Source organism: Pseudomonas sp. TE6288, assembly GCF_054062095.1.
Map to the genome: position 1 here is coordinate 1 of NZ_JBSSEW010000012.1, position 56,653 is coordinate 56,653.

The window sequence follows — 56,653 nt, forward strand, 5'->3', positions numbered from 1 at the left end:
GGCAAGCCGGCTCCCACAGGTTGACCATTGACCCTGTGGGAACCGGCTTGCCGGCGATGGGGCGCGAAGCGGCCCCGATTTCGCGGACGCTTATGTTACGCCACGGTCTCCTGCACCACACGGATCACCCGCTGCGGAAACGGAATGTCGATCCCTTCTGCCTTGAGCCGGTCGCGGGCATGCTCGTTGAGCATGAACATCACATCCCAGTAGTCGGCGGTCTTGGTCCAGATGCGCAGCGACACGGTGATCGAGCTGTCACCCAGGGTCGAAATAACCGCCTGCGGTGCCGGGTCCTGCAGCACACGCGGATCTTGGGCCAGCTCCAGCAGTACATTGCGCGCCTTCTGCAGGTCGGCGTCGTAATCCACGCCCACGTCGAACACCACCTTGCGGGTCGGCTGGCGGTTGGTGTTGGTGATAATGCCGTTGGAGAGGCTGCCGTTAGGCATGATCACGGTCTTGTTGTCGCCGGTGCGCAGCACGGTGTGGAAGATCTGGATGCTGTCCACGGTGCCACTGACACCTTGGGCCTCGATCCAGTCACCGATACGGAACGGACGGAACATCAGGATCAGCACACCGCCGGCGAAGTTGGCCAGGCTGCCTTGCAAGGCCAGGCCGATGGCCAGGCCGGCGGCACCGATGGCGGCGACGAACGAGGTGGTCTCGATACCGATCATCGACGCCACGCTGACCATCAGCAGCACCTTCAGCACGATGTTGGCCAGGGTGCTGATGAAGCCCTGCAGCGCGGCGTCGGCACGCAGGCCCACCAGCTTGCCAAGACGGGCACTGAGCTTGTTGATGATCCACCAGCCGATGGCCAGGGTCAGCAGCGCCAGCAACAGGCGGCTGCCGTACTCCATGATCAAGGGAACCCAGGTCTGCGATTGGCGAACCAGCTGATCGACTTCAGCGTTCAAATCCATGTTTATCTCCTGATGCCGAACGGCAAGTACACAGTGAAGCGGGCAGCGCAAAGCCAGCGGCCCGGACCCCGATGGACATCAATGCGCCATCAAGGTTCCGGGCCGCCGTGCGATCAATCGCGGAAGTTGTTGAACTGCAGCGGCATGTCGAATTCCTTCGCGCGCAACGCGGCGATGGCCTCCTGCAGGTCGTCACGTTTCTTGCCGGTGACGCGTACCTGCTCGCCCTGGATCGAGGCCTGGACCTTGAGCTTGGCGTCCTTGATGTGGGCAACGATCTTTTTCGCCAGTTCCTTGTCGATGCCTTCGCGGAACTTGGCTTCCTGCTTCATCTCCTTGCCGGACGGATAGGCGTCCTTCACTTCCAGGCACTTGACGTCGATCTTGCGCTTGACCAGAGCCAGACGCAGGATTTCGACCATCGACTCGAGCTGGAACTCGGCCTCGGCGGTCAGCATCACGGTCTGCTCCTTGTCCTTGAACTCGAAGCTGCCCTTGCCCTTGAGGTCATAGCGGCGGTCCAGTTCCTTCACCGCGTTGTCCACGGCGTTGGTGACTTCGTGCTTGTCCAGTTCCGATACCACGTCGAACGAAGGCATGGGGTTCTCCATAAAAAAACAGCGCGCTCAGCTTGAAGATGGAGCGCGTCAGGGTTAGGGGGTTAAAATGCGGACTCATTATAACGGGTTGCGAAACGCAGATGAGCAGCACCTGGCATATTCTCGGCGCCGGCAGCCTCGGCAGCCTCTGGGCCTGTCGCCTGGCCCGCGCCGGCAAGGCGGTTCGCCTGATCCTGCGCGACCAGCAGCGCCTGGCCGCCTATGAACGCAAGGGCGGGCTGACCCTGGTGGAGCAGGATGCCCAGCACCACTATGCGATCCCTGCGGAGAGCTTCGACGCGCCCGGCCCGATCCATCGCCTGCTGGTCGCCTGCAAGGCCTACGACGCCGCGCCTGCCGTGGCGCGCCTGGCCCCCAGGCTGGCCCATGGCGCCGAGCTGGTACTGTTGCAGAACGGCCTGGGCAGCCAGGACGAGGTTGCCGAGCAGGTGCCCCACGCCCGCTGCATCTTCGCCTCCAGCACCGAGGGCGCGTTCCGCGAAGCCGACTGGCAGGTTCGCTTTGCCGGCCACGGCTTCAACTGGCTGGGTGATCCGGCCAGCCCCGGCATGCCATCCTGGTTCGACGACCTGCACGACGCCGGCATACCGGCCCAGTGGGCGCTCGACATCCCTGCTCGCCTGTGGCGCAAACTGGCGCTCAACTGTGCGATCAACCCGCTGACGGTACTGCACGACTGCCAGAATGGCGGCCTGCTCGGGTACCTGACCGAAGTCGACCCACTGTGCGACGAACTGGTCAACCTGCTGCACCGTTGCGGCCAGCCCGAAGCGGCCAGCGACCTGCACGAGGAAGTACAGCGGGTGATCCTGGCCACCGCGGCCAACTACTCTTCCATGTACCAGGATGTCCGCCATGGCCGGCGCACCGAGGTCCACTACCTGCTCGGCCACGCCTGCCGCGCCGCTGGCCGACACGGCCTGGCAGTGCCGCAACTGGAACACCTGCACCGGCGCCTGGTCGATAACCTGCAGGCGCGTGGCCTGCGCAGCGACTGATTCTGCCCATTCATCGGATACGGACACCCTCAGACCCATGACCCTGCGTCAACGCCTGGAAAACCTACCGGTCGGGCAGAAGCTGCTGGCGGCCTTGCTGGTGCTGCTGGTGACCATCCTGCTGGTGGCCAACCTCGCCTTCATCAGCGCCGCTTACTGGATCACCCAGGAGAGCATGGCGCCCCAGGCCCTGCAGACCATCGGCAAGCTGGTGTCCAACCCGCAGCTGTCCTCACGGGCCGGCGACTCGCCGGAAGCCGCCACGGCGCTACTGAAGGAGCTCGACAGCTACTCGCCATTGCGCGCGGCGGCCATCTACGGCGGCGACGGGCGCCTGCTGGCGCAACTGCAACATGGCGAGCCGCTGAGCCTGCCCAAGCGCTACCGCAACATCGATGGCTGGCGCCTGATGGAGTTTCGCAGTACCCAGCTGATCCGCCTGCCACGCAACGCCGCGCCCCCCGCACACCTGCTGCTGGTGGCCAGCAGTGAACTACCCACGGCGTTCTACACCGGCACCCTCTCCGCCAGCCTGGCCATCCTGGTGTTCAGTGTGCTGCTGTGGCTGCTCATCGCCCGGCAGATCAAGCGCCTGATCACCCTGCCGATCAATCGCCTCGAAGAACTGACCCGCCAGGTCACCCGCGAGGAAAGCTATGCCCTGCGCGCCCAGCGCGGCAACGACGACGAAATCGGCGGCCTGGCCGAGGCGTTCAATACCATGCTGTCGCGCATCGAAGCCCGCGAGCAGCAGCTCAAGCGCACCCGTGACGAGTTCCAGGATGCCTATGACCAGGCCCAGGGCCTGGCCGAGGAAACCCGCCATACCAACCGCAAGCTGGAACTGGAAGTCCAGGTGCGCAGCAAGATCGAGAAAAAACTCACCGGTTTCCAGAACTACCTGAACAGCATCATCGACTCGATGCCCTCGGCGCTGATCGCCCTCGACGAACAGCTCTACGTCACCCAGTGGAACCACGAGGCCACGGTGCTCTCCGGGACACCGCTGGACGAAGCGCTGAACCAGCCGATCTTCCTCGCATTCGAGCCGCTCAAGCCGTTCTTGCCGCAGCTCAAGGAGAGCGTGGAGAAGCACCGAGTCGCCAAGGTCGAGCGCGTCACCTGGCCCAAGGGCGAGGACCTGCGCCACTACGCGCTGACTTTCTACCCGCTGATGGGCGGTGGCGGACGCGGCGTGGTGATCCGTATCGACGACATCACCCAGCGTCTGTCACTGGAAGAAATGATGGTGCAGTCCGAGAAGATGCTCTCGGTCGGCGGCCTGGCCGCCGGCATGGCCCACGAAATCAACAACCCGCTGGGTGCGATCCTGCACAACGTGCAGAACATCCGCCGCCGCCTGTCGCCGGACCTGCCGCGCAACCAGGAGCAAGCCAGCGAGCTGGGCATCGACCTGCCGGCCGTCAATCGCTACCTGGACAGCCGCGAGGTGCCACAGTTGCTCGACGGCATCCAGCAAGCCGGCGCACGGGCCGCCAAGATCGTCACCCACATGCTCAGCTTCAGCCGTCGCAGCAACCGTCAGCTCGCCCCTTGCGACCTGCCGGCGTTGATCGACCAGGCGGTGGAGATCGCCGGCAACGACTTCGACCTGGCCATCGGCTTCGACTTCAAGGGCCAGGCCATCGTCCGCCAGTTCGACCCACAGCTGGGGCCGGTGCCCTGCACCGCCAACGAACTGGAGCAGGTGCTGCTGAACCTGTTGAAGAACGCCGCCCAGGCCATCCACCAGCGCCCGCAACCCAGCGAGCCCGGGCGTATCACCTTGCGCACCCGGCTCAACCCGCCCTGGGCAGAAATCCAGGTCGAGGACAACGGCGTCGGCATGCCCGAGACGGTGCGCAAGCGCACCTTCGAGCCGTTCTTCACCACCAAGGAGATCGGCCAGGGCACCGGCCTGGGCCTGTCGGTGTCGTACTTCATCATCACCAACAATCACAAGGGGCAGATGGAAGTACAGTCGACCCCGGGCCAGGGCACCTGCTTCACCCTGCGCCTGCCCCTGAACCAGGCCCAACCGGCCCCCCTGAACACGGAGACATGACATGGGCTATCGCCTGTCGAAGATCTATACGCGCACCGGCGACAAAGGTGAAACCGGCCTGGGCGATGGGCGCCGAGTGCCCAAGGACCATCCGCGCGTCGAGGCAATCGGCGAGGTGGACAGCCTCAACAGCCAGCTTGGGCTGCTGCTGGCCGGCTTGGCCGAGCAGGGGCTGGATGAGGTCAGCGAGATCCTGACGCCCTGCCAGCACCGTTTGTTCGACCTGGGCGGCGAGCTGGCGATGCCCAGTTACCAAGCGTTGAACCAGGCCGAAGTGGAGCGGCTGGAGGCCGCCATCGATATGTGGAACGAAGAGCTGGGGCCGCTGAAAAACTTCATTCTGCCCAGCGGTTCGGCGCTGATCGCTCAGGCGCATGTGTGCCGGAGCCTGGCGCGCAGTGCGGAGCGCCGGTGTCAGCAGTTGAATGCTGTAGAACCGCTGGAAGGCGTGGGTTTGGCGTACATCAACCGCCTTTCGGATCTGCTGTTTGTCGCGGCGCGGATCATCGGGCGGCGGCAGGGTGTTGCCGAGGTGTTATGGCAGGCGGCGGATAAGCCAGCAGGCTGACACCGCAAGGGGCCGCGAAGCGGCCCCTCTACCAGGCCACTCAGGCCTCAGGCCAGAACGCCCGAATCCCGGCAACACCTTGCGCGCCGACTTCCCACGCCCGCTCACGCTCGCCCGGCCCTACCCCACCGAGCAAGAACACCGGATGGCTGAACCCTGCAGTCAACTGCTGCGCCTCATCCCAGCCCAGCGGCGCTGCCTCAGGGTGCGTCTGGGTCGCCTGCACCGGCGACAGGGTGACGAAATCCACCCCCATCTGCTCGGCCAATGCCAGCTCCTCGGCACTGTGGCAGGACGCCGCCAGCCAGCGCTCCTTCGGGAATGGCCGGCCCTTGGCCGCGTACTTGCGCAACTGCGCGGCGGTCAGGTGCCAGCCGGCCGACGGGAAGTCGCCCAGCCATTCCAGCGGCCCCTTGAGCATGAGTTGCGCCTTGCCTGCGCACAGGCCAACCGCGTCGACCGCCACATCGCGGTACTTCGGGTCGTACATGTCCGGTGCCCGTAACTGGATCAGCCTGATACCGCTGGCCACGGCCTTCTGGATACCCTTGAGCAACTCGGGCACTTCCAGACCGTCCGGGGTGATCAGGTATTGATCGGGCAAACGCGCGGCGGCGACGATCGGCTTGTTGGCCTCGGGGAACGCATACTGGCCCAGGTCACGCGGAGCCACCCACGCCAAAGGCTGCCCTTCTGCCCCATGTGGCTCACCGGTAAAGCCATCCACCTCTCGCACATCCAGCAACACCTGCTTGTCCGGGTAATCGTGACTGACCTTGATCAGCGGGCGCGACCCCGTGACCTCGATACCCAGTTCCTCACGCAGCTCACGGGCCAGCGCCGCTTCGACGCCCTCCCCCGCTTCCACCTTGCCGCCAGGGAACTCCCACAAGCCGCCTTGATGCTGAGTATCCGCACGGCGTGCGATCAGGATGCGACCATCGGCACCGCGGATGACCGCGGCTACTACATGAATCCGCTTCACCCTTCACGCTCCGCCAGGCCAGCCCGCTGCCAGGCCTGGAAGGCCGGCCACTGGTAGATGGTTTCGATATAGGCGGCGGCCTCGGCCGGCACCTCGACGCGGTAGGTGCGCAGGCGCACGGCCACCGGGGCGAAGAAGGCATCGGCCAGGGTCGGCCGGCCAAACAGGAACGGGCCACTATCCTTGGCCACCAGGCGGCACTCGGACCAAAGGGCGACCATGCGGTCGATGTCGACCTGCACATCCAGCGGCACGCTTTCCAGCGCCTGGTCGCGGGACAGGTCGAACGGCATGGCGCCGCGCAGGGCGAAGAAGCCGCTGTGCATCTGGGCACAGGCCGAACGCGCCTGGGCACGGGCCGCGATGTCGTCCGGCCACAGGCATGCTTGCGGATGCTGCTCGTTGAGGTACTCGGCGATGGCCAGGGAGTCAGCGATGACGCCATGCTCGGTCTTGAGCAGCGGCACCTTGCCTGTGGCCGAGAACGCCAGCAGGCGCTGGCGGGTATCGGGCTGGTTGAGTTTGATCAGGGTTTCTTCGTAGGGCACGCCGGCCAGGTCAAGGGCCAGGGCGCCGCGTAGCGACCAGGAGGAATACAGCTTGTCGCCGATGATCAGGTGATAGCTCATGGTTCGGCTCCATGTTGCGGGCAGTGTGCGGTAATCGCGGGCAAGCCCGCTCCCACCAAGCTGTGCGTGGGAGCGGGCTTGCCCCGTGATGGGTCAGGTGCGGTATTCGGCGTTGATCTTCACGTACTCGTGGGACAGGTCGGTGGTCCAGATGGTTTCGCTGCACTGGCCACGGCCGAGCTCGATGCGGATGGTGATCTCTTCCTGGGCCATCACCGCCGAGCCCTGTGCCTCGGTGTAGCTCGGGCTGCGCCCGCCTTTGCTGGCGATGCACACACTGTCCAGATACACGTCGATCAGGCTGACATCCAGCTCGGGCACGCCGGCGCGACCGACAGCTGCGAGAATGCGGCCCCAGTTGGGGTCGGAGGCGAACAGCGCGGTCTTGATCAGCGGCGAGTGGGCCACGGCATAGCCAACGTCCAGGCATTCCTGGTGGTTGCCCCCACCGTTGACCTGCACGGTGACGAACTTGGTGGCGCCTTCGCCGTCACGGACGATGGCTTGCGCCACCTCCATGCACACTTCGAACACCGCTTGCTTCAGTGCTTCGAACAGCGCGCCGCTGGCCTCGGTCACTTCCGGCACATCGGCCTTGCCAGTGGCGATCAGCATGCAGCAGTCGTTGGTCGAGGTGTCGCCGTCGATGGTGATGCGGTTGAACGACTTGTTGGCGCCGTCGAGCATCAGGTCCTTCAACACCGCCGGGGCGACCTTGGCGTCGGTGGCGATGTAGCCGAGCATGGTGGCCATGTTCGGGCGGATCATCCCCGCGCCCTTGCTGATACCGGTGACGGTGATGGTCTTGCCGTCGAACTGGAACTGACGGCTGGCGCCCTTGGGCAAGGTGTCGGTGGTCATGATGCCGGTGGCGGCTTCGGCCCAGTTGTTTTCCGACAGGTTGTCCAGGGCGGCCTGCAGCGCGCCTTCGATCTTTTCGACCGGCAGCGGCTCGCCGATCACGCCGGTGGAGAACGGCAGGACCGACTCGGCCGGCACGCCGGCCAGTTCGGCCAGCCTGGCGCAGGTGCGCTCGGCGGCGGCCAGGCCCGGTGCGCCGGTGCCGGCGTTGGCGTTGCCGGTGTTGGTCAGCAGGTAACGCACGGTGCCCTGCACGCGCTGCTTGGAGAGGATCACCGGGGCCGCGCAGAAGGCGTTGAGGGTGAACACGCCGGCGACGCTGGAGCCTTCGGCGCAGCGCATCACCACCACATCCTTGCGCCCCGGGCGCTTGATGCCCGCCGAGGCGATACCGAGTTCGAAACCGGGAACCGGGTGCAGGGTGGGCAGGGGACCAAGACCAACAGCCATTAGAGCGCTCCTAGATAAATCGGTTGAGAACAAAAAGCGGGGCCGCAAAGCGGCCCCGGATGTATCACGTTACTGCAGGTGGTTCAGATCATTCAATCTGACCATGGCAATGCTTGAATTTCTTGCCCGAGCCACACCAGCAAGGCTCGTTGCGACCGAGCTTCATGTCGTTGCGCACAGGGGCCGATGCGACGGCGACTTCAGCGCCCTCCTCGGCCAGTTGCTCGCCTTCCAGGCCTGGTGCGGCGGCGTGCTGGAATTGCATGCGGCTGGCCAGTTCCTCGGCCTCGCGGCGCAGACGGGCTTCTTCCTCGACCGGGTCTTCGCGACGGACCTGAACGTGCGACAGCACGCGGATGGTGTCGCGCTTGATCGACTCGAGCAGCTCCTGGAACAGGGTGAAGGATTCGCGCTTGTACTCCTGCTTGGGGTTCTTCTGCGCATAGCCGCGCAGGTGGATACCGTGGCGCAGGTGGTCCATGGTCGACAGGTGGTCTTTCCACAGGTCGTCCAGCACGCGCAGCAGGATCTGCTTCTCGAAGGTACGCAGGGCGTCGATGCCGGCCTGGTCTTCCTTCTCGTTGTAGGCGTCGGTGATTTCCTTGAGCAGCTTCTCGCGCAGGGTCTCCTCGTAGAGGTGATCGTCTTCGTCGAGCCACTGCTGGATCGGCAGCTTCATGGCGAAGTCGCTGGACAGCGAGGCCTCCAGGCCGGCCACGTCCCACTGCTCGGGCAGCGACTGCGGCGGGATGTGCTGGCTGATGGTGGCATCGAGCACTTCCAGGCGGAACTCGGCGATGGTGTCACCGATGTTCTCGGCCGCCAGCAGGCTGTTGCGCATGTGGTAGATCACCTTGCGCTGTTCGTTGGCCACGTCGTCGTATTCGAGCAGCTGCTTGCGGATATCGAAGTTGCGACCCTCGACCTTGCGCTGCGCTTTCTCGATGGCGTTGGTCACCATGCGGTGCTCGATGGCCTCACCGGACTGCATGCCCAGCGCCTTCATGAAGTTCTTCACCCGGTCGGAGGCAAAGATGCGCATCAGGCTGTCTTCCAGCGACAGGTAGAAGCGGCTCGAGCCGGCATCGCCCTGACGGCCGGCACGGCCACGCAGCTGGTTGTCGATACGCCGCGATTCGTGGCGCTCGGAGGCAATCACGTGCAGGCCGCCGGCCTCCAGCACCTGCTGGTGGCGCTTCTGCCAGTCGGCCTTGATCTGGGCGATCTGCTCGGCGGTCGGGTTGTCCAGGGCGGCGACTTCGGCCTCCCAGTTACCGCCCAGCAGGATGTCGGTACCACGACCGGCCATGTTGGTGGCGATGGTCAGGGCACCCGGCGCACCGGCTTGCGCGATGATCTCGGCTTCTTTCTCGTGGTACTTGGCGTTCAGGACCTTGTGGTCGATACCTTCCTTCTTGAGCAGGTTGGACATGTGCTCGGAGGTTTCGATGGTCGCGGTGCCGACCAGGACAGGACGGCCCTGGGCCATGCTTTCCTTGATGTCGGCAATGATTGCCGCGTACTTCTCGTCGGCGGTCAGGTACACCAGGTCGTTGAAGTCCTTGCGCGCCAACGGCTTGTTCGGCGGGATGACCATCACGTTGAGCGCATAGATCTGCGCGAACTCGAACGCCTCGGTGTCGGCGGTACCGGTCATGCCGGACAGCTTGGTGTACAGGCGGAAGTAGTTCTGGAAGGTGGTCGAGGCCAGGGTCTGGCTTTCGGCCTGGATGTTCAGGTTTTCCTTGGCCTCGATGGCCTGGTGCAGGCCCTCGGACAGGCGGCGGCCCGGCATGGTGCGGCCGGTGTGCTCGTCGATCAGGAGGATCTGGCCGTCCTGGACGATGTACTCGACGTTGCGATGGAACAGCTTGTGCGCCCGCAGGCCGGCGTAGACGTGGGTCAGCAGGCCCAGGTTGTGCGCGGAGTACAGGCTCTCGCCCTCGGCCAGCAGGCCGGATTGGGTGAGCATGTCCTCGATGAACTGGTGGCCGGCCTCGTTCAGTTCGACCTGGCGGCTCTTCTCGTCGATGCTGTAGTGACCCTCTTGGGTCACCTGGCCTTCGACTTCCTCGATGTGCTGGATCAGACGCGGGATCAGGCGGTTGATCTCGATGTACAGCTTGGAGCTGTCCTCGGCCTGGCCGGAGATGATCAGCGGGGTACGCGCTTCGTCGATGAGGATCGAGTCGACTTCGTCGATCACCGCGAAGTTCAGTTCACGCTGGAACTTCTCGTCCTGGCTGAACGCCATGTTGTCGCGCAGGTAGTCGAAACCGAATTCGTTGTTGGTGCCGTAAGTGATGTCCGCGGCGTAGGCGGCGCGTTTCTCTTCCGGCGGCTGGAAGGCCGAGACGATGCCCACGGTCAGGCCGAGGAACTCGTACAGCGGGCGCATCCAGTTGGCGTCGCGGCGGGCCAGGTAATCGTTCACCGTGACCACGTGCACGCCCTTGCCGGACAGCGCGTTGAGGTAGACGGCCAGGGTACCGACCAAGGTCTTGCCTTCACCGGTACGCATTTCTGCGATCATGCCTTCGTGCAAGGTCATGCCGCCGATCAGCTGGACATCGAAGTGACGCATGCCCATCACGCGCTTGCCGGCCTCGCGGGCCACGGCGAAGGCTTCGGGCAGCAGTTGATCAAGCGTTTCGCCTTTGGCCAGGCGCTCCTTGAACTCTGCGGTCTTGCTCCGCAGCTGCTCGTCGGAGAGGGCCACCATCTTCTCTTCGAAGGCATTGACGGTGCTCACCGTCTTGAGCATGCGTTTGATTTCACGCTCGTTCTTGCTTCCAAAAAGTTTTTTTAACAAAGGCGCAAACATATCGGCAGGATCTTCCACACGTAGGGATGGAGGGCGGCCCCATGAGTCGCCCGTGCAGCCCAGAGGCCGCATGCGAACGAGCATTCTACCCGGAAACGATGGTGAGGAAAGTGGTGGATTTCCACGATGCTGGCACAGCGCTTTTAGGGGGCTTGACTAACATAGGGGCTTTTTGCGCAAGTTCAAGGTGCGCGCAGATGAAACGTATCGCGAATGACTTGCATCAAGATCCCAGCCAGCATGGCCGTTTCGCACGTCGCGTGGGAAAGGGCTTGCCCCGCGATCAGGCGGCGCCTGTTAAACTGCCGGTCTAGCAACCCGCCGCGAACTTCCATGGCCTACAAACCCTCTTCCGCCCACCCGCCCTCGGCCCTGCTGCGCAAGGCACGCCCGCTGCGCCTGCTGCTGAACCAGGCCGAGCGCCTGGAGCACCTGCAGCGCCTGCTGGAAAGCCAGCTGCAGCCAGCCGCCCGCGAGCATTGCCACGTGGCTTCCTGGAAGGAAGGGACGTTGTTGCTGGTGGTTACCGACGGCCATTGGGCGACCCGCCTGCGCTACCAGCAGAAACGCCTGCAACGTCAGCTCATGGCCATGGAAGCCTTCGCCAACCTGACGCGCATACTGTTCAAGGTGCAACCGCCGCTGGTGGCAGCCAAACGCGAGGGGCAAGGGCCGGAGCTTTCGGAAACTGCCGCTCAGAGTATCCGAGGGTCGGCGGAAGGAATCAGTGACCCGAAGCTCAAGGCGGCGCTGGAGCGATTGGCGGCGCATGCTCAAGGGAAGGATAACGGTTGAGAGCGCTCGACTTGAACCTTGCATAGGTACTCGATATCCGCCACAACGCAGCTCTCGAACTGTTTGCCATCAGCCCAGATCCAAATCCCAGCCATAAAAAAGGCCACCCGAAGGTGGCCTTAATCACTAGAGAGAGTGTTCGAACTTACACAGCCGCAACAGGGCGCATGTACGAGATCGGTGCCGTGCTGGCATCTTCGAAGGTGACCACTTCCCAGGCGTCGGTTTCCGCAATCAGCTTGCGCAACAGCTGGTTGTTCAGCGCGTGTCCGGACTTGTAGCCCTTGAACTCGCCGATCAGGCTGTTGCCCAGCAGGTACAGATCGCCGATGGCGTCGAGGATCTTGTGCTTGACGAATTCGTCATCGGAACGAAGGCCGTCTTCGTTGAGCACACCGGTTTCGTCGACGACGATGGCGTTCTCGACACTGCCACCCAGCGCAAGGTTGTGCTTGCGCAGGTACTCGATGTCACGCATGAAACCGAAGGTACGGGCACGGCTGACTTCCTTCACGAACGAGGTGCTCGAGAAGTCGACGACCGCGCTCTGGGTCTGGCCCTTGAGGACCGGGTGATCGAAGTCGATCTCGAAGCTCACCTTGAATCCGTCGAAGGGCAGGAAAGTGGCGCGCTTGTCGCCCTCTTCCACTGTCACTTCACGCAGGATGCGGATGAACTTCTTCGGTGCGTCCTGTTCTTCCAGGCCGGCCGATTGGATCAGGAATACGAAGGGTCCGGCGCTGCCATCCATGATCGGCACTTCCGAGGCGGAGAGCTCGACGTAGGCGTTATCGATGCCCAGGCCCGCCATGGCGGAGAGCAGGTGCTCGACCGTATCGACTTTGACGTCACCGTTGACCAGCGTGGTGGACATGGTGGTCTCGCCGACGTTGGCCGCGCGCGCCGGGATTTCGACCACAGGGTCGAGGTCGGCGCGACGGAAGACGATGCCGCTGTCGACAGGCGCAGGCTTGAGGGTCAGGTAGACCTTCTCCCCGGAGTGCAGGCCGACGCCTGTGGCACGGATGGTATTCTTCAGGGTGCGTTGTCTAATCATGGCATTGGCCGCTTCAGCGCAAATTGCGAACAGGTATCAACAAAGGCTGGGGATGATAACAGACCCGGCCTTTGCTGAACACCAATCACCCTTATACCCCTGATAAATTCCATTAATCGGCCTGACGACGCAGGAACGCCGGGATATCCAGGTAGTCCAGATCATCCTGAGGGTTGAGTTTAGCGGCTGCCGCGGCACCTGCATGGGCCTGGTTGCGCATCACGGTCGGACGCTCCAGGTCACGGTAGTTGACGGCCGACTGCTCCTGGCGAACCGGGGCCGGGTTGGAGGCCTCATACGCCTGCTGGGCGGTCTGCAGGGTGTTGTCGACCACCTTGACCGGTTTCTCGATGCGCGCGCCCAGGCCAGTGGCCACGACGGTCACGTGCAGCTCGTCGCGCATGTCCGGGTCGATCACGGTGCCGACCTTGACCATCGCGTGGTCGGAGGCGAAGGCCTCGATGATGCTACCCACGTCGGAGTACTCGCCCAGCGACAGGTCAGGCCCTGCGGTGATGTTCACCAGGATGCCGCGGGCGCCCTGCAGGTTGACGTCTTCGAGCAACGGGTTGCGGATCGCCGCCTCGGTGGCTTCGCGAGCACGGTTCGGGCCGCTGGCGCAACCGGTACCCATCATCGCCATGCCCATCTCACCCATCACGGTGCGTACGTCGGCGAAGTCGACGTTGATCATGCCCGGACGCTTGATGATGTCCGAAATGCCGCGCACGGCGCCGGCCAGCACGTCGTCGGCCTTGGCGAAGGCGGACAGGAGGCTTGCATCCTTGCCCAGGATGGTCAGCAGCTTCTCGTTGGGGATGGTGATCAACGAGTCGACGCTTTCAGCCAGCATGCGGATGCCTTCATCGGCGATCTGCATGCGCTTGCGGCCTTCGAACGGGAACGGACGAGTCACCACCGCAACGGTGAGGATGCCCATTTCCTTGGCCACTTCGGCGATGATCGGCGCCGCGCCGGTACCGGTACCGCCACCCATGCCGGTGGTGATGAACACCATGTTGGTGCCCTGCAGCACTTCGGCGATGCGCTCACGGTCTTCCAGCGCGGCCTGACGGCCGACTTCCGGATTGGCGCCAGCACCCAGGCCCTTGGTCACACCAGTGCCCAGTTGCAGGATGGTGCGCGCGCCGATGTTTTTCAGCGCCTGAGCATCGGTGTTGGCGCAGATGAACTCCACGCCTTCGATGCTGCTCTTGACCATGTGGTTGACGGCGTTGCCGCCGCCACCGCCGACGCCGATCACCTTGATGACCGGACTTTGCGGGACGTTGTCTACGAGCTCGAACATTTTCCCTCTCCTTACAGTTCTCTAGTTGTCGCGCCTACCACTACTGCTTTGAAACTCAGAAGTTGCTCTGGACCCAACGCTTGAGTCGCTCAAGCACTGGCCCCTTGGGTTCATCGCCATAGCTGTTGTTGCTGCTGTTGCTGTTGCTGATACCGGTCAGGGACAGGTCCTCGGACTGCTTCTGCAGGCCGTAGGTGAGCAGGCCCACGCCGGTGGAATAGATCGGGTTGCGGACCACGTCGCTCAGCCCGCGGACGCTGTGCGGCACGCCCAGGCGTACCGGCATGTGGAAGATTTCCTCGGCCAGTTCCACGGCGCCTTCCATCTTCGCGGTGCCGCCGGTGAGGACGATGCCGGCCGGCACCAGGTCCTCGTAGCCGCTGCGGCGCAGTTCGGCCTGGATCAGGGTGAACAGCTCGTCGTAACGCGGCTCCACCACTTCGGCCAGGGCCTGGCGCGACAGCTCGCGCGGCGGGCGATCACCCACGCTCGGCACCTTGATGGTCTCGCCGGCGCCGGCCAGCTTGGCCAGGGCGCAGGCGTAGCGGATCTTGATTTCCTCGGCGTACTGCGTAGGCGTACGCAGGGCCATGGCGATGTCGTTGGTGACCTGGTCGCCGGCGATCGGGATTACCGCGGTGTGGCGGATCGCACCTTCGGTGAAGATGGCGATGTCGGTGGTGCCGCCACCGATGTCCACCAGGCACACGCCCAGCTCCTTCTCGTCGTCGGTCAGCACCGAGTAGGCCGAGGCCAGCTGTTCAAGGATGATGTCGTCGATTTCCAGACCACAGCGACGCACGCATTTTTCGATGTTCTGCGCCGCGTTCACCGCGCAGGTAACCACGTGGACCTTGGCTTCCAGGCGCACGCCCGACATGCCCAGGGGCTCGCGCACGCCTTCCTGGTTGTCGATCACGTAGTCCTGCGGCAGGGTGTGCAGCACCCGCTGGTCGGCCGGAATGGCCACGGCCTGGGCGGCATCGAGCACGCGCTCAAGGTCGGCGGTGCTGACTTCGCGATCGCGGATGGCGACGATGCCGTGGGAGTTCAGGCTGCGGATGTGGTTGCCGGCCACGCCGACGAACGCCGAGTGGATGCGGCAGCCGGCCATCAGCTGGGCCTCTTCCACGGCGCGCTGGATCGACTGCACCGTCGACTCGATGTTCACCACCACGCCCTTCTTCAGGCCGCGGGACGGATGGGTGCCGATCCCGACGATCTCCAGGGTACCGTCCTCGCCGACTTCACCCACCAGCGCCACCACCTTGGAGGTGCCGATGTCCAGCCCGACGATCATTTTGCCGCTATGCGCGTTTGCCATGGTCCTGCCTCTCTCTAATTCTTCGCAACGGCGGGTTGGGCCGTCGTCGGTGCATTCGGTTCCCGCCAACCAACGGCAAGTCCGTTGGAATAACGCAGATCGATGCGGGCGATATTGGTGATCTGGTCTTTAAGCGATTTGTCGTAAATGGCAATGAAACGGCGCATCTTCTCCACCAGGTGGTCGCGCCCCAGCAGCAGCTCGATACCTGGGCCGGCGCTACCCGCGCCAGTGGTCAGGAACCAGCTGCCTCGCTCGCGCAGCTCCAGGCGAGCGATGGAAAAGCCCATGGGGCGCAGCATCTGGCTCAATACCTGATACTGCTGCATGACTTGTTGCTGAGCGCGCTGCGGCCCGAACAGCTGCGGCAGGTGCTCATAGTTGGCCAGTTCGCGCGGGGTGAAGGCCTGGCCCTGGTTGTTGAGCAAGGCCTCGTCGCCCCAACGCGCCACCGGCAACTGTTCTTCCAGGCGGATCACCACCTCGTCCGGCCACACCCGGCGCACCTCGGCGTGGGCGATCCAAGGCATCTGCTCGAGCTCGACGCGCATCGCCGCGAGGTCGACGGTGAAGAAGCTCGCCGCCACGTAGGGCGCGATACGCTGCTGCACCGCCTGCTGGCTGATGTAGCTGAGATCACCCTGCACGGCGATCTTGGTGATCGGCCGGTCGGCGTAGGGCATCAGGCGAATGGCCCCCTCATAGGCGCCAAAGCCGGCGGCCACCAGCAATACCGGCCACAGCAGGCGCTTGAGGCCGCCGAAGCTTGGCCGCGGCAGGCGCGCCGATACGGGCTCGTCGGCCACCAGTCGGCTGGCACCACGCGGCACCGGCTTGCTACGGCCGGTAACGGGTGGCTGCTGACGTATCATCGCGCCTTGCATGGCTATTAACCTCTCGTCGCTACGCTGTCGGCCAGGATCGCCAGCACCAGCTGCTGGAAGTCCAGACCGGCGGCACGGGCCGCCATGGGCACCAGGCTATGGTCGGTCATGCCCGGTGCGGTGTTGACCTCGAGCAGCCAGAAACGGCCCTGCTCGTCCTGCATCACGTCCAGACGGCCCCAGCCCTCGATGCCAACGGCATCGCAGGCGCGCGCGGTAAGGTCGATCAGTTCCTGCTCCTTGACGCTGTCCAGGCCGCACGGGATGCGGTACTGGGTGTCATTGGCGATGTACTTGGCGTCGTAGTCGTAGAACACGTGCGGCGTGCCCAGCGCGATCGGCGGCAGCACCTGGCCACGCAGCACGGCGATGGTGAATTCCGGGCCGTGGATCCATTGCTCGACCAGGACTTGCGAATCGTAGTTGGCGGCGTCTTTCCAGGCGGCGACCAGCTCTTGCTCGCTGTTCACCTTGGCCATGCCGATGCTCGAACCTTCATGGGCGGGTTTGACGATCAACGGGAAGCCCAGTTCCGCACTGGCGGCCACGCAATCCTGCTCGCTGGCCAGCACGGCGTGACGCGGCGTGGGGATACCCAGGCTCTGCCACACCTGCTTGGTGCGCAGCTTGTCCATGGCCAGCGCCGAGGCAAGAATGCCGCTGCCGGTGTAGGGAATCCCCAGGCACTCGAGCAGGCCCTGCATGCTGCCGTCCTCACCACCACGGCCGTGGAGGATGATGAAGGCGCGGTCGATCTTCTCGCTCTGCAGGCGGTTCAGAAGGTCGTCGCCGACGTCGATGGCGACTACGTCGACACCAGCGCTGGTCAGCGCCTCGATCACTGCCTTGCCCGACTTCAGGGAAACCTCACGCTCGGCACTCTTGCCCCCGTACAGCACGGCGACGCGGCCAAAGGCCTTGGCGTCCAGGGTCGAGTGCAACTTGTCGTAGGCGCTGGTCATTTCGACTTCTCCTGCTTGGCGCCTGCGAACAGCGGGCTATTCATCAATTGCGGGGCCAGGCCGCCGACATCGCCAGCACCCTGGCAGATGAGGATGTCACCGGCGCGCAGCAGCGGCTGGACCAACGGCGCGAGCTCGGCGCCGCGTTCGATGTAGATCGGATCGAGCTTGCCGCGCTGGCGGATGCTGTGGCACAGCTGGCGGCTGTCGGCGCCGGGGATCGGCTCTTCGCCGGCCGGGTAGACCTCCATCAGCAGCAGCACGTTGGCATCGCCCAGCACCTGCACGAAATCGTCGTACAGGTCGCGGGTGCGGCTATAGCGGTGCGGCTGGTAGACGATCACCAGGCGGCGGCTCGGCCAGCCGCCACGCACGGCCTTGATCACCGCGGCGACCTCGGTCGGATGGTGGCCATAGTCGTCGACCAGCATCACGCTGCCACCGTCGACCGGCAGCTCGCCGTAGACCTGGAAACGCCGGCCAACGCCCTGGAAGCCCGACAGCCCCTGGACGATGGCCTCGTCGCTAATGCCTTCGTCGGTGGCGATGGCGATGGTCGCCAAAGCGTTCAGCACGTTGTGGTTGCCTGGCATGTTCACCGACACTTCCAGCGGCTCGCAGTCACGGCGCAGCACGGTGAAGTGGGTCTGCATGCCCTGCTGACGCACGTTGATGGCGCGGATATCGGCCTCTTCGCTGAAGCCGTAGGTGACCGTCGGACGCTTGACCTGCGGCAGGATCTCACGCACCACCGGGTCGTCCAGGCACATCACCGCCAGCCCATAGAACGGCAGGTTGTGCAGGAACTCGACGAAGGTCTTCTTCAGCTTGTTGAAGTCGCCTTCGTAGGTGGCCATGTGGTCGGCGTCGATGTTGGTGACCACGGCGACCATGGGCTGCAGGTGCAGGAAGCTGGCGTCGCTCTCGTCGGCTTCGGCGATCAGGTAGCGGCTGGTGCCCAACTGCGCGTTGGTCCCGGCCGCGGTCAGGCGACCACCGATGACGAAGGTCGGGTCCAGGCCACCGGCGGCGAACACCGAGGCCAGCAGGCTGGTGGTGGTGGTCTTGCCGTGGGTGCCGGCTACCGCCACGCCATGGCGATAGCGCATCAGCTCGGCGAGCATCTCGGCACGCGGCACCACAGGGATGCGGCGCTCCAGTGCGGTGGCGACTTCCGGGTTGGCCGGATTGATCGCGCTGGACACCACCAGCACATCGGCGTTGGCGGCGTTCTCGGCGCGGTGGCCGACGAAGATCTCGGCGCCGAACGACTCAAGGCGCTCGGTGACCGGCGACACCTTAAGGTCGGAGCCGGACACTTCATAGCCGAGGTTCAGCAGCACTTCGGCGATGCCGCACATGCCCACGCCGCCGATACCGACGAAGTGGATACGACGGATGCGGCCCATCTTCGGATGCGGCATGGCTTTCTGGCTCTCAACCATGGGCCACCTCCAGGCAGATATCCACCACGGTGCTGGTTGCGGCAGGTTTGGCCAGGCGGCGGGCGGTGCCGGCCATGGCGTTGAGTTTCTCGGGTTGCATCAGCACCTCGTTCAGGCGTTCAGCGAGCTGCGCTGCGCCAGTAGTCGCTTGTGGCATCAGGAAGGCGGCGCCTTCACGTGCCAGGTATTGGGCGTTGTGGGTCTGGTGGTCGTCGATGGCATGGGGCAAGGGCACCAGCATCGAGGGCAGGCCCGCCGCCGCGAGTTCGCTGACGGTCAGGGCACCGGCCCGGCACACCACCATATCGGCCCAGCCATAGGCATGGGCCATGTCCTTGATGAACGGTTCGACCTGGGCCTCGACCCCCGCCTCGTGATAACGCTCGGCGGTGACGGGCGCATGGTTCCTGCCCGCCTGGTGGAAGACTTCGGGGCGCAGGTTCGCCGGCACCTCGGACAGGGCCTTAGGCAACAATTTGTTCAATGGTTCCGCACCCAGGCTGCCGCCCATGACCAACAGGCGCGCACGGCGCTCGGCCAGGGGCGCGCGCAGGGCGTCCATGAACAGCTCCGGGCGTACCGGATTGCCGGTGGTGCGCAGCTTGTCACTGGCGGCAAAAGTGTCCGGGAATGCTTCGCAGACACGCGCGGCCAGCGGCAGCAGCAAACGATTGGTGGTCCCGGCGCGGGCATTCTGCTCGTGGATCACCAGTGGCACGCCGCACAGCCGGGCGGCAACACCACCGGGACCGGTCACATAGCCACCGAAGCCGACCACGCAGACCGGCTTGAGCTCACGGACGATGCGCCGCGCCTGCAGCACGGCCTTGACCAGGGTGAACGGCGCCTTGAGCAGCGACAGCTTGCCCTTGCCGCGCAGGCCGGTGACCTGGATCAGGTGCAGCGGCAGGCCGGCCTGGGGCACCAGTTCGTTCTCGATGCCACGCGGGGTACCCAGCCAGTGCACGCTGTAGCCGCGGGCCTGGAACTCGCGGGCACAGGCCAGGGCCGGGAACACGTGTCCCCCGGTGCCACCGGCCATGATCAGGACGTTCTTGCCGTCAGCGGCCATGGCTGGGCTCCTCGGCAAAATCGCTCTCCTTGAACTCGTGTTCTTCGCTGCCCAGATGGGTGCGGCTCTCCCACTCGATGCGTAAAAGCAGGCCGACACAGGCGCAACAGATCACCAGGGAACTGCCCCCGTAGCTGAGGAACGGCAGGGTCAGGCCCTTGGTCGGCAGCAAGCCGACGTTCACGCCGATGTTGATCAAGAACTGGCCGATCCACAGGAACGACAAACCGAAGGCCATGTAGGCGGCGAAGAACTGCTTGGCCTTCTCGGCCCACAGGCCAATGTACAGGGCACGCACGGTGATGAACACGAACAACGCGATGGTCAGCAGCGAGCCGACCACCCCCAGCTCTTCGGCCAGCACCGAGAACACGAAGTCGGTGTGCGCCTCGGGCAGGTAGAACTGCTTCTGCACACTGTTGCCCAGGCCCACGCCCAACCATTCGCCGCGCCCGAAGGCGATCAACGCCTGGGTCAGCTGGTAGCCGGAGCCGAACTGATCGCTCCAGGGATCGGTGAAGGTGATCAGGCGCGCCATCCGGTAAGGCTGGGCCTGGACCAGCACCACCACCGATATGACCGCCAGCACCACCATCAGCGAGAAGCGGAACAGACCCACTCCCCCGAGGAACAGCATGGCCGCCGCAGCGCCCATCATCACCACCGTGGCGCCGAAGTCCGGCTCCATCAGCAGCAGGCCGGCCATTGGCAGCAGCACGATGAACGGTTTGAAGAAGCCCATCCAGCTCTCGCGCACCTCGGTCTGGCGACGCACCAGGTAGCCGGCGAGATAAATGACCACGAAGACCTTGGCGATCTCCGATGGCTGGACGTTGAAGAAGCTGAAGCCGATCCAGCGCATCGAACCGTTCACCTCACGGCCGATACCGGGCACCAGCACCAGCACCAGCAGACCGAAGGCACCGATCAGCATCATGAAGCCCATGCGCTGCCAGGTGGCGATCGGCACCAGCATGGTCATCAACCCGGCGCCCAGGCCAAGGGTGACGTACACCAGGTGGCGGAACATGTGGTACAGCGGGTTGCCGGACTGCACCGCGGCCACTTCGGAGGAGGCCGAGGTGATCATCACCAGGCCCAGGCCGAGCAGCGCCAGGCAACCGGCCAGCAGCGGGAAGTCGAGGTCGATGCCACGGCCGCTGATCAGCGGCGACGGGTACGGCTTGAGGATGCCGAAGATCATGCCAGCCCCTCCGCTGCCTGGGCGAACAGGCGCCCGCGTTCTTCAAAGTTCTTGAACATGTCGAGGCTGGCGCAGGCCGGCGACAGCAGCACCGCGTCACCGGCGCGGGCCAGCTCGGCGCAACGCTGCACGGCCTCATCAAGGGTCTGCACGGGCACCAGTTGCACGGCATCCTTCAGGGTTTCGGCCAGGCGTTCGGCATCGCGACCGATCAGCACCACGGCGCGACAATGCTGCGCCACCGGGGTACGCAAGGCCGCAAAATCGGCGCCTTTGCCATCGCCGCCGGCGATCAGCACCAGTTTGCCCTCGATATCGGCGCCCAGGCCTTCGATCGCCGCCAGCGCGGCACCGACGTTGGTGGCCTTGGAATCGTCGTACCAGTTCACGCCGTTGCGCTCGCGCACCCACTGGCAACGATGGGCCAGGCCCTTGAATTCGCGCAGGGCTTCGAGCATCGGCGCGAATGGCAGGCCGACGGCATGGCCGAGAGCCAGGGCAGCCAGGGCGTTGCTGTGATTGTGAGCACCACGGATCTTCAACTCGCGCACCGGCATGAGGGTCTGGAACTCGAACGCCAGGTATTTCTCGCCATCCACTTCACGCAGGCCGAAGGCCTTGAAGTCCGGCGCGTTGAGGCCAAAGGTCCAGCACGGCCGGCCTTCGACCGGCAACGGACGGCTCAGGGCATCCTGGCGGTTGACCACCACCTGGCGGGCGCCACGGAAGATCCGGTGCTTGGCCAGGTGATAGGCCGGCAGGCCGCTGTAGCGGTCCATGTGGTCTTCGCTGATGTTCAGCACGGTGGCCACTTCGGCGTTGAGCTGGTCGGTGGTCTCCAGTTGGAAGCTCGACAGCTCCAGCACATACAGCTCGACGTCGTCAGCCAGCAGGTCCAGGGCCGGGGTACCGAGGTTGCCGCCGACCGCCACACGTTTGCCTGCCTTGGCGGCCATCTCGCCGACCAGGGTGGTCACGGTGCTCTTGGCGTTGGAGCCGCTGATGGCCACGATCGGCGCCTTGGCGTGATGGGCGAACAGCTCGATGTCCCCGGACAGCTTGACGCCACGCGCGGCGGCCTGTTGCAGCGCAGGTGTGGCCAGGGCCAGGCCAGGGCTGACATACAGCTCGCTGGCCCGGCACAGGAAGTCCACGTCCAGCTCGCCACAGCGCACTTCCACCTGCGGGTATTCACGGCGCAGGGTGTCCAGTTCCGGCGGTTGCTCGCGGGTGTCGGCGACCGCAAAGGCAATGCCCCGGTTCGCCAGGAAGCGAACCAGGGACATGCCGCTCTTGCCGAGGCCGACAACGATGCGGAATTGGTCGGAAGCGATCAGTGACACGCTCGTTTACCTCAGTTTCAGGGTGGCAAGGCCAATCAGCACGAGAATCACGGTGATGATCCAGAAGCGGACGATCACCCGTGGCTCGGGCCAACCCTTGAGTTCAAAGTGGTGGTGTATCGGCGCCATGCGGAACACGCGCTTGCCGGTCAGCTTGAACGAGGCCACCTGAATGACCACCGACAGGGTTTCCATCACGAACACGCCGCCCATGATGAACAGGACGACTTCCTGGCGCACGATTACCGCGATGGTGCCCAGCGCAGCGCCCAAGGCCAGCGCGCCGACGTCGCCCATGAATACCTGGGCCGGGTAGGTGTTGAACCACAGGAAGCCCAGGCCCGCGCCGATCAGCGCGCCGCAGAACACGATCAGCTCGCCCGCGCCCGGCACGTAAGGGATCAGCAGGTATTCGGCGAACTTCACGTTGCCCGACAGGTAGCAGAAGATGCCCAGCGCACCGCCGACCATCACCGTCGGCATGATCGCCAGGCCATCGAGGCCGTCGGTCAGGTTGACCGCGTTACTCGAGCCGACAATGACGAAATAGGTCAGCACGATGAAGCCGGCGCCCAGCGGGATAGCCAGGTCCTTGAGCATCGGGATGATCAGCGTGGTTTCAACGCTGGTCGGCGCGGTCTTGTACAGGAAGATCGCCGCAGCCAGGCCGAACACCGACTGCCAGAAATACTTCCAGCGGCTCGGCAAGCCGCGGGAGTTCTTCTCGATGACCTTGCGGTAGTCGTCGACCCAGCCAATGGCGCCGAACGCCAGGGTGACGATCAGCACCACCCACACATAGCGGTTGGTCAGGTCGGCCCACAGCAGGGTACTGATGGCAATGGCAGAGAGGATCAGCGCACCGCCCATGGTCGGGGTGCCGGACTTGGACAGGTGCGATTGCGGGCCGTCGTTACGCACGGCCTGACCGATCTGGCGGATCTGCAGGGTACGGATCATCCACGGGCCCAGCCACAGGGCCAGGGACAGCGCGGTCAGCACACCCAGGATCCCGCGCAGGGTCAGGTACTGGAAGACCGCGAAGCCCTTGTGGAACTGTTGCAGATACTCAGCCAACAGCAGCAGCATTAATGTTTCTCCCCGCTGGCGCCGCACAGTGCGGCCACGACGTTTTCCATCGCAGCGCTGCGCGAGCCCTTGATCAAGATAGTGGTGTCGCCGGCGGACTCGGCCTTGACGGCCTCGATCAGCTCAGCTTGAGTAGTGAAATGGCGGCCATTGGTACCGAATGCCTGAACGGCGTAGGCCATATTGGTGCCCACCGCGTACAGCGCATCGACCTTGCCACGTGCGTAGTCACCCACCTGGCGGTGACCTTCCTCGGCCCATTGCCCCAGTTCGCCGATATCCCCGAGCACCAGAACGGTGCGACCGGAAAAGCCGGCGAGTATATCAATGGCGGCACACATCGAGGTGGGATTTGCGTTGTAGCTGTCGTCGATGACCCGCACGCCGCTGGGCGCGATCTGCGCCACGGTGCGGCCCTTGACCGGTTGCACGGCGCCAAGGCCGGCGGCGATGCCGCTCAGGCTCAGACCAACGGCATGGGCTGCGGCAGCGGCGGCCAAGGCATTGCTGACGTTATGGGTGCCAAGCAGGTTCAACTGCACAGGGACACTGCCGTCCGGGCCATGCAGGGTGAACGAGGGGCAACCACGGGCGTCGCGACCGATATCGCTGGCGTAGAAGTCTGCTTGCGGGTTGTCCAGCGCGAAGCTGACGACGCGGTGGCTGCCCGCGCGCTGGCGCCAGATGTCGAACGCCTTGTCGGCCAGGTTGAGGATGGCCGTGCCACCCTCGCCCAGGCCTTCGAGGATCTCGCCCTTGGCCTCGACGATTTTTTCCGGACCACCGAACTCGCCGACGTGAGCGGTTCCGGCGTTGTTGATGATGACTACTTGCGGCCGGGTCAGGCCGACGGTGTAGCGGATCTCGCCGATGCGCGAGGCCCCCAGCTCGATCACTGCGGCGCTGTGCTCCGGGGCGATCTCCAGCAGGCTCAGCGGTGCGCCAAGGTCGTTGTTGAGGTTGCCACGGGTGGCATGTACCGGCCCACGGGTGCGCAGGATCGCGGCGAGCATTTCCTTGACCGTGGTCTTGCCGCTGGAGCCGGTAATGGCCACCACCGGCTTGCCGAAGGCTGCACGATTCAGCGCGCCGAGCTGGCCAAGCGCTACGCGGCAATCCGCGACCACCAGTTGCGGCAGATCGACATCGGCAATTTCACGCTCGACCAACGCGGCGACGGCCCCCTTGGCCTTCACATCGGCCAGGTAGTCATGGCCATCGAAGCGCGGCCCGGTGAGGGCGACGAACAGTTGACCGGCAGCGACGCTGCGGCTGTCGATGCTGACGCCGGTAAAGCTGGCGTCGGCGCCTGCCAGACGAGCACTCAAGGCAGCAGTCAACTGGCTGAGCATCATGGGCTCAAGCATGTGGAGCCTCCCAGGCGGCTAGGGCCTTCTCGGCTTCGATCAGATCGGAGAAGTCATGGCGCTCGCCATTGATCTCCTGGTAATCCTCGTGGCCCTTGCCGGCCAGGACGATCACATCCTCGGCAGCAGCAGTGGCGACCAGATGGGCAATGGCCAGGCCACGGCCAGCGACGAACTCCACGCTGTCGAGCTGGGCAAAGCCGGGGCGAATGTCATCGAAGATGCGCTGCGGATCCTCGGTACGCGGGTTGTCATCAGTCACCAGCACACGATCGGCCAGGCGCTCGGCGACTGCCGCCATCAACGGGCGCTTGCCGGCGTCACGATCACCACCACAGCCGAACAGGCACAGCAACTTGCCGTGGGCGTGCGGGCGCAATGCCTCGAGCACCTTTTCCAGGGCATCCGGGGTGTGGGCGTAGTCGACCACCACCAAAGGCTTCTCACCGCCACCCAAGCGCTGCATGCGACCGACCGGGCCCTGCAACTGCGGGGTGACTTTCAGGATTTCGTCCAGCGAGTAATCCAGCGCCAGCAGGGTAGCCACCGCCGCCAGCATGTTGCTCAGGTTGAAGCGCCCCAGCAGCTGGCTGCGCAGGCTGCGTTCGCCCTGTGCGGTGACGAGGGTGGCTCGTACGCCATCATCGTCGAACGTGGCCTCGCGGCAAAACAGCGAAGCGTCCGGGTTTTCCAGGCTGTAGCTGAGCAACCGGGTCTCGATATGATCGGCACTCGGGCGGCGGGCGAAGTCGGCAGCCAGGCGGCGTCCGAACTCATCATCCAGGTTGACCACCTGGCAACGCAGGCTCGGCCAGGCGAACAGCTTGGCCTTGGCGGCCTCATAGGCCTCCATGCTGCCGTGATAGTCCAGGTGATCGCGCGACAGGTTGGTCATCACCGCGATATCGAACTCCAGCGCAGCGACCCGCCCTTGCTCGAGAGCGTGAGAGGACACTTCCATGGCCACCGCCCTGGCACCCGCTTTTTTCAGGTCGTTGAGGGTCGACTGCACGGCGATAGGGTCCGGCGTGGTCAGGCGGCCGCTCTGCAACTCACCGTAAAAGCCGGTGCCAAGGGTCCCGATCAGCCCGCAACGCTGGCCAAGGGCATCGAGCGCCTGGGCCACCAGCTGGGTGACGCTGGTCTTGCCGTTGGTACCGGTGACCCCCACCAGGTTCAATTGGCGGCTGGGTTCGCCATAGAAGCGCCCGGCGATCTGCGACAGCTGGCCGATCAGCCCCTTGACCGGAATCAGCGGCGCGTCAGTAATCGGCAACACGCAGGTACCCTGCTCTTCATAGGCGACGGCAGCGGCACCACGGGCCAGTGCGTCGGCAATATGCTCACGGCCGTCGACCTTGGCACCCGGCACGGCGAGGAACAGATCACCCTGGCGCACCTGGCGGCTGTCCAAGGTCAGCTCGCGGATCAGCGGATCGCGGCTGGCATGGGCGAACAGTTTGCTCAATGGCATCGTCATCAACCTCGCCCTCCCTTGGCGGGTACTGCGCTGGCTTGCTGCGTCGAAGGCGGCGGCAGGTTGTCCGGCGGTACATTCATCAGGCGCAGGGTGCCTGACATCACTTTGCTGAATACGGGCGCCGAGACCAGGCCGCCGAAGTAGCCACCCTTGCTCGGCTCATCGATGACCACGACGATGGCGTAGCGCGGGTCGCTCATCGGGCCGAAGCCGGCGAACAGCGAACGGTAGGCGTTCTCGGTGTAGCCCTTGGAGCCGACGGTGGCTTTACGCGCGGTACCCGACTTGCCGCCCACGTGGTAGAACGGCACCTGGGCACGGAACACGCCACGCGGTGCTTCGATCACCTGCTGGAGCATGGCCTGCACGGTTTCGGCGGTTTCCTTCGGGATCGCCTGCACGGCCTCCGGGGCCTTGTCGACCTTGAGAATGGACAGCGGCACCATCTTGCCGTCGTTGGCCAATGCCGCGTAGGCATGCACCAGTTGCAGCGCGGTCACCGATACGCCATAGCCATAGGAAAGCGTCGCGGTTTCGGCCTTGCGCCAGTCGCGGTGATTCGGCAGGTTGCCCACGCGCTCACCCGGGAAACCGAGCCCGGTGTATTGGCCCAGGCCCACCTGGGACATGACCCGGTAGATGGCCTCGCCACCAATATCGAAAGCGATCTTGCTCATGCCGACGTTGGAGGAGTTGATCAGGATGCCGGTCAGGTCGAGGATCGGCCCACCACCACGCGATACGTCCTTGATGGTGTAGCGGCCGATCTGCAGGGTGAAGGGATACACCTCGACCTTGTCGGTCGGCTTCCAGCGCCCGCTTTCAAGCGCGGCGCTCATCGAAATCGGCTTGACCGTGGAGCCTGGTTCGAACACATCGATGATCGCCCGGTTGCGCATCGCCGCCGGGAACATGCTGCGGCGGTTGTTCGGGTTGTAGGTCGGCTGGTTGACCATCGCCAGGACCTCGCCGGTCTTGACGTCCATGATCACCAGGCTGCCAGCCTTGGCTTCCTGTTCGGCGATGGCGTTACGCAGCTCGCGGGTGGCCAGGTACTGCAGGCGCAGGTCTATCGACAACGCCAAGGTCTTGCCGGCCTTGGCGTTCTTGGTTACCTGGATGTCCTTGATCAGCCGGCCACGCCGGTCCTTGATCACCTGCCGCTTGCCGGGCACCCCGGCGAGCCATTCGTCGTAGGCGAGCTCGACGCCTTCACGACCATGGTCATCCAGGTCGGTGAAACCGACCATGTGCGCGGTGACGTCGCCAGCCGGATAGAAGCGGCGGAACTCTTCGAGGCCGTAGACGCCCGGAACCTTCAAGTCGAGCACGTGCTGGCCCTGCTCCGGGGTCAGGCCACGGACCAGGTAGATGAATTCCTTGTTGGCCTGCTGGGTAAGACGCTCGCTCAACTGCTGTGGGTTCTGCCCAAGTGCGGCGGCCAGCTGCGGCCAGCGATCCTTGGCCGCCTGCATTTCCTTGGGGTTGGCCCACAAGGTGGTGACGGGCGTACTGACAGCCAGCGGCTCACCGTTGCGATCGGTGATCAGGCCACGGTGCGCGGGGATGGGAATATGGCGCAGGCTGCGGGCATCGCCCTGCCCCTTGAGGAAGTCGCGGTCGACGACCTGCAGGTCGATGATGCGCCAGCAGATGGCACCGACCATCAGCGCCAGCAAACCGATCACCACCCGGAAGCGCCAGGGGTAGAGTGCGCCTTCGAGCTTCATCATGGCGCCACCATCCGCACTTCGTCAGCAGCGGGCACGCGCATCCTGAGCTGCTCCGAGGCCAGGCTCTCGATGCGACTGGAGGCCGTCCAGGTGCTTTGCTCGAGGATCAACCGCCCCCACTCGGCCTGGGCCTTGTCGCGCTCGTTCAGTTCACCGTACAGGGTATTGAGCAACTGACGGTTCCAGTGGGCGCTGTAGGAAACGGCGATCGCCGAAATCAGGACGGCGACGAACAGCAGAAGCATCAAAAAGCTTCCGCCTGGCAGCGGCTTGGCAAACAGCCTGCTCACCGCAACTTCTCCGCTACCCGCATCACGGCGCTGCGCGACCGCGGGTTGGCCTTGAGTTCGGCTTCGGAGGCGAACTGCGCCTTGCCGATCAATTTGATCTTCGGCTCGAAGGCCTTGTGCTGAACCGGCAGGTTGCGCGGCAGGTTGTCTGCCTCGCCCTTGACCAGCTTGCGCATAAACAGTTTGACGATACGGTCTTCCAACGAGTGGAAGCTGATCACTGCCAGGCGGCCACCCACTTCAAGGGCGTCGAGCGCGGCGTCAAGGCCGGCCTCGAGGTCGCCAAGCTCGTTGTTGACATGGATACGCAGGCCCTGGAAAGCACGGGTCGCAGGGTTCTTGCCCTTTTCCCAGGCCGGGTTGGCGACCTTGAGCACTTCCGCCAGGTCGGCGGTACGGGTGAACGGCTGCTTCTCGCGGCGCTCGACCACGGCGCGCGCCATGCGACCGGCGAAGCGCTCCTCGCCGTACTCCTTGAACACGCGGGCAATTTCTTCGACGGGCGCGGTGGCGACGAACTCGGCGGCACTGATGCCCTGGCCCGGGTTCATGCGCATGTCCAGCGGACCGTCGTTAAGGAAGCTGAAGCCGCGCTCGGGGTCGTCCAGTTGCGGCGAGGATACGCCCAAGTCGAGCAGAATGCCGCTGACCTTGCCATCCAGGCCGCGGGCGCGCACTTCGTCGCCGAGCTCGGCAAAGCTGCGCTGCACAATGACAAAGCGGCCGTCTTCGGCCGCCAGCGCTTGCCCGGTGGCAATCGCCTGTGGATCCTTGTCGAACCCCAGCAACCGCCCCTGCGGCCCGAGCTTGCTGAGGATCAGGCGGCTGTGGCCGCCACGCCCGAAGGTGCCGTCCAGATAGCAACCGTCGGCGCGCAGGGCCAATGCCTCGACGGCTTCGTCGAGGAGGACGGTGATGTGGTTGAAGCCGCTATCTATGGTCACAGGATCAGGTCACGCAAATCATCGGGCATGGCGCCCGGTTGTTGAATAGCTGCAAGGTCGGCTGCCGAAACCGCGTTCCAGGCATCCTCATCCCACAGCTGGAATTTGTTCAGCTGCCCCACCAGCATCGCCTTCTTGTCCAACTTGGCGTACTCACGCAGGCGGGGCGGTACCAGGAAACGCCCACTGCCATCGAGCTCCAGGTCCACCGCATTGCCGATCAGCAAACGCTGCAGGCGACGGTTTTCCTCACGCAACGACGGCAAGGCACGCAACTTGGCTTCTATCTGTTCCCACTCATCGAGGGGGTAAACACACAAGCAGGGGTCAACGGCGTCGATGGTCACGATCAGCTGACCATTGCAACGCGAATCGAGCTCGTCACGGTACCGGCTCGGCATGGCGAGACGGCCCTTTGCATCGAGGCTGACGGCGTTGGCTCCGCGGAACACGGCTGCGATTCCCCACAATGTTAGCTTTTTTGTGTCAGAAAACCCACTTCATCCCACTTTCTGCCACTTGCGCACACTATAGGAATCCGCCCGCCACACCGTCAAGGCACGTTCATAAGGAAATCCCTTACAGGACGGCGATTTAGCGCAACAAAGGAAGGCGGAAGGATTACAGGAGGGAAAAACTGACGGAAAAAATCAAACACACTCAAGCGGATAGAGTGAGAAGTTAAAGTAATTTATTAAGAGTAAGATTTTTTCGGTATTACCAGGACGCATCTGCTATCGATTCAAGCAGGAAGGGAAGAGGTGGAGAGTCGATCTGTAAGCCGGGTTTTGTCGAGGACAGTCATTCCTCTACGACGGCCATCACTGGACGCCTCTAGCAACCTACCCGGTTCCGACGCGGGCCACGCCGTATGGAACCCTATTTGGTCTTGCTCCGAGTGGGGTTTACCTAGCCACGGACTGTTGCCAGCCGTGCGGTGCGCTCTTACCGCACCTTTTCACCCTTACCGGCACCGAAGTGCTTAGGCGGTTGTTTTCTGTGGCACTTTCCGTAGGCTCGCGCCTCCCAGGCGTTACCTGGCACTCTGCCCTATGGAGCCCGGACTTTCCTCCCCCGCCTTTTGCGGAACAAAAGACGGCAGCGACTGTCCGATCGACTCTCCGCCGCCAAGGTTACCGGTAGCCGCGCTCAAGAACAAGCGGCGCGACCATTAATACCATTATGCCACTAATGGGCTTTCTGCTTTTCCAGGGCCAACTGGTAGAGCAGGTTCTTGCGCACCCCGGTGATCTCGGCCGCCAGCGCCGCTGCTTTCTTCAGCGGTAGCTCGGCCAGCAGCAGATCCAGCACTCGCTGCGCCTCGGCACTGATCGCCTGCTCGCCCTCCGGCGCGCTCCAACCGGCCACCAGCACCACGCACTCGCCACGCTGCTGATTGCTGTCACCCTGTACGAATGCGCGCAACTCGGCCAACGGCAAGCCTTTGAGGGTCTCGAAGGTCTTGGTGATCTCGCGCGCCAGCAGCGCCGGACGCTCGCCACCGAACACCGCTTCCATGTCCTCCAGGCACTCGAGGATCCGGTGTGGCGCCTCGTAGAAGATCAGCGTGCGCGGCTCTTCCTTGACCTGCTCCAGACGCGCACGCCGCCCGGCGGCCTTGGCCGGCAGGAAACCTTCGAAGATGAAGCGGTCCGACGGCAACCCCGCCGCCGACAGCGCGGCGATCAACGCACAGGCACCCGGCACCGGCACCACCTGCACGCCCGCAGCACGCGCCTGGCGCACCAGGTGATAGCCCGGATCGGAAATCAACGGCGTGCCGGCATCGGACACCAGCGCCACATCGTCGCCGGCCAGCAGGCGGGTGATGAAGCGCCCGCCCTCGTCACGCTCGTTGTGCTCATGACAGGCGGCCAGTTGCGTATCGATGCCGAAATGCTGCAGCAGACGCACCGAGTGGCGGGTGTCCTCGGCAGCGATCAGGCTGACATCCGCCAGCACCTTCAGTGCCCGGGCGCTCATGTCATCGAGGTTGCCGATGGGCGTGGCAACGACGTAAAGCTTGCCCAACGTGGATTTCGAAACCCCTGCAACATCAGTCACTGCGCACACCTGCTTTCCGGATCAAAGGTCGCCATTGTAGCCCGAGCACCGGTAACAGGGCGCAAAGAACTTCGCCCCAGGCACACCTCGGGCCACCTATAGTGAAGGTTCAGTGTCGGCGAGATCGCGCCGTGCCCCCCGCTTGGGTACAATTGCCGGCCAACTTGATCGAGTAACAGGACCTTTACATGATCGCTTGTCTGCGGCTGCTCACAGCCCTCTGCCTCGCTGCCCTGCTGGCAGCCTGCGCCAGCTCGCCCTCATCCAGCCTGGGCGAACTGCCACGCACCCCGGACGCCAGCATCGAGCAACTGCTCGAGAAGGCGGCCTCCAGCAAGTCCGCCGAGGATGCAGCCCTGCTGCGCTTGAGCGCCGCGGACCTGGCATACAAGCAAAAGGACTTCCCGCGCGCCGCGCGGATTCTCGAGCAAGTCCCGCTGGAGCCGCTCAAGCCCGCCCAACAGGTGTTCGCCTCCACCCTGGCCGCCGAGCTCGCCATGAGCCGCAACCAGCCCAAGGCCGCCCTGACCGCCCTCGCCCACCCGAGCCTGCAGCGCGTCGGCGAACTGCCGACCGAGCAGCAGGCCCGCACCTACAGCGTTCATGCCGCAACCCTCGAAGCCGACGGCCAGGCCCTGGCCGCCGCCCAGCAGCGCGCACTGCTGGCACCCCTGCTCAGCGGCCAGGCCGCCAGCACCAACAATGACGCGATCTGGGCCCTGGTCGCCTCGCTGCCCGCCGAACAGCTGCAGCAGCCGGCCGCCGACGAGACCCTGGCCGGCTGGACCAGCCTGGCCCTGGCCGTGAAGCGCGCCGGCACCCTGGAACAGCAACAGGCCGCCATCGACACCTGGCGCCAGCAGCATCCAGAACACCCGGCAGCCAAGCAATTGCCGACAGCCCTGGTCAAGCTCAAGGAGCTGGCCAGCCAGCCACTGACCAAGATCGCCCTGCTGCTGCCCCAGGAAGGCCCGCTGGCCGGTGTCGCCCGCGCCCTGCGTGACGGCTTCATGGCCGCTCACTTCCAGGCCCAGCAAGGTGGCCAGCCCGCCCCTGCAGTACAAGTGTTCGACAGCTCACGCATCACCTCGCTCGACGACTTCTACCGCCAGGCCCAGGCTACCGGCGTGCAACTGGTGGTCGGCCCGCTGGAAAAGCCGCTGGTCAAGAAGCTCGCCGCCTACCCGCAACTGCCCATCACCACCCTGGCCCTGAACTACGCCGACGCTGGCCAGAAAGCGCCGCCACAACTGTTCCAGTTCGGCCTGGCCGCCGAAGATGAAGCTCGCGAAGTCGCGCGTCGCGCACGCGCCGACGGCATGGTCCGCGCCGTGGCCCTGGTACCGAGCGGTGAATGGGGCGACCGCGTGCTCGCCGCCTTCCGCCAGGACTGGGAAGGCAATGGTGGCACCCTGATTACCGCGCAGCGCATCGCCCAGCCCGTCGCCCTCGCCCAGCAGATCGCTGATCTGTTCCAGCTGCGCCAGAGCGAAGGCCGCGCCAAGAGCCTGCAGAGCACCGTCGGCGGCACCATCGCCGCGCAACCTTCGCGCCGCCAGGACATCGACTTCATCTTCCTCGCCTCGACGCCGCAGCAAGCCCAGCAGATCAAACCCACGCTGAACTTCCAGTACGCCGGTGACGTGCCTGTCTACGCCACCTCCAACCTGTATAGCGCCAGCGGTGACGTGAACCAGTACAACGACATGAACGGCATCCGCTTCTGCGAAACGCCGTGGCTACTGGACACCACCAACAGCCTGCGCCAACAAGTCGTACAGCAGTGGCCTCAGGCCGCCGGCAGCCTCGGCCGCCTGTACGCCATGGGCGTCGACGCCTACAGCCTTGCACCGCGCCTGGGCCAACTCAAGGCGCTGCCGGACAACCGCGTCGAAGGCCTGTCCGGCAGCCTGAGCATGAACCCCAGCCAGCGCATCGAGCGCCAGCTACCATGGGCCGAATTCGCCGGCGGCCAGGTCAAGCGCCTGCCGGACACCCCTCGCTGATGCCCGGCGCATCGCCCAGCCTTGCCGGCCAGGCCGCCGAAGATCACGCCCTTGAATACCTTCAAGGGCAAGGTCTGCGGCTGCTGGAACGCAACTGGCGATGCAAGGGGGGCGAGCTCGATCTGGTCATGCTCGATGCCGATACAGTAGTATTCATCGAAGTCCGCTACCGGTTGCATGCGGAGTTCGGCGGAGCGCTCGCCAGTATCGATGGGCGCAAGCAGCAACGACTGGCGCTTGCCGCCAACCTCTTCCTGCAGCACGAACCCCGCTGGGCCACCCGCCCCTGCCGCTTCGACGTTATCGCCCTGCAGGGCCGGGGGCATGCGGGGCAACCGCTTCAATGGCTGAAAAATGCCTTCGAATGCTGAACCCAATTCGATTTTCTAGCTCTATGTTTCGCGGGCTGGTCACTGTTGCGCGTAGCAAAGGCCACCGCCCCTCTTAAGGTCACCCAGATGGACATGCAATCCCGAATTCGCCGGCTGTTTCAGGCCAGCATCGACACCAAGCAACAGGCAATGGACATCCTGGCACCCCACATCGAGCAGGCCAGCCTGGTCATGGTCAACGCCCTGCTCAACGACGGCAAGATGCTCGCGTGCGGCAATGGCGGCTCGGCCGGCGATGCCCAGCACTTCTCCTCGGAGTTGCTCAACCGTTTCGAGCGCGAGCGTCCGAGCCTGCCGGCCATCGCCCTGACCACCGACAGCTCCACCCTGACCTCTATCGCCAACGACTACAGCTACAACGAAGTCTTCTCCAAGCAGATCCGCGCCCTGGGCCAGCCCGGCGATGTGCTGCTGGCGATCTCCACCAGCGGTAATTCGGCCAACGTGATCCAGGCGATCCAGGCCGCCCATGACCGCGAAATGATTGTCGTCGCCCTGACCGGGCGCGATGGCGGCGGCATGGCCTCGCTGCTGCTGCCCGAGGACGTGGAGATCCGCGTCCCCGCCACGGTCACCGCGCGCATCCAGGAAGTCCACCTGCTGGCGATCCACTGTCTGTGCGACCTGATCGACAGCCAACTGTTCGGGAGTGAAGAATGATCTCCAAGCGTATCGGCCTGATGGCCCTGACCCTGTGCCTCGGCGTATCGGGCTGCAGTTCCGTGCTCACCTCGGCGCGCAACTCGCCTATCGAGGATGACCGCGGCACCCGCACCATCGGCAGCAAGATCGATGACTCGCTGATCGAGACAAAGGTCTCGGTCAACATCGCCAAGGCCAACCCGGAGCTGGACAAGGGCTCGCACATCGTCGTCAGCAGCTACAACGGTGTTGTGCTGCTTGCCGGCCAGACACCACGCGCAGATCTCAAGTCCCTCGCTGAGCAGACCGCCGGCCAGGTGCAGCGAGTCAAGAAGGTGCACAACGAGCTGCAAGTCATTCAGCCGTCGTCGATCCTGGCGCGCAATAACGACGCCTGGCTGACCACCAAGATCAAGACCCAGATGCTGACCGACGAGAGCGTGCCCAGCTCGCGCATCAAGGTGATCACCGAAAACGGCATCGTCTACCTGCTCGGCCTGGTCAGGCAGCAGGAAGCCAACGCTGCCACCAATGTGGTGCAAGGTGTGTCGGGCGTGCAGAAGATCGTCAAGCTGTTCGAGTACATCGACTGACAACCCCTTGGCGAGCGTCGGGACGCTCGCCTTTTTCACTCTGATCCAGGAAGTACCCCATGAAAAAGCTGCTGCTGCCCGCCCTGCTGATCGGCACCTTCGCCACCCTGGCCGGCTGCTCCACCCCGAGCGTGATCACCCTCAACGATGGCCGCGAACTGCAGACCACCGACACGCCGCACTTCGACCGCAACTCCGGCTTCTACGAGTTCAAGCAACTGGACGGCAAGCCGACCCGCATCAACAAGGACCAGGTGCAGAGCATCAAGGACCTGTAATTGCGGCAGCCATGAAAAAGGCGATCCCTGCGGATCGCCTTTTTTGTCCCTGCCTGTTACTTCACGACTTTCAGGCTCGGACGACCACTGGGACGCGGCGGCTCGGGCGGACCATCGTCATCCGGCTCGACAACGTCGTCCTCAAGGTCATCCTCGTCCGCGAGCGGCGGCTCCAGCTCGAAGACCATACCCTGGCCATTCTCCCGGGCGTAGATCCCCAGGATGGCGCCGATGGGCACATACAGCGTGTGCGCCACACCACCGAAGCGTCCTTCGAAACTCACCGCCTCGTTGTCCATGTGCAGACTGCGCACGGCACTGGGGGAGATGTTCAGGACGATCTGGCCATCGCTGGCGAAACCTTGGGGCACCTGAACGGCCGGGTACTCGGCGTTGACCAGCATATGGGGCGTGCAATCGTTGTCGACGATCCACTCGTACAGCGCGCGAACCAGATAGGGGCGACTGGAGTTCATCAACGGCTCCTCTTTAAACCTTGCGCATTTCACGTTCAGTAGCAGACAGGCTCGCCTGGAAAGGCTCGCGGGCGAACTGTCGCTCCATGTAATCCAGCAGCGGCTTGGCCTGCCGCGGCAATTCGATACCCATCACCGGCAAGCGCCAGAGTATGGGCAATAGACAGCAATCGACCAGACTCTGCTCCTCACTCATGAAACAGGCCATTTCAGCGAACAGCGGCGCCACGCCCGTCAGGCTCTCGCGCAACTCCTTGCGCGCCTGGGTACGTGCCGGCTCGCTGCTGCGCGGGTCCAGCACGGTGTCGGCCAGGCTGCACCAGTCGCGCTGGATGCGGTGCATCAGCAGGCGACTGTTGCCGCGGGCCACCGGATAGACTGGCATCAGCGGCGGGTGCGGGTAACGCTCCTCGAGGTACTCCATCACCACGCTCGACTCGTACAGCGCCAGATCGCGATCGACCAGGGTCGGCAAGCTGCCGTAAGGGTTCACTTCGACCAGCTTCGGCGGCAGGCGGTTGGTGTCGACATCGATGATCTGCACCGTGACGCCTTTCTCCGCGAGCACCAGGCGTACCCGATGAGAGTAATGGTCAGCGGGGTCGGAATAGCAGGCTAACCTGTTGGTTGCGCCCATGTAGCGCCTCCTCGCACGGGATGCTTGTAAAAACTGCAAATGAAAACGCGCCCGGGGTGCCCCAGCGACATGACTGGGGCACCCCGGGCGCGTTCAACTACCAGAAACTACTGCGTGATCAGTGCACGTCCTTCCAGTATTCGCGCTTGAGCAAGTAGGCGAACACGAAGAAGAAAGCCAGGTACAGCAACACGTAGGTACCGATGCGCTGGCTTTCCAGTTTGACCGGGTTGGCCGAATAGGCCAGGAAGGTCACCAGGTTCTTGACCTTCTCGTCGAACTGCTCAGCCGTCAGGGTACCGGATTTCTCCTCGACGGTCAGCTGGTCGCACGCTTCATGGGTCAATGGGCTGCCGGTCAGCGGGTCATATTGCTTCTTGCCGTCGACCACACTCTGCACCTGCTTGCAGCCAATCACCTGGTTGCCCTGCAGGCCAACCAGCACGTTAGGCATGCCGACGTTGGGGAAGACCTTATTGTTTACCCCGTATGGCCGCGCCTTGTCTTCATAGAAACTGCGCAGGTAGGTGTACAACCAATCGTTGCCACGCACCCGGGCAACCAGGGTGAGGTCGGGCGGCGCAGCGCCGAACCAGGTCTTGGCATCATTGGGCTGCATGCCGATCTTCATGTGGTCGCCGATCTTGGCGCCAGTGAACACCAGGTTTTCGAGCATCAGCTCGTGGGGGATCCCCAGGTCGTCGGCGACACGCTCGTATCGCTGGAACTTGGCGCTATGGCATCCCATGCAATAGTTGGCGAAGGTGCGCGCGCCATCCTGCATCGCGGCCTTGTCGGTCAGGTCGATATCGACCTTGTCCAGCTCCAGGCCGTGTTCGGCGGCGAACGAAAGGCCAGGCATCAATGCCAGCAAGCATACTGCAATAAACTTTTTCATCAGCCAGTCACCCTTTCCGGAACCGGTTTGGTCTTCTCGAGCCTTGTGTAGAACGGCATCAGCAGGAAGTAGGCGAAGTACAACACCGTGCACACCTGCGACAGCAAGGTACGCCCCGGGGTCGGCGCCAGCACGCCCAGCACGCCAAGGATGACGAAGGACACGCAGAACACCAGCAACCAGATCTTGCTCAACCAGCCCTTGTAACGCATCGAGCGCACCGGGCTGCGGTCAAGCCAGGGCAACACGAACAGCACCGCAATTGCCGCACCCATGGCAATCACCCCGAACAGCTTGTCGGGCACCGCGCGCAGGATCGCGTAGAACGGCGTGAAGTACCAGACAGGGGCGATATGCTCAGGCGTCTTGAAGGCGTTGGCCTGCTCGAAGTTCGGTTTTTCCAGGAAGTAGCCACCCATTTCCGGGAAGAAGAACACCACGGCACAGAACACGAAGAGGAACACCACCACACCAGCGATATCCTTGACGGTGTAGTACGGGTGGAACGGGATGCCATCCAGCGGGATGCCGTTCTCGTCCTTTTTCTTCTTGATGTCCACGCCATCGGGGTTGTTCGAACCCACCTCGTGCAGCGCCAGGATGTGCAGCACCACCAGGCCCAGGATCACGATCGGCAGGGCCACCACGTGCAAGGCGAAGAAGCGGTTCAGGGTGATGCCGGAGATCAGGTAGTCACCACGGATCCACTGGGTCAGGTCATCACCGATCACCGGGATCGCGCCGAACAGCGAGATGATCACCTGAGCTCCCCAGTACGACATCTGCCCCCAGGGCAGCAGGTAGCCCATGAACGCCTCGGCCATCAGCGCCAGGTAGATCAGCATGCCGAACAGCCAGACCAGCTCGCGCGGCTTCTGGTAGGAGCCGTAGAGCAAGCCGCGGAACATGTGCAGGTAGACCACGATGAAGAACGCCGAGGCGCCGGTGGAGTGCAGGTAGCGCAGGATCCAGCCGTACTCGACGTCGCGCATGATGTACTCGACCGAGGCGAAGGCCTCTTCCGCCGAGGGGGTGAAACTCATGGTCAGCCACACGCCGGTCACGATCTGGTTGACCAGCACTAGCAACGCCAGGGAGCCGAAGAAGTACAGGAAGTTGAAGTTCTTGGGCGCGTAATACTTGCTTAGATGGTCTTCCCACATTTTCGTCGCGGGGAAGCGCGCATCGATCCACTCCATGAACTTGCTCATCATGCGTTCTCCTGATCGACGCCGATGACGATGATTTCGTCCGACTCGTACGAGTGCGGTGGCACTGGCAGGTTGAGAGGCGCCGGCTGGGATTTGTAGACGCGCCCGGCCAGGTCGTAGTGCGAACCGTGGCAGGGGCAGAAATAGCCACCGACCCACTTCGGCCCCAGGTCAGCCGGGGCAACTTCAGGACGGAAGGTTGGCGAGCAACCCAGGTGCGTGCACAGACCTACCAGGATGAGAATCTCGGGCTTGATCGAGCGAACTTGCGGGTCGACGTAGGTCGGCTGCACCGACGCCTTGGATTCAGGATCGGACAGCTCGCCGGTGATCTTTTTCAGATTACCGAGGATCTCCTCCGTTCGCCGCACGATGAATACAGGTTGCCCCCGCCATTCAGCTACCATCTGCTGACCGGGCTCGACCTTGGCGATATTGACCTTCACCGGTGCCCCTGCGGCTTTCGCCTTGGCACTGGGAAACCATGACCCCACGAACGGTACCGCTGCCCCCACTGCCCCCGCTGCCCCGACCACGGATGTCGCGGCTACGAGGAAGCGGCGCCGGCCTGCGTTGACGCCGTCATTGCTCATTCAGTCCTCTCCCATCAGCTTGCTTGGCCTGTTTGAACAGGCATCTACTTAGGTACGTCTGTGGCACTAAAAATTGGCCGCAATGGTAAGGAACAAATCCACACGCTGACAAGGTGATTACCCGCTCGTCGGGCTACTACCCTCGCTTTGCTTGATCTGCGTCTATGCGACAAACGGCCACGGACTAGCAGACAGGTTAGTTGAAGACATAAAAAAAGCCCGGTTCCAAAAAGGAACCGGGCTTTTTTCGACTGCCGAAGCGGTATTAACGCTTGGAGTACTGAGGACGCTTACGCGCTTTACGCAGACCCACTTTCTTACGCTCAACTTCACGAGCGTCGCGGGTGACGTAGCCAGCACGACGCAGAGCGCCACGCAGGGTTTCGTCGTATTCCATCAGGGCGCGGGTGATGCCGTGGCGGATTGCACCGGCCTGACCGCTGACACCACCACCGGAAACGGTGACGTAGATGTCGAACTTCTCAACGGTTTCGGTCAGTTCCAGCGGCTGGCGAACAACCATGCGAGCGGTTTCGCGGCCGAAGAACACGTCCAGAGAACGGTTGTTGATGGAGATGTTACCGGTACCTGGACGCAGGAAAACGCGAGCGGTTGCGGTCTTGCGACGGCCAGTGCCGTAGTTTTGAGTCGCCGACATAATGAACTATCCCGTTAGATCTTCAGTTCTTGAGGCTGCTGAGCAGTGTGTGGGTGAGCAGCACCCGCGTACACTTTCAGCTTGCGGTACATGTCGCGACCCAGCGGGTTCTTCGGCAGCATGCCTTTGACCGCGGTTTCGATAACACGCTCAGGGGCCTTGGCGATCAACTTCTCGAAGTTGATTTCCTTGATACCGCCCGGGAAGCCGGAGTGGGAGTAGTACATCTTGTCGGAAGACTTGGCACCAGTCACACGGATCTGCTCGGCGTTGATGACGACGATGTAGTCGCCGGTGTCAACGTGAGGGGTGTATTCTGGCTTGTGCTTGCCACGCAGGCGGCTAGCGATTTCGGTAGCCAGACGACCCAGGGTCTGACCAGCGGCGTCGACTACGAACCACTCGCGCTTTACTGTTTCCGGTTTAGCAGTAAAAGTTTTCATTCTCTAAAGCCTCAGAGGCCGCCCAGCGAAAAATAGACGGCGAATCTTACTGGATAGTGCACAGCTTGCCAAGGGCAAGCGCGCAGCCGAACGCTGACGCTTTTGGGGGCTCGGGTCGGGCACGCCAATGTTCGACAAGGGTTCCCTGCATGGTGGTGCATCACTTCCGCCACACGGAGAGGGGCAGAATTATCCAGATTGCAGGAAAAATTTCAACCTGCTTTTATGGACTTCTTTGTCACGGAGCACCTTCCCGATGGAATACCGCAAGCTCGGCCGTACCGACCTCGATGTCAGTGCCCTGTGCCTGGGCACCATGACCTGGGGCGAACAGAACACCCAGGACCAGGCCTTCGCCCAGATCGCCCTGGCCAAGGCCAGCGGCATCAACTTTATCGACACCGCCGAGATGTACCCGGTGCCACCGCGCCCGGAGACCTACGCCGCCACCGAACGCATCATCGGCAACTGGTTCGCCGCCAACGGCGACCGTGACGACTGGATCCTTGCCAGCAAGGTCGCCGGCCCCGGCAACGGCATCAGCCACATCCGCGACGGCCAGCTCAAGCACAACCGCCAGCACATCGTCGCCGCGCTGGACGAGAGCCTCAAGCGCCTGCAGACCGACCGCATCGACCTCTACCAGTTGCACTGGCCCGAGCGCAGCACCAACTTCTTCGGCAAGCTCGGCTACCAGCACCTGCCCCAGGACATCTTCACCCCGCTGGAGGAAACCCTGGAGGTGCTCGATGAACAGGTGCGCGCCGGCAAGATCCGCCACATCGGCCTGTCCAACGAAACCCCGTGGGGCACCCTGAAATTCCTGCACCTGGCCGAAACCCGCGGCTGGCCCCGCGCGGTGTCGATCCAGAACCCCTACAACCTGCTCAACCGCAGCTTCGAGGTGGGCCTGGCAGAGGTGGCAATCCGCGAGCAGTGCGGTTTGCTGGCCTATTCGCCGCTGGCCTTCGGCATGCTGTCGGGCAAGTACGAAAACGGCGCCCGCCCGGAACACGCCCGCCTGACCCTGTTCAGCCGCTTTGCCCGCTATTCCAATCCGCAGACCGTGGCCGCCTGCGGCCGCTATGTGCAGTTGGCCCGCGAACACGGGCTGGACCCGGCGCAGATGGCGCTGGCGTTCGTGACCCGGCAGCCGTTCGTGACCAGCAACATCATCGGCGCGACGAACCTCGAGCAACTGCGCAGCAATATCGACAGCCAGGCGTTGAATCTGGGCGATGAACTGCTGGCGGCAATCGAGGCGGTCCATCAGGAGCAGCCAAACCCCGCGCCTTGATGCAACGCAGGCGCTGCACTGCTCTTTCGTGGGGTAGACACAATCGCCAAAAAATAAGACGATCCAGCCGGTGATTGACCACTCTACCCTATAAGAACAATGACAATGATGTTTACCCAACCCCCGGCGTCGCTGCGGCGCGTCAGCATCCTGGCCGTTGATAAAGTGTTCGCTTCGACACTGATGCAGGCCAAGGACTTCTTCCACCTGGCCAGCCTGCGCTACAGCAAGCAACTGGGCCTGGGCCTGCAACCGATGTTCGAGATCGGCCTGGTGAGCCCGGACGGTTTGCCCGTGGACAGCTTCAGCAACGTGCAGTTGCCGGTCGACAGCGGCCTCAACGACGCCGACGTGATCATCCTGCCGGCCTTCTGGGACGACTTCGACAACCTGCTGCAACGCTATCCGCAGGTACTGCCCTGGCTGCGCGAGCAGCATGCCCGTGGCGCGGTGCTGTGCGCCGAGGCCAGCGGCGTGTTCTGGCTGGCCGAGTCGGGGCTGCTCGACGGCAAGGAGGCGACCACCTACTGGCGCTTCTTCAGCAGCTTCGCCGAGCGCTTCCCGAAGATCCGCCTGAACCAGGACAAGCACCTGACCGACGCCGACAATCTCTACTGCGCCGGTGGTACCACCTCGGCCTGCGACCTGTACATCTACCTGATCGAACGCTTCTGTGGCGCCAACGTGGCCCGCGCGGTGGCCCGCGACATCCTCTACGAGGTGCAGCGCAGCTATACCCCGGGGCGCATGGGCTTCGGCGGCCAGAAGCTGCACCAGGACCTGATCATCCTGCAGATCCAGCACTGGCTCGAAGAGCACTTCGCCGACAAGTTCCGCTTCGAGGATGTGGCGCGCAACCACGGCATGAGCATCCGCAATTTCATGCGCCGCTTCCAGAGTGCCACCGGCGACAAGCCCCTGCACTACCTGCAGCGCCTGCGCATCGAGACCGCCAAGGGCCTGCTGTCGAGCACGCGCAAGAGCATCAAGACGATCAGCTACGAGGTGGGCTACGACGACGCGAGTTTCTTCGCCCGGCTGTTCCGCCAGCACACGGAGTTGTCGCCGAACCAGTATCGGCAGCAGTTCATGCAGGAGGCCTGAATACGACAAGGGCCGCTTCGCGCCCCATCGCCGGTAAGCCGGCTCCCACAAGATCAGTACGTAACTTGTGGGAGCCGGCTTGCCGGCGATGGGGCGCGAAGCGGCCCCGTTTCATCAGCCCTTAAGGCTTGTGCGCCCGCGACAGGAACTCGTGGGACTGCATCTCCAGCAGACGGCTGAGCGTACGCTGGAACTCGAAACTCAGGCGCCCGCCGGTATACAGGTCCTTGAGCTCTACCTCGGCCGAGATGATCAGCTTCACGTTGCGGTCGTAGAACTCGTCGACCATGTTGATGAAGCGCCGGGCGATGTCATCGGTGGTCACGCCCATCTGCTCGACATTGCTCAGCAGCACGGCATGGAAGATCTTGCCCAGTTCGATGTAGTCGTTCTGGCTGCGCGGCCCGTCGCACAGGGCACGGAAATCGAACCAGGCGACGTCGTCGCAGGTGCGCAAGGCATGGATCTCGCGGTTCTCGATCATCAGCACGTCGTTCTCGACGGCCTGGGTGCACTCTGGGGTCAACGCCTTGAAGCTGGCGCGCAGGCTTTCATGCGCCGCAGCGTCGAGCGGGAAGTGGAACAGCTCGGCCTGCTCCAGGTGACGCAGGCGATAGTCCACGCCGCTGTCGACGTTCACCACATCGGTGTACTGCTTGATCATGGCGATCGCCGGCAGGAAGCGCGCGCGCTGCAGGCCATCCTTGTACAGGCCGTCCGGGACGATGTTGGAAGTGGCCACCAGCGACACGCCGTTCTTGAACAGCTCTTCCATCAGGGTGCCGAGGATCATGGCATCGGTGATATCGGAGACGAAGAACTCGTCGAAGCAGATCACCTTGGCTTCGTCACTGAAGCGCTTGGCGATGATGGTCAGCGGGTTCTTCTCGCCCTTGAGGGTCTTCATCTCCTCATGGACGCGCTTCATGAAGCGGTGGAAGTGCGTGCGCATCTTCTGCTTGAACGGCAGCGCTTCATAGAAGGTGTCGACCAGGTAGGTCTTGCCCCGGCCCACGCCGCCCCAGAAGTACAGGCCCTTGACCGGCGTCTGCTCCTTCTTGCCGAACAGTTTGCCGAACACCCCCGGCTTGTTGTTCTGCGCCTGCACCAGGTCGTCGTACAGGCGCTGCAGGTGACGCACCGCAGTTTCCTGCGCCGCGTCATGGAAGAAGTCGGGGCGTTTCAGATCGGCTTGGTATCGTTCTAGGGGCGTCATGATTTCGTTAGCGAGGCAACAAAAAACGGGCCGTCACTGTAGCGACCGGCCCGCTTAATGGCAATCAGACTTGCGTCAAAGTGACTCAGTCCGCCTGTGGCGCCAGGGCCTCGCGCAGGCTGGTGATGGCCGCGTCACGGGCCTCGGCGGCCTCGAACTGCGGCCCGTCGGCAACTTGCTCACCATTTAGCCAGAGCGAGAAGCCCAGGCCCTCGACACGCACGTCGGCCTCGCCGCCCTGTTGCAGTTGCTTGCTCACCGCCCCCGCACTCTTGCCATCGGCGAAGCTGCGCGACAGCAGCAATTGCTCGCCATCGGCGGCCAGCAGGCGGAAGCGGAAGCTGCCATCCTCGTCACGGAAGCTGACGAAGCGGGCGCTCTTGGCGGCCTTCTTCTTCACCTCGGTGCTGGCCTGCACGGTGGTGCGGAACGAGCGCAGGCCAACTGCCTCGCGCAATTGCTCGAGGAACGGCGTGGCGATCTTGCGGGCCTTGGCGGCACCAGCCAGGAGGATGTCCTCGAGGTCCGACGGGCGCGAGATCAGCTGGTGGTAGTGTTCGCGCTTTTCGGCCAGCTGGCCGTCGAGCAGCTGGAACAGGCGCTGCTTGGCATCGCCCCAGCCCAGGCCCTGCAGCAGCTCTTCGCGGAACTCGGCGCACTGCCCCGGCGTTGAGAAGGCCTGGAACAGGGTGAACAGGTGCGAATTGTCCGGATCCTTGGCTTCGCCAGGGGCCTTGGAGTCGGTGACGATGCGCGAGATCGCATCCTTCATGTCCTTGGCGCTGGTGAACAGCGGGATGGTGTTGTCGTAGCTCTTGGACATCTTGCGACCGTCCAGGCCTGGGAGCGTGGCCACGCTCTCCTCGATCACCGCCTCGGGCAGGGCGAAGAAGTCCTTGCCCTGGCCGAACAGGTGGTTGAAGCGCTGGCCGATGTCGCGGGCCATTTCCACGTGCTGGATCTGGTCGCGACCGACCGGCACCTTGTTGGCATTGAACATCAGGATATCGGCGGCCATCAGCACCGGGTAGCTGAACAGGCCCATGGTCACGCCGGCGTCCGGGTCTTCGCCGGCCTCGACGTTCTTGTCCACCGACGCCTTGTAGGCGTGGGCACGGTTGAGCAGGCCCTTGGCGGCGACACAGGTCAGCAACCAGGTCAGCTCCGGGATCTCGGGGATGTCCGACTGGCGATAGAAGGTCACCTTGGCCGGGTCCAGGCCACCGGCCAGCCAGGTGGCGGCGATCTCCAGGCGCGAACGCTGGATGCGCTGCGGGTCGTCGCACTTGATCAGGGCATGGTAGTCGGCCAGGAAGTAGAACGAGTCGGCACCGGGCTGCTGGCTGGCGAGGATGGCCGGGCGGATGGCGCCGGCGTAGTTGCCCAGGTGCGGGGTGCCGGTGGTGGTGATACCGGTGAGGATGCGCGTGGTCATGGGGGTTCGCTTATTTCAGGCTTGGCTCAGTTCGAAAGGCGCGGCAGCAGCAGATCCTTCAGATCGGTCAGCTTGCCATGGAAAAAGTGTCCGCATTCTGCCACTTTCAGCAGCTCGTGGGGGCGCGACAGGGCGGCGGACCAATCGTAGACCAGTTGCGGATCGACCACCTCGTCGGTGTCCGGCTGCACGACGGTCAGCGCAACGCGCTCGGGCAGCGGGAACTGCGCGTTCAGACGCATCACCGCCGGGGCGATCATGAACAGCTGTTGCAGCTCGACACCCGCCGCCTCCAGGCGACCGGCCAGGCTGGCGGCAACGAAGCCGCCGAAGGAGAAGCCCATCAGCACCAAGGGCAGCTCAGGATGCTGCTGGCGCAGCCAGGCTGCGGCAGCCTCGGCATCCGCCACCTCGCCAGCGCCCATGTCGTGGCTGCCGGCGCTCTGGCCAACGCCGCGGTAGTTGAAGCGCAAGGTGACGTAACCTGCATCACGGGCGGTACGCTGCAGGGTCGAGACCACCTTGTTGAGCATGGTGCCGCCCTGGACCGGGTTGGGGTGGCAGATCAGCACCGCGCCACGGGCATCGGCCACGTCCAGGTACAACGCCTCAAGCTGGCCGATCGGGCCATCGATGAACAAGGGGGTTTCGCGGATAAGCAAGGTACTACTCCGTGACCTCGTGAAGGGTCGACTCGTCTAGCAAAGGAATTCTGTTCTGATTTGCGATCGCTCGCGGTATACAGCGCAGGTCTGAGCCGTTAACGTAAAGCAAAGCCGTTTATAGAGGAAGGACTCGTGGAACACTCGCTCCTTGTTTGGTTGCTGCCGACCCTGGCCCTGGTTGTCGGTGTCGTCGTCGGTTTCGCGCTGGCCCGCCTGCTGCCCAACGCGGCACCGAGCAATACCCAACGCCAGCTGGATGACATCCAGCAGCGCTTCGACAATTACCAGAACGAAGTGGTGACCCACTTCAACAGCACCGCATCGCTGGTCAAGAAACTGACCCAGAGCTACCAGGACGTGCAGGATCACCTGGCCGAGGGCGCCAACCGCCTGGCCCTGGACGAGCTGACCCGCCAACGCCTGCTGGCCGCGCTGCACTCCGAAGCCGCGCAAGGCCCACGTGATCGCCTGACGCCGCCGAAGGATACCGCAGAAGTACCACGCGACTACGCACCGAAGTCCCCGAACTCGCCGGGCATGCTCGATGAGAGCTACGGGCTCAAGCGCTGAATCGATGACATGAAAAAGGCCTCGCAAGAGGCCTTTTTTGTGGGAAGTCGCAAACGGGATCTGCGTGGGAGCGGGCTTGCCCCGCGATTAAGCCGGCCCAGACCTCGTCAGCGATACCAGGCCGCCCCCTCCTCGCCGATGCCATAAAGCGCCCGCGCCTGCCCCAGCACATCCGCCGGCATCACGCCCTGACATACCAGCCCGTACAACGCTGCCAGCACTACGGCATACCGGTCCACCTCGAAAAACCGTCGCAACTGCTGGCGGGTATCGCTGCGCCCGAAACCATCGGTGCCCAGAGTGGTATAGGGCGCCTGCACATACTCGGCGATCAACTGCGGCCAGGCACGCACATAGTCGCTGGCCGCGATCACCGGGGCGTCGCCGGGTAGGCAACGACGCACATGGCAATTCACCTGCTCCCCGGCTATTGCCAGGCGTTGCGCATCCCTGGCCCCACGCGCCAGTTCGCTGAAGCTGGTGACGCTGAACACCTCGCTGTCGACCTGCCAGTCACTGGCCAGCAACTCACCGGCAGCGATCACCTCGCGCAGGATGGTGCCCGAACCCAACAAGCGCACCTGGCCACGGGGAGCGGCCGAGGAATGCCGGGCAAACCGGTACATGCCCCGCAGTACATCGTCGTGCATGTCTTCGGGCAACGACAGTTGCGGGTAGTTTTCATTCATCACCGCCACATAGTGGAACTCGTCCTGCTGCTCCACCAGCATGCGTCGCGCGGCATGGTCGAGGATCACCGCCAGCTCGCCGGCAAAGCATGGGTCCCAGGCCCGGCAGTTGGGCACCGTCGCGGCCATGACCAGGCTCGATCCGTCCTGGTGCTGAAGCCCCTCGCCACCCAGCGTGGTGCGCCCCGCGGTAGCACCCAGCAACAGGCCTCGGGCGCGCTGGTCGGCGGCGGCCCAGATCAGGTCGCCGACCCGCTGGAAGCCGAACATCGAGTAATAGATGTACACCGGCAGCATCGGCTCGCCATGCACCGCGTAGGCGGTGGCTGCCGCGACCCATGAGGAGATCGCCCCGGCCTCGGTGATGCCCTCCTCCAGCAATTGGCCATCCCGCGCCTCCTTGTAGACCAGCAGCGAGCCCGCGTCCTCCGGTTCGTAGCGTTGCCCGTGGGGCGAATAGATGCCGATCTGGCGGAACAGGCTGGCCATGCCGAAGGTGCGCGCCTCGTCGGCGACGATCGGCACCACCCGCGGCCCCAACCCAGGCGCCTTCAGCCAGTTGCCCAGCAAGCGCACGGCGGCCATGGTGGTGGACATCTCCTTGCCCTCGGCGTGCAGGGCGAAACCGCCGAACGCCTCCAGTTCCGGCACGGGCAAGGTGGCGCAGTCGTTGCGGCGCAGCGGCAACGGCCCACCCAGTGTCTGGCGGCGCTGGCGCAGATAGACCATCTCTGGACTGTCCTCGGCCGGGCGATAGAAACGCAGTTGCTCCACCGCCTCATCCGACAACGGCAAATGGAAACGATCGCGGAAGGCCAGCAGCGCCTGCACATCGAGTTTCTTGGCCTGGTGCGCGGTCATCCGCGACTCGCCGGCACTGCTCATGCCATAGCCTTTCTTGGTCTTGGCCAGGATCACCGTCGGCCGGCCCTTGCACGCCCTGGCGGCGGCATAGGCGGCATGCAGCTTGCGAAAATCATGACCACCGCGCTTGAGGGCGTTGATCTCTTCGGCACTCATATGCGCTACAAGGCGCTGCAAAGCCGGGTTCTGCTTGAAGAAGTGTTCGAGGTTGTAGCTGCCGTCCTTGGCGCCGAGGGTCTGGAACTGCCCGTCGGGTGTCGCCGCCAACTGACGCAGCAGCGCATGTTCATGATCGCGGGCGAACAGTGCGTCCCACTCCGAGCCCCACAACACCTTGATCACGTTCCAGCCGGCGCCACTGAACAACGCTTCGAGTTCCTGGATGATCTGGCCATTGCCGCGTACCGGGCCGTCCAGGCGCTGCAGGTTGCAGTTGACGATGAAGGTCAGGTTGTCCAGGCCTTCACGGGCGGCCAGGGTCAGGCCGGCGGTCGACTCCGGCTCGTCCATCTCGCCATCGCCGAACACGCCCCAGACATGCCGGGCAGAGGTGTCGAGCAACCCGCGATGCTGCAGGTAGCGCATGAAACGCGCCTGGTAGATCGCGTTGAGCGGGCCGATGCCCATCGAGCCGGTCGGGAACTGCCAGAAGTCGGGCATCAGCCATGGGTGTGGGTAGGAACACAGCCCGTTGCCGGCGACCTCCTGGCGATAGTTGGCCAACTGCTCCTCGCTCAGGCGCCCTTCGAGGAAGGCGCGGGCATAGATGCCCGGCGCCGAGTGCGGCTGGAAGAACACCAGGTCGCCACTGCGCCGCTCACCACCGCCCTCGCCGCGGAAAAAATGCTGGAAACCGACTTCGAAGATCTCCGCCGCCGAAGCGTAGCTGGCGATATGCCCGCCGAGCTCGCCGTAGGCATGGTTGGCGCGCACCACCATGGCCAGCGCATTCCAGCGCAGGATGCTGGTGATGCGCTCGTCCAGGTCCAGATCCCCGGGGTAGGCGCCCTGCTGCTCCACCGGCACGGTATTGCGGTAGGCCGAGAAGGCCTGGGCCTCGCGCTCCAGGCCCAGCTCGAGGGCATGGGCCTGCAGGCGCTGCAGCAGGTAGCGGGCCCGCGCCGGGCCGCAGTGGGCCAGGGTCGAGGCCAGCGCCTCGCACCACTCGGCGGTTTCCGCTGGGTCGCTGTCCAGGGCGGCATCAAGGGCCGTCAACGGCTCGTTCGGGTTCATCATCGCTACCATCGCGCAGGCCTCGTCCGTGGCGGTTCAGGCACAGGCCTTCAGGGCCTGGGCAATGTCGGCATGCAGGTCATCGATGTCTTCCAGCCCCACCGACAAGCGCACCAGCCCTTCCGAGATGCCATGCTCGGCACGCTGCTGTTGGGTATAGCTGGAATGGGTCATGCTCGCCGGGTGCTGGGCCAACGACTCGGCATCGCCCAGGCTCACCGCGCGGCTGAACAGCTGCAGGGCGTTCATGAAACGGCGCCCGGCTTCGATCCCGCCCTTCAGCTCGAAGGCAATCATCCCGCCCGGCAGGCGCATCTGCCGCTGGGCCAGCGCGTACTGCGGGAAGGATGGCAAGCCTGGGTAATGCAGCAACTCGACCTGCGGCTGCTGCGCCAGGAACTCGGCCACCTGCTGGGCATTGGCGCAGTGACGGTCCATGCGCAGGGCCAGGGTCTTGATGCCGCGCATCAACAGCGAGGCATCGTGGGGCGAGAGCACGGCGCCGGTCATGTCCTTGAGCCCTTCCAGGCGGATGCGGTCGATCAGCGCCTTGCGCCCCACCACCAGGCCGGCGGTGATATCACCATGCCCGGACAGGTATTTGGTAGCCGAGTGCACCACCAGGTCGACGCCCAGTTCCAGAGGGCGCTGCAGGTAGGGCGTGCAGTAGGTGTTGTCGACCACGATGCTCAGGTCATGGCCCTGTGCAGCCTCGACCACCGCGGCGATATCCACCAGCTGCATGTTGGGGTTGGCCGGCGACTCGAAGTAGATCATCCGCGTCTTCGCGGTGATCGCGGCCTTGAGTGCCGGGATATCGTTGAGGTCGACATGGCGGATCTTCACGCCAAACTCGCCGATGCCGTGGTGCAAGTAGGCGAAGGTGCAGCCATACAGGGTGCTGCCGACGATCAGCTCGTCACCCGGGCGTAGCAGAGTCCATAGCGTGGCGGTGATGGCGCCCATCCCGGAGGCCAGCGCCAGCCCGGCCTCGCCGCCTTCGAGCGACGCCATGCGTTGCTCCAGCAGGGCCAGCGTCGGGTTGGAAATACGGCTGTAGAAGTGCCCCGGCTCTTCGCCGGCGAAGCAGGCGGCACCGTACTCGACAGTCGGGAAAGCGTAGGTGGCGGTCTGGTAGACCGGCGGTACCAGGGCGCCGCCGTGGGACAGCGGATCATAGCCATGGTGAATGGCCCGCGTGGAGAAACCGGTATTGGTGTTGGAGTCGCGCATGGCAACAGTCTCTTGTGGTTTGTTATAAGCTTATGCCACCAAGCTGCCGCGCTTTTTCCAAACTTGCCCACGCAATCGGGCATGTTTTGAAAGAAAAACAACAAAAATTGAAGATGGAGGGCAAGATATGCCTTCAGCGCTCGACCGTACCGACCGCGCCCTGCTCGCTGCCCTGCAGGACAACGCCCGCCTCACCGTTTCCGAACTCGCCGACCAGGTCGCCCTGACCACCTCGCCCTGCTGGCGGCGGGTCAAGTTGCTCGAGGACAACGGCTACATCACCGGCTACCAGGCCATTCTTTCGCCCAAGTCGCTGGGCTTCGGGGTGACCGCGTTCGTCAGCATAATGATGGACTCGCACACCAAGGAAATGGCCCTGGCGTTCGAGAAGCGGCTGATGGAGATCCCCGAGATCGTCGCCTGCCACAATATCTCCGGACGCTATGATTTTTTGCTGGAGATCCTGGCGCGGGACCTGGAATCGTTTGGCGAATTCACCCGCGAGGTGCTGCAGCGGTTGCCGGGGGTGAAGGAGATCTATTCGAGCTTTTCGTACAAGGCGGTGAAAGAACGGCGGGTGATTCCCGTTTCCGAAACGCATATCTAGGGCCGCCCTGGGGCCCATCGCCGCGGTTCGTCGCCACGACAAGCCGGCTTGTGTCTTGAAAGGCTCTTAGACTGAAGGGGTGAGAGCGGTGGATGGCAGACTGCAAGCCGGCGGTGCCCTAGAGCACGTGTGGGAGCATAGTCGCCATCCACCCCTCACTCTGACCTGAAGCCCGAACAGTTGGATGAGGTGCGAGCTCGAAATCACAAGCGTGGGATAGGTCAGAGCGCTCTCACTTCCCAGTGTAAGAGGGCTTGGCCATGATTTCCTGTTTCGTTGGTATCGATGTTTCGAAGGCGACCCTGGACGTGGGGTTCTGGCCTGAACTTTCCAAGCCATTCCAGCTGAGGAATGACCCTGAGGGGATTGCCCAGCTGATTGCCTGCTTGAACGAGCTTGAGGTCGAGCGGATCGTGCTCGAGGCTACGGGGGGCTATGAGAAAGCGGTTTTCAAGGCGTTACGCATCGCTGATTTGGATGTCGTTCGCGTCAACCCCAAACGCTCTCATGACTATGCCCAAGCAATTGGTCAACTGGCCAAAACCGACAGGATCGATGCCTTGATGCTGGCCAAGTTCGCCCAGCATCTTGCATCTCCCTCAAAGATCGAGCCCAGTCAGGCACGTGATGAGCTGAGCGAGCTGGTCAAGCTACGGGATCAGATCGTTGAGCATCGCGACGATGACAGGCGTCGAATCAAGCAAGCGACTTCCCCTGTAGCAATCACCTTCTTCACTGAGCACATTGCGTCTCTCAACGCTCAGATCAAGGCATTGGATAAACACCTTGCGCAGGCCTCAAAGGTGCTGAACAGCGAGAAAGCCAAGCACTTGGCATCAGTCAAAGGCGTAGGCCTGATTACGACTGCCAAGCTGATGGCCTATTTGCCCGAACTGGGCACGCTGAGCGGACGGAAGATCACCGCCCTGGTGGGGCTGGCGCCCTATAACAAGGACAGTGGGAGCAAGAGCGGCCCACGCAAGATCGAGGGCGGGCGCTACAAAGTTCGTGGCGTTATCTACATGGCGGCTTGGGTGATGATCAGGCACGTCCCTGAGTTCAAGACCCGGTATGACGCACTGGTAGCGCGTGGTAAGCGCCCCAAAGTAGCCGTGGTGGCTTGCATGCGCGTGTTGCTGGTGCGGCTGAATGCCATGCTGAGGGACGGTACGCCATGGAAGGACCATAAAACCCAGGCGCCCGCAGCCTGATCTCTCGGGGGTATTGCCGATAGCGGGGCTTCGCCAGCGACTCCATCTGCAGGGTGTCGCTGGCGAAGCTATGTCTGAAAGGATCGTTCTAAAAAAATCCCCTCAAGACAGTTGCTCCCACACCGACCGCGCTGACCTGAAACCCTGCGCCATCCTGTGGGAGCTGGCTTGCCAGCGATGGGCTGCAAAGCAGCCCTAAATGAAAAACCCCGCCGAAGCGGGGTTTTTCACGTCAGGCAATCAATCAGATCGCCCCACGCTGACGCAGCACATCCAGCACCAGCTTCACGCCTTCATCGACGCTGACCGACTGGGTGTCAATCACCAGGTCCGCATCCAGCGGCACATCGAACGGGAAGCTCTCGCCCGGGATGTTGTCGCCACCGGCGGCATACAGGCCCTGCGGGTCACGCTCGCGGCACACCAGCGGCGAAGCCTGGACGTACACGGTCACCAGGCGCTCCTTGCCGATCAGCGCCCTTGCCTGCTCGCGGCCTTCGGCGTCCGGCGCGACGAACGCGGCCAGTGTCAGCAGACCGGCTTCGTTGAACTGGCGCGCCACATGGGCGGCGCGGCGCCAGTTCTCGGTGCGCCCAGCGCGGTCCTGCGGCAGGCCCTTGTTCAGGTCGTGGCGCAGGTTCTGGCCATCGAGCACGTACACCGCACGGCCCATGTCGAACAGCTTGCGCTCCACGGCGTAGGCCAGGGTGCTCTTGCCGGCGCCCGACAGGCCGCTGAACAGCACGGTGGCCGGCTGCTGGCCGAAGCGCAGGGCGCGCTCTTCGGTGGACACATGAGCCAACTTGCCGTGTTGGCCAGTGCCACCGTGCGGCAGAACCGGCGGGGCAATGATCATGCCGGCACCGACGGTGCCGTTGGTCAGGCGGTCAATGACGATGAATGCGCCGGTGGTGCGGTTGCTCTCGTAACCGTCCAGGGCGATGGCGCTGTCCAGGGCGACCTTGACCCGGCCGATTTCGTTGAGTTGCAGCGCGCTGGCCGCGCCCTGCTCCAGGGTGTTCACATCGACCTTGTGGGTGATGCTGGCGATCGAACCCGGCACATAGCTGGTGGCGCGCTTGATGTCGTATTTCTTGCCCGGGAGCATCGGCTCCTCGGCCATCCACACCAGCATGGCGTCGAACTGGTCGGTGACCGTCGGCACATTGTCGGCATGCACCAGCAGGTCGCCGCGGGAGATGTCGATCTCGTCTTCCATGGTCAGGGTCACCGCCTGGCCAGGGCCGGCGTTCTCCAACTCACCTTCATAGGTGACGATGGACTTGACCCGGCTGCTCTTGCCCGACGGCAGCACGACGATCTCGTCGCCCTTGTGCACCACGCCACCGGCGATGGTGCCGGCGAAGCCACGGAAGTTGAGGTTCGGGCGGTTGACGTACTGCACCGGGAAACGCAGGTCGGTGACATTGCGGTCAGCGGCCACCTCGACAGTCTCGAGGATCTCCATCAGCGCCGGGCCCGTGTACCACGGCGAACGCTCGCTGCGATTGACCACGTTGTCGCCCTTGAGCGCCGACATCGGCACGAAGTGCAGGCTCGAAGGCTTCAGGTTGATGCCCTCGGCGAACTTCAGGTAGTCGGCCTTGATCGACTCGAAGACCTGCTCGTCGAAGCCCTTGAGGTCCATCTTGTTGACCGCGACGACGATGTGCTTGATACCCAGCAGCGACGCGATATAGCTGTGCCGGCGAGTCTGGGTCTGCACGCCATAGCGGGCGTCGACCAGGATGATCGCCAGGTCGCAGGTCGAGGCGCCGGTGGCCATGTTGCGGGTGTACTGCTCGTGCCCCGGGGTGTCGGCGATGATGAACTTGCGCTTGGCGGTGGAGAAGTAGCGGTAGGCGACATCGATGGTGATGCCCTGCTCGCGCTCGGCCTGCAGGCCGTCGACCAGCAGCGCCAGGTCGACTTCCTCGCCGGTGGTGCCGGACTTCTTCGAGTCACGGGTGATGGCCTCGAGGTGGTCCTCGTAGATCATCTTCGAATCGTGCAGCAGGCGCCCGATCAGGGTGCTCTTGCCGTCGTCCACGTTGCCGCAGGTGAGGAAGCGCAACAGCTCTTTGCGCTCGTGCTGGGCCAGGTAGGCGAGGATGTCCTCGCTGATCAGATCAGATTGGTGCGACATGCTGGAACCCTGAAATTAGAAGTAGCCTTGGCGTTTTTTGTCTTCCATGGAGCCGGCACCATCGTGGTCGATGACACGGCCCTGGCGTTCGGACGTCCGGGTCAGGAGCATTTCCTGGATGATGTCCGTCAGGGTCTCGGCTTCGGACTCGACCGCCCCCGTCAGCGGGTAGCAGCCCAGGGTACGGAAACGCACTTTCTTCTTGACGATGCGCGCCTTCTCCTCGTCGCTCAGGTGCTCGAGGATGCGCTCGTCGTCGATCATGATCAGGGTGCCGTTCTTCTCGATTACTTCACGCTCGGCGGCGAAGTACAGCGGCACGATCGGGATGCCCTCGAGGTAGATGTACTGCCAGATGTCCAGCTCGGTCCAGTTCGACAGCGGGAACACGCGGATCGACTCGCCCTTGTTGACCTTGCCGTTGTAGATGTTCCACAGCTCCGGGCGCTGGTTCTTCGGATCCCAGCGGTGCTTGCTGTCACGGAACGAGTAGACGCGCTCCTTGGCGCGGGACTTCTCTTCGTCGCGGCGCGCGCCACCGAAGGCGGCGTCGAAGCCGTGCTTGTCCAGCGCCTGCTTCAGGCCCTGGGTCTTCATGATATCGGTGTGCTTGGAACTGCCATGGGTGAACGGGTTGATGCCCTGGGCCACACCCTCGGGGTTGACGTGGGTGATCAGCTCCAGGCCCATCTCTTCGACCATCTTGTCGCGGAAGCGGTACATCTCCTGGAACTTCCACTGGGTGTCGACGTGCATCACCGGGAACGGCAGCTTGCCCGGGAAGAACGCCTTGCGCGCCAGGTGCAGCATGACCGCGGAATCCTTGCCGATCGAGTACAGCATCACCGGGTTGTCGAACTCGGCGGCCACCTCGCGGATGATGTGGATGCTCTCCGCCTCCAGCTGTTTCAAGTGCGTCAGATTGTCGACCATGGCTACTCACGAAAAACGATCTTATGGACGGCCTGCGGGCCGTGTTCGAGCGAGCCACTTTATCACAGCACCTGATTCTATTTAGGCGGGCGGCTAGATCGAAAAGGTCTAATGATATGACTGGGGGTTTGGGCAAAAAAGCATCGCGGGACACGCCCGCGATGCGGCCGTCAGATCGGATTCGGGCAATCGATGAACAGGTGCTCCAGGGCAAAGCGACGCGCCAGGTAATCGCCCAGCGCCTGCACGCCGTAGCGCTCTGTTGCGTGGTGACCGGCGGCGATGAAGCTGATGCCGTTCTCGCGGGCACTGTGGAAGGTCTGCTCCGACGCCTCGCCACTGAGGAACAGGTCGACTCCGGCGGCGATGGCGGTGTCGATGTAGCCCTGCCCGCCCCCGGTGCACCAGCCGACCCGGCGGATCGTCTGCTCACCCTCGATGAGCAGCGGCTCACGCCCCAGTGCCTCCTGCACGCGGCGGGCGAAATCCCGCGCCGATACCGGTTCGGCCAGCGAGCCGACCAGGCCCACTACCTTGGTATTGTTGGGGTCCAACGGACCTTCGACGGTGATGTCCAGCTGGCGCGCCAGCTGCACGTTGTTGCCCACCTCCGGGTGCACGTCCAGCGGCAGGTGGAAGGCCAGCAGGCTGATGTCGTGCTTGAGCAGGGTCTTCAAGCGTCGCTGCTTGATACCGGTGATGCAGGGGTTTTCACCCTTCCAGAAATAGCCATGGTGCACCAGCACCAGGTCGGCCTCGGCCTCGACCGCGGCGTCCAGCAGCGCCTGGCTGGCGGTCACGCCGCTGACGATGCGGCTGACCTGGGGACGGCCTTCGACCTGCAGGCCGTTGGGGCAGTAATCCTGGATCCTGGCGCTGGCCAGGTAGCGCTCGGCTTCCTCGACCAGGATATTGAGGGCGACGGCCATGAAAAATCTCCTCGAATTCGGCATTGCGACGGGCGTCAGGCCCTATAATGGCCGCCATTATGGGCCGTCGCCGGCGTGGGGGAAACCGCCGGCAGGCGCTCGGGGTGTCCGGCCATCGCCGTTCGGTATCTTCAGGTGTATGATCGCGCCCGCTCGCGCCCCGGGCCCATAGACACGGCCCCCGTCCCACTCCCAGGATCGATTCATGCTCAAGGCTCTGCGTTACTTCGGCTGGCCCCTGCTCACCGGTGTGCTGATCGCCATGCTGGTCATCCAGCGCTTCCCCGAATGGGTCGGCCTGCCCAGCCAGGACGTCAACCTGCAACAAGCCCCGCAAACCACCAAGCTCATGCAGGGGCCGGTCTCCTATGCCGATGCCGTGACCCTGGCCGCGCCCGCA

At 63.8% G+C, this 56,653-nt stretch carries 53 protein-coding genes and 1 other RNA gene (1 of these 54 cut by a window edge); 15 read left to right on the forward strand and 39 right to left on the reverse strand.

Going from position 1 to position 56,653, the window contains the following annotated elements; translation table 11 throughout:
- Positions 1-95: 95 nt before the first annotated feature.
- Positions 96-932, reverse strand: coding sequence for a mechanosensitive ion channel family protein (locus ACVWY1_RS13835; RefSeq protein ID WP_023631294.1), 837 nt, complete (start codon positions 930-932; stop codon positions 96-98).
- A 113-nt stretch (positions 933-1,045) separates the two neighbouring features.
- On the reverse strand, positions 1,046-1,531 hold the full coding sequence (locus ACVWY1_RS13840) for a YajQ family cyclic di-GMP-binding protein (RefSeq protein WP_139668800.1): 486 nt from the start codon (positions 1,529-1,531) through the stop codon (positions 1,046-1,048).
- A gap of 101 nt (positions 1,532-1,632) precedes the next feature.
- On the opposite strand from ACVWY1_RS13840, the gene ACVWY1_RS13845 reads away from it, so the two are divergent.
- The 3 genes from ACVWY1_RS13845 to ACVWY1_RS13855 are packed head-to-tail and all read left to right on the forward strand — an operon-like array spanning position 1,633 to position 5,183.
- Positions 1,633-2,550 (forward strand): putative 2-dehydropantoate 2-reductase, encoded by a 918-nt coding sequence (locus ACVWY1_RS13845; protein ID WP_102682685.1) that lies wholly within the window; start codon positions 1,633-1,635, stop codon positions 2,548-2,550.
- A gap of 37 nt (positions 2,551-2,587) precedes the next feature.
- A complete protein-coding gene (locus tag ACVWY1_RS13850) occupies positions 2,588-4,615 on the forward strand; it encodes a sensor histidine kinase (protein WP_102682684.1) in 2,028 nt (675 codons plus the stop codon).
- Position 4,616: 1 nt separating this feature from the next.
- A complete protein-coding gene (locus ACVWY1_RS13855) occupies positions 4,617-5,183 on the forward strand; it encodes a cob(I)yrinic acid a,c-diamide adenosyltransferase (RefSeq protein WP_111531712.1) in 567 nt (188 codons plus the stop codon).
- Positions 5,184-5,223: 40 nt separating this feature from the next.
- Here ACVWY1_RS13855 and ACVWY1_RS13860 read toward each other — a convergent pair whose 3' ends face one another.
- The 4 genes from ACVWY1_RS13860 to secA all read right to left on the reverse strand — a co-directional run bounded on the left by ACVWY1_RS13860 (position 5,224) and on the right by secA (position 10,932).
- Complete coding sequence (locus ACVWY1_RS13860) at positions 5,224-6,168, reverse strand: Nudix family hydrolase (protein ID WP_457378408.1); 945 nt, start codon at positions 6,166-6,168, stop codon at positions 5,224-5,226.
- Positions 6,165-6,797: a glutathione S-transferase family protein gene (locus ACVWY1_RS13865; RefSeq protein WP_110700445.1), complete on the reverse strand. Its 633-nt coding sequence runs from the start codon at positions 6,795-6,797 to the stop codon at positions 6,165-6,167. Before ACVWY1_RS13865 ends, ACVWY1_RS13860 begins: the two co-directional genes overlap by 4 nt.
- 93 nt (positions 6,798-6,890) lie before the next feature.
- Positions 6,891-8,108, reverse strand: coding sequence for a bifunctional glutamate N-acetyltransferase/amino-acid acetyltransferase ArgJ (argJ, locus tag ACVWY1_RS13870; protein WP_102682680.1), 1,218 nt, complete (start codon positions 8,106-8,108; stop codon positions 6,891-6,893).
- Between the two features lie 88 nt (positions 8,109-8,196).
- On the reverse strand, positions 8,197-10,932 hold the full coding sequence (gene secA, locus ACVWY1_RS13875; protein ID WP_102682679.1) for a preprotein translocase subunit SecA: 2,736 nt from the start codon (positions 10,930-10,932) through the stop codon (positions 8,197-8,199).
- Between the two features lie 333 nt (positions 10,933-11,265).
- On the opposite strand from secA, the gene ACVWY1_RS13880 reads away from it, so the two are divergent.
- A complete protein-coding gene (locus ACVWY1_RS13880; RefSeq protein ID WP_110700451.1) occupies positions 11,266-11,727 on the forward strand; it encodes a DUF721 domain-containing protein in 462 nt (153 codons plus the stop codon).
- Positions 11,728-11,872: 145 nt separating this feature from the next.
- On the opposite strand, the gene lpxC is transcribed toward ACVWY1_RS13880, so the two are convergent.
- From lpxC to rsmI, 18 genes are all read right to left on the reverse strand, one after another.
- On the reverse strand, positions 11,873-12,784 hold the full coding sequence (lpxC, locus tag ACVWY1_RS13885) for a UDP-3-O-acyl-N-acetylglucosamine deacetylase (RefSeq protein WP_046857004.1): 912 nt from the start codon (positions 12,782-12,784) through the stop codon (positions 11,873-11,875).
- A 112-nt stretch (positions 12,785-12,896) separates the two neighbouring features.
- On the reverse strand, positions 12,897-14,093 hold the full coding sequence (ftsZ, locus tag ACVWY1_RS13890; protein WP_016395521.1) for a cell division protein FtsZ: 1,197 nt from the start codon (positions 14,091-14,093) through the stop codon (positions 12,897-12,899).
- A 55-nt stretch (positions 14,094-14,148) separates the two neighbouring features.
- Positions 14,149-15,417 (reverse strand): cell division protein FtsA, encoded by a 1,269-nt coding sequence (gene ftsA, locus ACVWY1_RS13895; RefSeq protein ID WP_094010215.1) that lies wholly within the window; start codon positions 15,415-15,417, stop codon positions 14,149-14,151.
- 14 nt (positions 15,418-15,431) lie between these two features.
- Positions 15,432-16,301: a cell division protein FtsQ/DivIB gene (locus tag ACVWY1_RS13900; RefSeq protein ID WP_023629819.1), complete on the reverse strand. Its 870-nt coding sequence runs from the start codon at positions 16,299-16,301 to the stop codon at positions 15,432-15,434.
- A gap of 5 nt (positions 16,302-16,306) precedes the next feature.
- Entirely contained in the window at positions 16,307-17,263 is a 957-nt protein-coding gene (locus ACVWY1_RS13905; RefSeq protein ID WP_198754378.1) for a D-alanine--D-alanine ligase, read from the reverse strand.
- On the reverse strand, positions 17,260-18,708 hold the full coding sequence (gene murC / locus ACVWY1_RS13910) for a UDP-N-acetylmuramate--L-alanine ligase (RefSeq protein ID WP_102682676.1): 1,449 nt from the start codon (positions 18,706-18,708) through the stop codon (positions 17,260-17,262). Before murC ends, ACVWY1_RS13905 begins: the two co-directional genes overlap by 4 nt.
- Positions 18,701-19,780, reverse strand: a complete 1,080-nt coding sequence (murG, locus tag ACVWY1_RS13915; protein ID WP_046857007.1) for an undecaprenyldiphospho-muramoylpentapeptide beta-N-acetylglucosaminyltransferase — start codon at positions 19,778-19,780, stop codon at positions 18,701-18,703. The genes murC and murG overlap by 8 nt, the downstream gene beginning before the upstream one ends.
- Positions 19,770-20,984 (reverse strand): putative lipid II flippase FtsW, encoded by a 1,215-nt coding sequence (gene ftsW, locus ACVWY1_RS13920; RefSeq protein ID WP_102682675.1) that lies wholly within the window; start codon positions 20,982-20,984, stop codon positions 19,770-19,772. The genes murG and ftsW overlap by 11 nt, the downstream gene beginning before the upstream one ends.
- A complete protein-coding gene (gene murD / locus ACVWY1_RS13925) occupies positions 20,981-22,327 on the reverse strand; it encodes a UDP-N-acetylmuramoyl-L-alanine--D-glutamate ligase (RefSeq protein WP_258599204.1) in 1,347 nt (448 codons plus the stop codon). Before murD ends, ftsW begins: the two co-directional genes overlap by 4 nt.
- Positions 22,328-22,333: 6 nt before the next feature.
- Positions 22,334-23,416: a phospho-N-acetylmuramoyl-pentapeptide-transferase gene (mraY, locus tag ACVWY1_RS13930; RefSeq protein ID WP_011535540.1), complete on the reverse strand. Its 1,083-nt coding sequence runs from the start codon at positions 23,414-23,416 to the stop codon at positions 22,334-22,336.
- A complete protein-coding gene (locus ACVWY1_RS13935; RefSeq protein ID WP_277502981.1) occupies positions 23,416-24,783 on the reverse strand; it encodes a UDP-N-acetylmuramoyl-tripeptide--D-alanyl-D-alanine ligase in 1,368 nt (455 codons plus the stop codon). The genes mraY and ACVWY1_RS13935 overlap by 1 nt, the downstream gene beginning before the upstream one ends.
- On the reverse strand, positions 24,776-26,263 hold the full coding sequence (locus ACVWY1_RS13940; protein ID WP_102682672.1) for a UDP-N-acetylmuramoyl-L-alanyl-D-glutamate--2,6-diaminopimelate ligase: 1,488 nt from the start codon (positions 26,261-26,263) through the stop codon (positions 24,776-24,778). The genes ACVWY1_RS13935 and ACVWY1_RS13940 overlap by 8 nt, the downstream gene beginning before the upstream one ends.
- A complete protein-coding gene (locus tag ACVWY1_RS13945; RefSeq protein WP_177485990.1) occupies positions 26,263-27,993 on the reverse strand; it encodes a peptidoglycan D,D-transpeptidase FtsI family protein in 1,731 nt (576 codons plus the stop codon). The genes ACVWY1_RS13940 and ACVWY1_RS13945 overlap by 1 nt, the downstream gene beginning before the upstream one ends.
- A complete protein-coding gene (gene ftsL, locus ACVWY1_RS13950) occupies positions 27,993-28,286 on the reverse strand; it encodes a cell division protein FtsL (protein WP_023630124.1) in 294 nt (97 codons plus the stop codon). Before ftsL ends, ACVWY1_RS13945 begins: the two co-directional genes overlap by 1 nt.
- Positions 28,283-29,230, reverse strand: coding sequence for a 16S rRNA (cytosine(1402)-N(4))-methyltransferase RsmH (rsmH, locus tag ACVWY1_RS13955; RefSeq protein WP_102682670.1), 948 nt, complete (start codon positions 29,228-29,230; stop codon positions 28,283-28,285). The genes ftsL and rsmH overlap by 4 nt, the downstream gene beginning before the upstream one ends.
- A complete protein-coding gene (gene mraZ / locus ACVWY1_RS13960; protein ID WP_011535546.1) occupies positions 29,227-29,682 on the reverse strand; it encodes a division/cell wall cluster transcriptional repressor MraZ in 456 nt (151 codons plus the stop codon). Before mraZ ends, rsmH begins: the two co-directional genes overlap by 4 nt.
- A gap of 309 nt (positions 29,683-29,991) precedes the next feature.
- An RNA gene (gene rnpB / locus ACVWY1_RS13965) (RNase P RNA component class A) lies at positions 29,992-30,351 on the reverse strand.
- 67 nt (positions 30,352-30,418) lie between these two features.
- Positions 30,419-31,294: a 16S rRNA (cytidine(1402)-2'-O)-methyltransferase gene (rsmI, locus tag ACVWY1_RS13970; RefSeq protein ID WP_102682669.1), complete on the reverse strand. Its 876-nt coding sequence runs from the start codon at positions 31,292-31,294 to the stop codon at positions 30,419-30,421.
- Between the two features lie 188 nt (positions 31,295-31,482).
- On the opposite strand from rsmI, the gene ACVWY1_RS13975 reads away from it, so the two are divergent.
- The 5 genes from ACVWY1_RS13975 to ACVWY1_RS13995 all read left to right on the forward strand — a co-directional run bounded on the left by ACVWY1_RS13975 (position 31,483) and on the right by ACVWY1_RS13995 (position 35,205).
- Positions 31,483-33,300, forward strand: a complete 1,818-nt coding sequence (locus ACVWY1_RS13975) for a penicillin-binding protein activator (protein ID WP_457378409.1) — start codon at positions 31,483-31,485, stop codon at positions 33,298-33,300.
- The gene (locus tag ACVWY1_RS13980) at positions 33,300-33,671 is read left to right on the forward strand and encodes a YraN family protein (protein ID WP_277502979.1); all 372 of its coding nucleotides are present in this window, start codon (positions 33,300-33,302) and stop codon (positions 33,669-33,671) included. The genes ACVWY1_RS13975 and ACVWY1_RS13980 overlap by 1 nt, the downstream gene beginning before the upstream one ends.
- 87 nt (positions 33,672-33,758) lie before the next feature.
- Positions 33,759-34,352, forward strand: a complete 594-nt coding sequence (locus ACVWY1_RS13985) for a phosphoheptose isomerase (RefSeq protein WP_046857018.1) — start codon at positions 33,759-33,761, stop codon at positions 34,350-34,352.
- A complete protein-coding gene (locus ACVWY1_RS13990) occupies positions 34,349-34,927 on the forward strand; it encodes a BON domain-containing protein (RefSeq protein WP_023630217.1) in 579 nt (192 codons plus the stop codon). The genes ACVWY1_RS13985 and ACVWY1_RS13990 overlap by 4 nt, the downstream gene beginning before the upstream one ends.
- Positions 34,928-34,986: 59 nt before the next feature.
- The gene (locus ACVWY1_RS13995) at positions 34,987-35,205 is read left to right on the forward strand and encodes a YgdI/YgdR family lipoprotein (RefSeq protein ID WP_023630218.1); all 219 of its coding nucleotides are present in this window, start codon (positions 34,987-34,989) and stop codon (positions 35,203-35,205) included.
- Positions 35,206-35,261: 56 nt separating this feature from the next.
- Here ACVWY1_RS13995 and ACVWY1_RS14000 read toward each other — a convergent pair whose 3' ends face one another.
- The 7 genes from ACVWY1_RS14000 to rplM form a co-directional block, all read right to left on the reverse strand.
- Entirely contained in the window at positions 35,262-35,681 is a 420-nt protein-coding gene (locus ACVWY1_RS14000; protein WP_102682664.1) for a ClpXP protease specificity-enhancing factor, read from the reverse strand.
- A gap of 13 nt (positions 35,682-35,694) precedes the next feature.
- Positions 35,695-36,318, reverse strand: a complete 624-nt coding sequence (locus ACVWY1_RS14005; RefSeq protein WP_102682663.1) for a glutathione S-transferase N-terminal domain-containing protein — start codon at positions 36,316-36,318, stop codon at positions 35,695-35,697.
- 118 nt (positions 36,319-36,436) lie between these two features.
- Positions 36,437-37,216 carry a cytochrome c1 gene (locus tag ACVWY1_RS14010; protein WP_102685208.1) on the reverse strand — a complete coding sequence of 260 codons (780 nt, stop codon included), beginning with the start codon at positions 37,214-37,216 and terminating at the stop codon, positions 36,437-36,439.
- Complete coding sequence (locus ACVWY1_RS14015) at positions 37,216-38,427, reverse strand: cytochrome b (RefSeq protein ID WP_046857021.1); 1,212 nt, start codon at positions 38,425-38,427, stop codon at positions 37,216-37,218. Before ACVWY1_RS14015 ends, ACVWY1_RS14010 begins: the two co-directional genes overlap by 1 nt.
- On the reverse strand, positions 38,427-39,020 hold the full coding sequence (gene petA, locus ACVWY1_RS14020; RefSeq protein ID WP_023628711.1) for a ubiquinol-cytochrome c reductase iron-sulfur subunit: 594 nt from the start codon (positions 39,018-39,020) through the stop codon (positions 38,427-38,429). The genes ACVWY1_RS14015 and petA overlap by 1 nt, the downstream gene beginning before the upstream one ends.
- A gap of 265 nt (positions 39,021-39,285) precedes the next feature.
- Positions 39,286-39,678, reverse strand: a complete 393-nt coding sequence (gene rpsI, locus ACVWY1_RS14025) for a 30S ribosomal protein S9 (protein ID WP_003260797.1) — start codon at positions 39,676-39,678, stop codon at positions 39,286-39,288.
- A gap of 14 nt (positions 39,679-39,692) precedes the next feature.
- Positions 39,693-40,121: a 50S ribosomal protein L13 gene (rplM, locus tag ACVWY1_RS14030; protein WP_008097538.1), complete on the reverse strand. Its 429-nt coding sequence runs from the start codon at positions 40,119-40,121 to the stop codon at positions 39,693-39,695.
- A gap of 256 nt (positions 40,122-40,377) precedes the next feature.
- On the opposite strand from rplM, the gene ACVWY1_RS14035 reads away from it, so the two are divergent.
- A complete protein-coding gene (locus tag ACVWY1_RS14035; RefSeq protein WP_094010224.1) occupies positions 40,378-41,418 on the forward strand; it encodes an NADP(H)-dependent aldo-keto reductase in 1,041 nt (346 codons plus the stop codon).
- Between the two features lie 207 nt (positions 41,419-41,625).
- A complete protein-coding gene (locus tag ACVWY1_RS14040; RefSeq protein WP_173862478.1) occupies positions 41,626-42,522 on the forward strand; it encodes a GlxA family transcriptional regulator in 897 nt (298 codons plus the stop codon).
- A 121-nt stretch (positions 42,523-42,643) separates the two neighbouring features.
- Here ACVWY1_RS14040 and zapE read toward each other — a convergent pair whose 3' ends face one another.
- The 3 genes from zapE to ACVWY1_RS14055 form a co-directional block, all read right to left on the reverse strand.
- Positions 42,644-43,738, reverse strand: a complete 1,095-nt coding sequence (zapE, locus tag ACVWY1_RS14045; RefSeq protein WP_102685206.1) for a cell division protein ZapE — start codon at positions 43,736-43,738, stop codon at positions 42,644-42,646.
- Between the two features lie 85 nt (positions 43,739-43,823).
- Entirely contained in the window at positions 43,824-45,173 is a 1,350-nt protein-coding gene (locus ACVWY1_RS14050; protein ID WP_198754371.1) for a tryptophan--tRNA ligase, read from the reverse strand.
- Positions 45,174-45,199: 26 nt separating this feature from the next.
- Positions 45,200-45,835 (reverse strand): alpha/beta hydrolase, encoded by a 636-nt coding sequence (locus ACVWY1_RS14055; protein ID WP_102685204.1) that lies wholly within the window; start codon positions 45,833-45,835, stop codon positions 45,200-45,202.
- A gap of 135 nt (positions 45,836-45,970) precedes the next feature.
- Between ACVWY1_RS14055 and ACVWY1_RS14060 the strand changes: the two genes are divergently transcribed.
- On the forward strand, positions 45,971-46,408 hold the full coding sequence (locus tag ACVWY1_RS14060; RefSeq protein WP_102685203.1) for a YhcB family protein: 438 nt from the start codon (positions 45,971-45,973) through the stop codon (positions 46,406-46,408).
- Between the two features lie 107 nt (positions 46,409-46,515).
- Here ACVWY1_RS14060 and mdeB read toward each other — a convergent pair whose 3' ends face one another.
- Together mdeB and ACVWY1_RS14070 are read right to left on the reverse strand one after the other, a co-directional pair.
- The gene (gene mdeB, locus ACVWY1_RS14065) at positions 46,516-49,206 is read right to left on the reverse strand and encodes an alpha-ketoglutarate dehydrogenase (RefSeq protein WP_277502978.1); all 2,691 of its coding nucleotides are present in this window, start codon (positions 49,204-49,206) and stop codon (positions 46,516-46,518) included.
- Between the two features lie 24 nt (positions 49,207-49,230).
- A complete protein-coding gene (locus tag ACVWY1_RS14070) occupies positions 49,231-50,427 on the reverse strand; it encodes a methionine gamma-lyase (protein WP_277502977.1) in 1,197 nt (398 codons plus the stop codon).
- A gap of 127 nt (positions 50,428-50,554) precedes the next feature.
- On the opposite strand from ACVWY1_RS14070, the gene ACVWY1_RS14075 reads away from it, so the two are divergent.
- Both ACVWY1_RS14075 and ACVWY1_RS14080 read left to right on the forward strand, forming a co-directional pair.
- A complete protein-coding gene (locus ACVWY1_RS14075) occupies positions 50,555-51,034 on the forward strand; it encodes an Lrp/AsnC family transcriptional regulator (protein ID WP_102685201.1) in 480 nt (159 codons plus the stop codon).
- Between the two features lie 260 nt (positions 51,035-51,294).
- A complete protein-coding gene (locus tag ACVWY1_RS14080; protein WP_457378410.1) occupies positions 51,295-52,245 on the forward strand; it encodes an IS110 family transposase in 951 nt (316 codons plus the stop codon).
- A 244-nt stretch (positions 52,246-52,489) separates the two neighbouring features.
- Here ACVWY1_RS14080 and cysN read toward each other — a convergent pair whose 3' ends face one another.
- The 3 genes from cysN to ACVWY1_RS14095 all read right to left on the reverse strand — a co-directional run bounded on the left by cysN (position 52,490) and on the right by ACVWY1_RS14095 (position 56,253).
- Complete coding sequence (cysN, locus tag ACVWY1_RS14085; protein ID WP_277502976.1) at positions 52,490-54,391, reverse strand: sulfate adenylyltransferase subunit CysN; 1,902 nt, start codon at positions 54,389-54,391, stop codon at positions 52,490-52,492.
- Between the two features lie 15 nt (positions 54,392-54,406).
- Positions 54,407-55,324: a sulfate adenylyltransferase subunit CysD gene (gene cysD, locus ACVWY1_RS14090; RefSeq protein ID WP_011535568.1), complete on the reverse strand. Its 918-nt coding sequence runs from the start codon at positions 55,322-55,324 to the stop codon at positions 54,407-54,409.
- A gap of 170 nt (positions 55,325-55,494) precedes the next feature.
- On the reverse strand, positions 55,495-56,253 hold the full coding sequence (locus ACVWY1_RS14095) for a Nif3-like dinuclear metal center hexameric protein (protein ID WP_277502975.1): 759 nt from the start codon (positions 56,251-56,253) through the stop codon (positions 55,495-55,497).
- Positions 56,254-56,458: 205 nt separating this feature from the next.
- On the opposite strand from ACVWY1_RS14095, the gene algW reads away from it, so the two are divergent.
- Positions 56,459-56,653, forward strand: partial view of a Do family serine endopeptidase AlgW gene (algW, locus tag ACVWY1_RS14100; protein WP_102685198.1) — the beginning only. It continues 966 nt past the right edge of the window; only the first 195 of its 1,161 coding nucleotides appear in the window; the start codon lies at positions 56,459-56,461; its stop codon lies beyond the right edge, outside the window.

Excerpts from the sequence above, each read along its gene's own strand:
- petA (WP_023628711.1), bottom strand. The coding sequence starts at position 39,020 with ATGAGCAATGACGGCGTCAACGCAGGCCGGCGCCGCTTCCTCGTAGCC.
- ACVWY1_RS14095 (WP_277502975.1), bottom strand. The coding sequence starts at position 56,253 with ATGGCCGTCGCCCTCAATATCCTGGTCGAGGAAGCCGAGCGCTACCTG.
- cysD (WP_011535568.1), bottom strand. The coding sequence starts at position 55,324 with ATGGTCGACAATCTGACGCACTTGAAACAGCTGGAGGCGGAGAGCATC.
- ACVWY1_RS14050 (WP_198754371.1), bottom strand. The coding sequence starts at position 45,173 with ATGACCACGCGCATCCTCACCGGTATCACCACCACCGGCACCCCGCAC.
- ACVWY1_RS14070 (WP_277502977.1), bottom strand. The coding sequence starts at position 50,427 with ATGCGCGACTCCAACACCAATACCGGTTTCTCCACGCGGGCCATTCAC.
- ACVWY1_RS13935 (WP_277502981.1), bottom strand. The coding sequence starts at position 24,783 with ATGCTTGAGCCCATGATGCTCAGCCAGTTGACTGCTGCCTTGAGTGCT.
- ACVWY1_RS13900 (WP_023629819.1), bottom strand. The coding sequence starts at position 16,301 with ATGCAAGGCGCGATGATACGTCAGCAGCCACCCGTTACCGGCCGTAGC.
- ACVWY1_RS14000 (WP_102682664.1), bottom strand. The coding sequence starts at position 35,681 with ATGAACTCCAGTCGCCCCTATCTGGTTCGCGCGCTGTACGAGTGGATC.
- ACVWY1_RS13905 (WP_198754378.1), bottom strand. The coding sequence starts at position 17,263 with ATGACCAGCGCCTACGACAAGTTGCACTCGACCCTGGACGCCAAGGCC.
- ACVWY1_RS13855 (WP_111531712.1), top strand. The coding sequence starts at position 4,617 with ATGGGCTATCGCCTGTCGAAGATCTATACGCGCACCGGCGACAAAGGT.
- ACVWY1_RS14035 (WP_094010224.1), top strand. The coding sequence starts at position 40,378 with ATGGAATACCGCAAGCTCGGCCGTACCGACCTCGATGTCAGTGCCCTG.
- ACVWY1_RS14010 (WP_102685208.1), bottom strand. The coding sequence starts at position 37,216 with ATGAAAAAGTTTATTGCAGTATGCTTGCTGGCATTGATGCCTGGCCTT.
- ACVWY1_RS14005 (WP_102682663.1), bottom strand. The coding sequence starts at position 36,318 with ATGGGCGCAACCAACAGGTTAGCCTGCTATTCCGACCCCGCTGACCAT.
- ACVWY1_RS13990 (WP_023630217.1), top strand. The coding sequence starts at position 34,349 with ATGATCTCCAAGCGTATCGGCCTGATGGCCCTGACCCTGTGCCTCGGC.
- ftsA (WP_094010215.1), bottom strand. The coding sequence starts at position 15,417 with ATGGCAAACGCGCATAGCGGCAAAATGATCGTCGGGCTGGACATCGGC.
- ACVWY1_RS13865 (WP_110700445.1), bottom strand. The coding sequence starts at position 6,797 with ATGAGCTATCACCTGATCATCGGCGACAAGCTGTATTCCTCCTGGTCG.
- ACVWY1_RS13975 (WP_457378409.1), top strand. The coding sequence starts at position 31,483 with ATGATCGCTTGTCTGCGGCTGCTCACAGCCCTCTGCCTCGCTGCCCTG.
- murG (WP_046857007.1), bottom strand. The coding sequence starts at position 19,780 with ATGGCCGCTGACGGCAAGAACGTCCTGATCATGGCCGGTGGCACCGGG.
- ACVWY1_RS13985 (WP_046857018.1), top strand. The coding sequence starts at position 33,759 with ATGGACATGCAATCCCGAATTCGCCGGCTGTTTCAGGCCAGCATCGAC.
- ACVWY1_RS13845 (WP_102682685.1), top strand. The coding sequence starts at position 1,633 with ATGAGCAGCACCTGGCATATTCTCGGCGCCGGCAGCCTCGGCAGCCTC.
- ACVWY1_RS14080 (WP_457378410.1), top strand. The coding sequence starts at position 51,295 with ATGATTTCCTGTTTCGTTGGTATCGATGTTTCGAAGGCGACCCTGGAC.
- secA (WP_102682679.1), bottom strand. The coding sequence starts at position 10,932 with ATGTTTGCGCCTTTGTTAAAAAAACTTTTTGGAAGCAAGAACGAGCGT.
- ACVWY1_RS13945 (WP_177485990.1), bottom strand. The coding sequence starts at position 27,993 with ATGAAGCTCGAAGGCGCACTCTACCCCTGGCGCTTCCGGGTGGTGATC.
- argJ (WP_102682680.1), bottom strand. The coding sequence starts at position 8,108 with ATGGCTGTTGGTCTTGGTCCCCTGCCCACCCTGCACCCGGTTCCCGGT.
- rplM (WP_008097538.1), bottom strand. The coding sequence starts at position 40,121 with ATGAAAACTTTTACTGCTAAACCGGAAACAGTAAAGCGCGAGTGGTTC.
- ACVWY1_RS13995 (WP_023630218.1), top strand. The coding sequence starts at position 34,987 with ATGAAAAAGCTGCTGCTGCCCGCCCTGCTGATCGGCACCTTCGCCACC.
- ACVWY1_RS13835 (WP_023631294.1), bottom strand. The coding sequence starts at position 932 with ATGGATTTGAACGCTGAAGTCGATCAGCTGGTTCGCCAATCGCAGACC.
- ftsW (WP_102682675.1), bottom strand. The coding sequence starts at position 20,984 with ATGATCTTCGGCATCCTCAAGCCGTACCCGTCGCCGCTGATCAGCGGC.
- ACVWY1_RS14015 (WP_046857021.1), bottom strand. The coding sequence starts at position 38,427 with ATGAGCAAGTTCATGGAGTGGATCGATGCGCGCTTCCCCGCGACGAAA.
- ACVWY1_RS13880 (WP_110700451.1), top strand. The coding sequence starts at position 11,266 with ATGGCCTACAAACCCTCTTCCGCCCACCCGCCCTCGGCCCTGCTGCGC.
- mdeB (WP_277502978.1), bottom strand. The coding sequence starts at position 49,206 with ATGGTAGCGATGATGAACCCGAACGAGCCGTTGACGGCCCTTGATGCC.
- zapE (WP_102685206.1), bottom strand. The coding sequence starts at position 43,738 with ATGACGCCCCTAGAACGATACCAAGCCGATCTGAAACGCCCCGACTTC.
- ACVWY1_RS13940 (WP_102682672.1), bottom strand. The coding sequence starts at position 26,263 with ATGACGATGCCATTGAGCAAACTGTTCGCCCATGCCAGCCGCGATCCG.
- cysN (WP_277502976.1), bottom strand. The coding sequence starts at position 54,391 with ATGTCGCACCAATCTGATCTGATCAGCGAGGACATCCTCGCCTACCTG.
- murC (WP_102682676.1), bottom strand. The coding sequence starts at position 18,708 with ATGGTTGAGAGCCAGAAAGCCATGCCGCATCCGAAGATGGGCCGCATC.
- ACVWY1_RS14075 (WP_102685201.1), top strand. The coding sequence starts at position 50,555 with ATGCCTTCAGCGCTCGACCGTACCGACCGCGCCCTGCTCGCTGCCCTG.
- lpxC (WP_046857004.1), bottom strand. The coding sequence starts at position 12,784 with ATGATTAGACAACGCACCCTGAAGAATACCATCCGTGCCACAGGCGTC.
- ACVWY1_RS13980 (WP_277502979.1), top strand. The coding sequence starts at position 33,300 with ATGCCCGGCGCATCGCCCAGCCTTGCCGGCCAGGCCGCCGAAGATCAC.
- ACVWY1_RS13850 (WP_102682684.1), top strand. The coding sequence starts at position 2,588 with ATGACCCTGCGTCAACGCCTGGAAAACCTACCGGTCGGGCAGAAGCTG.
- mraY (WP_011535540.1), bottom strand. The coding sequence starts at position 23,416 with ATGCTGCTGCTGTTGGCTGAGTATCTGCAACAGTTCCACAAGGGCTTC.
- rpsI (WP_003260797.1), bottom strand. The coding sequence starts at position 39,678 with ATGTCGGCGACTCAAAACTACGGCACTGGCCGTCGCAAGACCGCAACC.
- ACVWY1_RS13840 (WP_139668800.1), bottom strand. The coding sequence starts at position 1,531 with ATGCCTTCGTTCGACGTGGTATCGGAACTGGACAAGCACGAAGTCACC.
- ftsZ (WP_016395521.1), bottom strand. The coding sequence starts at position 14,093 with ATGTTCGAGCTCGTAGACAACGTCCCGCAAAGTCCGGTCATCAAGGTG.